General features: G+C 41.0%; 34 protein-coding genes and 4 pseudogenes. 19 read left to right on the top strand and 19 right to left on the bottom strand.

Features of this window, described 5'->3' with window-relative positions; genetic code table 11:
- Nucleotides 1-1,067: 1,067 nt before the first annotated feature.
- The 4 genes from NBH07_RS21290 to NBH07_RS21275 are packed head-to-tail and all read left to right on the top strand — an operon-like array spanning nucleotide 1,068 to nucleotide 8,531.
- The gene (locus NBH07_RS21290; protein WP_227154517.1) at nucleotides 1,068-3,746 is read left to right on the top strand and encodes a glycoside hydrolase family 3 C-terminal domain-containing protein; all 2,679 of its coding nucleotides are present in this window, start codon (nucleotides 1,068-1,070) and stop codon (nucleotides 3,744-3,746) included.
- 15 nt (nucleotides 3,747-3,761) lie between these two features.
- On the top strand, nucleotides 3,762-5,960 hold the full coding sequence (locus NBH07_RS21285; RefSeq protein ID WP_122128822.1) for a glycoside hydrolase family 20 protein: 2,199 nt from the start codon (nucleotides 3,762-3,764) through the stop codon (nucleotides 5,958-5,960).
- An 18-nt stretch (nucleotides 5,961-5,978) separates the two neighbouring features.
- The gene (locus tag NBH07_RS21280; RefSeq protein WP_122128824.1) at nucleotides 5,979-8,291 is read left to right on the top strand and encodes a glycoside hydrolase family 20 protein; all 2,313 of its coding nucleotides are present in this window, start codon (nucleotides 5,979-5,981) and stop codon (nucleotides 8,289-8,291) included.
- Between the two features lie 12 nt (nucleotides 8,292-8,303).
- On the top strand, nucleotides 8,304-8,531 hold the full coding sequence (locus NBH07_RS21275) for a hypothetical protein (protein ID WP_122128826.1): 228 nt from the start codon (nucleotides 8,304-8,306) through the stop codon (nucleotides 8,529-8,531).
- 716 nt (nucleotides 8,532-9,247) lie between these two features.
- Here the strand turns inward: NBH07_RS21275 and NBH07_RS21270 are convergent.
- Nucleotides 9,248-9,409, bottom strand: coding sequence for a hypothetical protein (locus tag NBH07_RS21270; protein WP_182387855.1), 162 nt, complete (start codon nucleotides 9,407-9,409; stop codon nucleotides 9,248-9,250).
- An 829-nt stretch (nucleotides 9,410-10,238) separates the two neighbouring features.
- On the opposite strand from NBH07_RS21270, the gene NBH07_RS21265 reads away from it, so the two are divergent.
- Complete coding sequence (locus tag NBH07_RS21265; protein WP_227154515.1) at nucleotides 10,239-10,829, top strand: DUF6088 family protein; 591 nt, start codon at nucleotides 10,239-10,241, stop codon at nucleotides 10,827-10,829.
- Nucleotides 10,826-11,161, top strand: a complete 336-nt coding sequence (locus NBH07_RS21260) for a nucleotidyl transferase AbiEii/AbiGii toxin family protein (RefSeq protein WP_008781190.1) — start codon at nucleotides 10,826-10,828, stop codon at nucleotides 11,159-11,161. The genes NBH07_RS21265 and NBH07_RS21260 overlap by 4 nt, the downstream gene beginning before the upstream one ends.
- Before the next feature lie 103 nt (nucleotides 11,162-11,264).
- Here the strand turns inward: NBH07_RS21260 and NBH07_RS21255 are convergent, their stop codons facing one another.
- Genes NBH07_RS21255 through NBH07_RS21245 form a run of 3 tightly spaced genes read right to left on the bottom strand, consistent with a single transcriptional unit; the run spans nucleotide 11,265 to nucleotide 13,102 of the window.
- Entirely contained in the window at nucleotides 11,265-11,861 is a 597-nt protein-coding gene (locus tag NBH07_RS21255) for a recombinase family protein (RefSeq protein WP_007844655.1), read from the bottom strand.
- A gap of 40 nt (nucleotides 11,862-11,901) precedes the next feature.
- Nucleotides 11,902-12,231 (bottom strand): hypothetical protein, encoded by a 330-nt coding sequence (locus tag NBH07_RS21250; RefSeq protein ID WP_008781191.1) that lies wholly within the window; start codon nucleotides 12,229-12,231, stop codon nucleotides 11,902-11,904.
- A gap of 16 nt (nucleotides 12,232-12,247) precedes the next feature.
- The gene (locus tag NBH07_RS21245) at nucleotides 12,248-13,102 is read right to left on the bottom strand and encodes a virulence RhuM family protein (RefSeq protein ID WP_008781192.1); all 855 of its coding nucleotides are present in this window, start codon (nucleotides 13,100-13,102) and stop codon (nucleotides 12,248-12,250) included.
- A 393-nt stretch (nucleotides 13,103-13,495) separates the two neighbouring features.
- Here NBH07_RS21245 and NBH07_RS21240 point away from each other — a divergent pair.
- The 3 genes and pseudogenes from NBH07_RS21240 to NBH07_RS21230 all read left to right on the top strand — a co-directional run.
- Nucleotides 13,496-14,217: pseudogene (locus NBH07_RS21240) on the top strand (type II toxin-antitoxin system HipA family toxin); the annotation flags it as partial.
- A 1,002-nt stretch (nucleotides 14,218-15,219) separates the two neighbouring features.
- Nucleotides 15,220-15,618, top strand: a complete 399-nt coding sequence (locus tag NBH07_RS21235) for a single-stranded DNA-binding protein (protein ID WP_008781195.1) — start codon at nucleotides 15,220-15,222, stop codon at nucleotides 15,616-15,618.
- Nucleotides 15,615-15,767: a hypothetical protein gene (locus tag NBH07_RS21230; protein ID WP_170079621.1), complete on the top strand. Its 153-nt coding sequence runs from the start codon at nucleotides 15,615-15,617 to the stop codon at nucleotides 15,765-15,767. The genes NBH07_RS21235 and NBH07_RS21230 overlap by 4 nt, the downstream gene beginning before the upstream one ends.
- Before the next feature lie 132 nt (nucleotides 15,768-15,899).
- Here NBH07_RS21230 and NBH07_RS21225 read toward each other — a convergent pair whose 3' ends face one another.
- Entirely contained in the window at nucleotides 15,900-16,190 is a 291-nt protein-coding gene (locus NBH07_RS21225) for a hypothetical protein (RefSeq protein WP_170079620.1), read from the bottom strand.
- Between the two features lie 171 nt (nucleotides 16,191-16,361).
- On the opposite strand from NBH07_RS21225, the gene NBH07_RS21220 reads away from it, so the two are divergent.
- Both NBH07_RS21220 and NBH07_RS21215 read left to right on the top strand, forming a co-directional pair.
- On the top strand, nucleotides 16,362-16,928 hold the full coding sequence (locus NBH07_RS21220) for a phosphoribosyltransferase (RefSeq protein WP_008781197.1): 567 nt from the start codon (nucleotides 16,362-16,364) through the stop codon (nucleotides 16,926-16,928).
- A gap of 1 nt (nucleotide 16,929) precedes the next feature.
- Nucleotides 16,930-17,544, top strand: coding sequence for an SLOG family protein (locus tag NBH07_RS21215; RefSeq protein ID WP_008781198.1), 615 nt, complete (start codon nucleotides 16,930-16,932; stop codon nucleotides 17,542-17,544).
- A 619-nt stretch (nucleotides 17,545-18,163) separates the two neighbouring features.
- On the opposite strand, the gene NBH07_RS21210 is transcribed toward NBH07_RS21215, so the two are convergent.
- From NBH07_RS21210 to NBH07_RS21190, 5 genes are all read right to left on the bottom strand, one after another.
- Nucleotides 18,164-19,537, bottom strand: a complete 1,374-nt coding sequence (locus NBH07_RS21210; protein ID WP_034528124.1) for a Gfo/Idh/MocA family protein — start codon at nucleotides 19,535-19,537, stop codon at nucleotides 18,164-18,166.
- 27 nt (nucleotides 19,538-19,564) lie between these two features.
- Entirely contained in the window at nucleotides 19,565-21,262 is a 1,698-nt protein-coding gene (locus NBH07_RS21205) for a right-handed parallel beta-helix repeat-containing protein (RefSeq protein WP_008781200.1), read from the bottom strand.
- A 152-nt stretch (nucleotides 21,263-21,414) separates the two neighbouring features.
- Nucleotides 21,415-22,950, bottom strand: a complete 1,536-nt coding sequence (locus NBH07_RS21200; RefSeq protein WP_008781201.1) for a RagB/SusD family nutrient uptake outer membrane protein — start codon at nucleotides 22,948-22,950, stop codon at nucleotides 21,415-21,417.
- An 11-nt stretch (nucleotides 22,951-22,961) separates the two neighbouring features.
- Nucleotides 22,962-26,336, bottom strand: a complete 3,375-nt coding sequence (locus NBH07_RS21195; RefSeq protein ID WP_122128830.1) for a TonB-dependent receptor — start codon at nucleotides 26,334-26,336, stop codon at nucleotides 22,962-22,964.
- Nucleotides 26,337-26,532: 196 nt separating this feature from the next.
- Nucleotides 26,533-27,558 (bottom strand): FecR family protein, encoded by a 1,026-nt coding sequence (locus tag NBH07_RS21190; protein ID WP_122128832.1) that lies wholly within the window; start codon nucleotides 27,556-27,558, stop codon nucleotides 26,533-26,535.
- 564 nt (nucleotides 27,559-28,122) lie between these two features.
- On the opposite strand from NBH07_RS21190, the gene NBH07_RS21185 reads away from it, so the two are divergent.
- The 4 genes from NBH07_RS21185 (at nucleotide 28,123) to NBH07_RS22530 (ending at nucleotide 30,152) form a co-directional block, all read left to right on the top strand.
- Entirely contained in the window at nucleotides 28,123-28,716 is a 594-nt protein-coding gene (locus NBH07_RS21185) for an RNA polymerase sigma-70 factor (RefSeq protein WP_008781223.1), read from the top strand.
- 137 nt (nucleotides 28,717-28,853) lie between these two features.
- Complete coding sequence (locus tag NBH07_RS21180) at nucleotides 28,854-29,192, top strand: helix-turn-helix transcriptional regulator (protein ID WP_008781224.1); 339 nt, start codon at nucleotides 28,854-28,856, stop codon at nucleotides 29,190-29,192.
- Nucleotides 29,189-29,959 (top strand): sigma factor-like helix-turn-helix DNA-binding protein, encoded by a 771-nt coding sequence (locus NBH07_RS21175; RefSeq protein WP_122145455.1) that lies wholly within the window; start codon nucleotides 29,189-29,191, stop codon nucleotides 29,957-29,959. Before NBH07_RS21180 ends, NBH07_RS21175 begins: the two co-directional genes overlap by 4 nt.
- 58 nt (nucleotides 29,960-30,017) lie before the next feature.
- Nucleotides 30,018-30,152, top strand: a complete 135-nt coding sequence (locus NBH07_RS22530) for a hypothetical protein (protein WP_008781134.1) — start codon at nucleotides 30,018-30,020, stop codon at nucleotides 30,150-30,152.
- A gap of 54 nt (nucleotides 30,153-30,206) precedes the next feature.
- On the opposite strand, the gene NBH07_RS21170 is transcribed toward NBH07_RS22530, so the two are convergent.
- The 8 genes and pseudogenes from NBH07_RS21170 to NBH07_RS21130 all read right to left on the bottom strand — a co-directional run bounded on the left by NBH07_RS21170 (nucleotide 30,207) and on the right by NBH07_RS21130 (nucleotide 38,420).
- Nucleotides 30,207-30,317: a hypothetical protein gene (locus tag NBH07_RS21170; protein WP_233555018.1), complete on the bottom strand. Its 111-nt coding sequence runs from the start codon at nucleotides 30,315-30,317 to the stop codon at nucleotides 30,207-30,209.
- Nucleotides 30,318-30,787: 470 nt separating this feature from the next.
- Nucleotides 30,788-31,694, bottom strand: a pseudogene (locus NBH07_RS21165) (IS982 family transposase).
- A 159-nt stretch (nucleotides 31,695-31,853) separates the two neighbouring features.
- Nucleotides 31,854-32,880, bottom strand: a pseudogene (locus NBH07_RS21155) (toprim domain-containing protein).
- A gap of 208 nt (nucleotides 32,881-33,088) precedes the next feature.
- Nucleotides 33,089-36,202, bottom strand: coding sequence for a hypothetical protein (locus NBH07_RS21150; protein ID WP_122128836.1), 3,114 nt, complete (start codon nucleotides 36,200-36,202; stop codon nucleotides 33,089-33,091).
- A gap of 15 nt (nucleotides 36,203-36,217) precedes the next feature.
- Nucleotides 36,218-36,442 (bottom strand): hypothetical protein, encoded by a 225-nt coding sequence (locus NBH07_RS21145; RefSeq protein WP_134820250.1) that lies wholly within the window; start codon nucleotides 36,440-36,442, stop codon nucleotides 36,218-36,220.
- On the bottom strand, nucleotides 36,411-37,544 hold the full coding sequence (locus NBH07_RS21140) for a tetratricopeptide repeat protein (RefSeq protein WP_122128838.1): 1,134 nt from the start codon (nucleotides 37,542-37,544) through the stop codon (nucleotides 36,411-36,413). The genes NBH07_RS21145 and NBH07_RS21140 overlap by 32 nt, the downstream gene beginning before the upstream one ends.
- 28 nt (nucleotides 37,545-37,572) lie before the next feature.
- Nucleotides 37,573-37,923: a hypothetical protein gene (locus NBH07_RS21135; RefSeq protein WP_008781137.1), complete on the bottom strand. Its 351-nt coding sequence runs from the start codon at nucleotides 37,921-37,923 to the stop codon at nucleotides 37,573-37,575.
- Nucleotides 37,905-38,420 carry a tetratricopeptide repeat protein gene (locus tag NBH07_RS21130; protein ID WP_158593296.1) on the bottom strand — a complete coding sequence of 172 codons (516 nt, stop codon included), beginning with the start codon at nucleotides 38,418-38,420 and terminating at the stop codon, nucleotides 37,905-37,907. The genes NBH07_RS21135 and NBH07_RS21130 overlap by 19 nt, the downstream gene beginning before the upstream one ends.
- Here NBH07_RS21130 and NBH07_RS21125 point away from each other — a divergent pair.
- On the top strand, nucleotides 38,419-39,249 hold the full coding sequence (locus NBH07_RS21125; RefSeq protein ID WP_250833591.1) for a hypothetical protein: 831 nt from the start codon (nucleotides 38,419-38,421) through the stop codon (nucleotides 39,247-39,249). The genes NBH07_RS21130 and NBH07_RS21125 overlap by 2 nt on opposite strands.
- 42 nt (nucleotides 39,250-39,291) lie before the next feature.
- On the opposite strand, the pseudogene NBH07_RS22785 reads toward NBH07_RS21125, so the two are convergent.
- Nucleotides 39,292-39,357, bottom strand: a pseudogene (locus tag NBH07_RS22785) (transposase); the annotation flags it as partial.
- 128 nt (nucleotides 39,358-39,485) lie between these two features.
- Between NBH07_RS22785 and NBH07_RS21120 the strand changes: the two are divergent.
- From NBH07_RS21120 to NBH07_RS21110, 3 genes are all read left to right on the top strand, one after another.
- A complete protein-coding gene (locus tag NBH07_RS21120; protein ID WP_122128842.1) occupies nucleotides 39,486-40,583 on the top strand; it encodes a helix-turn-helix domain-containing protein in 1,098 nt (365 codons plus the stop codon).
- 219 nt (nucleotides 40,584-40,802) lie between these two features.
- Nucleotides 40,803-42,452: a hypothetical protein gene (locus tag NBH07_RS21115; RefSeq protein WP_008781141.1), complete on the top strand. Its 1,650-nt coding sequence runs from the start codon at nucleotides 40,803-40,805 to the stop codon at nucleotides 42,450-42,452.
- Nucleotides 42,453-42,843: 391 nt separating this feature from the next.
- Nucleotides 42,844-43,461: a PcfJ domain-containing protein gene (locus tag NBH07_RS21110; protein WP_250833590.1), complete on the top strand. Its 618-nt coding sequence runs from the start codon at nucleotides 42,844-42,846 to the stop codon at nucleotides 43,459-43,461.
- Nucleotides 43,462-43,553 lie beyond the last annotated feature (92 nt).

Raw genomic sequence — 43,553 nt, 5'->3', positions numbered from 1 at the left:
TAATAGCTTAGATTCATTCTTTGTCATCTTGCTTTTGTTTTAAAATTAAGTTTAAGTTTAGATTGATTACATTTATTCCTGTAATGTTATATCACAATATGAACATGGTTCCAGCGGAACTAATGTACCATTCATGGTCTATTGCATAAATGCGATATAAAGATACAACTTTTTCGTAAACTATACTTAAATTTATGGTGCTTTTTTAGAAAAAACAACACATTTGTCACAAATTACCTTTTGAAACCAAGAAAATCAAATCTTAAACGTATCTAAAACACGTTAGTTCCGCTGGGACAAGTTTCATCCAGAGACCAAAACAACCTCAAGTATGCATGGTCCCGCTCTAAATGAAAGGCAATCTCTCTACCAAAATAAGGCCGATTTATTTGGCACAGGTCACTATTTACCATACTCTTGTGTCTGATTTAAGATTGAAATCCTTAGAAATATTTTTAAGCATAATCTGTATGAATGCTAGTTGATACATAACTTCAGCCATCTCACACAGATATTTATAATCAATAGTTAATCTTCTGGAGTTCCTCAACAAGAGAACGATCTTTCAACAATCCATCTCTTAGGTAAGACAAGGAATTCGTTTGGGCGCTCATTTAGCCAGAGTACGGCTTCAACAACCCAACCGAATTTGTCCGCAACCCAATCCCAAGCGCTCCTTGGCACTCTCTGTCTGTAAGGATCTTAACGAGGCGCAGGAACTTATATTCAAGTTATTCAATAACCATTGGTGCTATTCTCCATTGGTAACTTGATTGATACTGTAAACTCTAACCATCATATTTTTTAGTTTGCTGATACTTATTATTTTTATATTGAAATATAAGGTTATTTTATTCATTTCAAAATGACTTCTAATTATTTAACAAACTATTATGATTCATTTGTTAAAAGTGCTTGTCAAAAAGATAGCGAAACAATCGAACATAACAGTCATACCCTGTTTATTAATATATTTCTCTCTCGATCGTTTGCTTTTATACCTGATTTTTTTGAATTTTGCACGCGATAAACAATATGTACTCGGTACAATAAGTATAATTAATGTCATGAAACCTACTAATTTACTATTATTTCCAATTATTATCCTTTGTTCTTTCACTTCGGTCAAGGAAATACCTCCTTACAAGAATCCGGCACTTCCGGTTGACGAACGAGTGAAGGATTTATTAGGGAGAATGACGATCGAAGAGAAGTTCTGGCAAACATATATGATGCCTGGTGATCTGGATAAAGGGAAAGACCGCTTTTCCCACGGTATCTTCGGATTCCAGGTTTCAACCATAGGAACCAGTAATCCGGAACTCAAACAATTGCTGCAATACAACCCGAAATTAACAGCAAAAGAGATGGCTAAAAAAATCAATGAGATCCAACGTTACTTCGTAGAAGAAACCCGACTGGGCATACCGATTATTGCATTCGACGAGGCTTTACACGGATTGATTCGTGGTGGTGCCACGGCGTTCCCCCAATCCATCGCATTGGCCGCCACATTCGATACGGCCTTAGTACGCCAAGTCTCCCATGCTATCGCCATGGAAACGAAAACACGTGGTATCCGACAAATACTATCGCCCGTGGTTAATCTCGCAACAGATGTGCGTTGGGGACGTACGGAAGAGACCTATGGAGAAGATCCATATCTTTCGGCATGCATGGGTGTCAACTTTGTAAGAAGTTTTGAAGAAATGGGAGTGATAACCACCCCTAAACACTTTGCCGCCAATTCCGGAGATGGAGGGCGAGACAGTAATCCGATCCATTTCACGGAACGATTTTTGGAAGAGACGCATCTGGTTCCTTTCAAGGCTTGCTTCCAAAAAGGACAGTCGCAGTCTGTAATGACTGCATATAATATGTTAGACGGAACTCCTTGTACAGCCAATCCCTGGTTATTGATCGACAAACTCCGGAACGAATGGGGATTCGACGGATTTACGATTGCGGATGCAGATGCTGTCGGTATCATCCACAAGTTGCATCACACCGTCAATAACTTCTCGGAAGCAGGAGCTGATGCAATCAATGGAGGTCTGGATGTCATCTTCCAGACAACATACGATGAACACCGACCATTCTTACAGGCTTGCCTAGATGGTTTAGTTAAGGAAGAAGCGCTGGACAGGGCTGTAGGACAAGTATTAAAAGCGAAATTCCGCCTAGGTCTGTTCGAGCATCCCTACATTGACGAAAATGAGGCGGAGAAGTGGAATGCCTGCTCCGCACACCGGAAACTGGCTCTCGAAGCAGCTCGCAGATCAATCGTGTTATTGAAAAATGAAAATCGGGTTTTGCCGTTATCCAAACAAGTAAAACGTATCGCCCTTATCGGACAAGATGCCGCTCAAGCCCGTTTAGGAGGGTACAGCGGACCGGGCGTTGACAAAGTCAGCATTCTTGATGGATTGAAAAATAAACTGGGCGATCGAGCTATCATCCGTTACGAAGAGGGATGTAAACGAATCAATCCGGAATATCTGACCGTCCCAACCGATTATTTATCCACATCAGACGGACTGTCGGGACTGGAAGGGCGCTATTTCAATAATATCTCCTATGAAGGAGTCCCCGATTTGAAACGGATTGACAAACGCATACAATTCTCATGGACATTGTTTGCCCCGGATTCTTGCCTGGCTGTCGATTGGTTTTCTGTCGAATGGAACGGGAAATTAAAATCTCCCGTCTCCGGAACATATCAGCTCGGGCTGGAGGGAAATGACGGTTACCAGCTGACCGTTGATGGAAAAGTGCTAGTAGACAAACCATATAAAACCTCTTTCGGTCACACATTAGTTCCTTTTACCTTTGAAAAAGGAAAAGAATATGACATTCGTATCAGGTTTTATGAGAATACAAAAAACGCACGTATCCGGTTTGTTTGGGACGTGGATACAAAAAATGAAGACCAGTCCATCGAACAAGCCGTACAAGCTGCCCGTGAATCCGAGATCGCCATCGTTGTCGTGGGTATTGAAGAGGGAGAATTCCGTGACAGAGGCTATCTGGCATTGCCTGGCCGACAGGAAGAGTTAATCCGTAGAGTCGCAGCAACAGGAAAAACCACTGTTGTTGTTTTGATCGGTGGAAGTGCCGTGGTCATGTCTGAATGGCAGGATCAAGTTCCGGCCGTACTGAATGCCTGGTATCCGGGAGTGGAAGGGGGCAATGCGGTTGCCGATGTTTTATTCGGCGATTATAACCCCTCAGGCAAACTGCCGATCACTTACCCGATCCACGAAGCCCAGCTACCACTCAATTACAGTCATAAACCGACCGGGCGGAGCGACGATTACCTCAACCTGACCGGTGAACCGCTTTTTCCTTTCGGTCACGGATTGAGCTATTCCGAATTTGATTATTCTGGACTAAAAGTGACGAAAGCAGTACATGGCACAGCTTTCCATGTTACTTTTTCGGTGAAAAATACGGGGAAATACGCAGCCAATGAAGTCGTACAACTCTATTTGCGCGACCAGGTCGCTTCCGTAACCCAACCAATTATGCGGCTGATCCATTTCCAGCCTGTATCATTGGCACCGAAAGAAACAAAAGAGTTGCACTTCACTGTAAACGAGAAAGACCTGTCCATGCTGGATAAAGAGTTGAACCGCGTGATCGAACCGGGTGAATTCCGTCTGATGATCGGGCGCTCTTGTAAAGATATCCGGTTAAAGACAACACTGACAATAAATCATCCAATGACTTTAGAAACAAACCATTAAATAAAAACAATTACCATGAAACAATTGATTCAATGCATGGGTATGCTGATGTTGCTGTTTGCGCTTTCCTCCAGGGTATCAGCACAGATAACCCTTGTGAAAGATGGTAAAGCCACTTCACGAATCGTATTAGTTGAGAAGAATGAAGTGAACGAGCAAGCAGCCACCTTGCTGCAAGACTTTGTCAAACGGATCAGCCAGGCTACGCTTCCGATCGTTGCCGATACAAAGGCTAGAAGCGGGGACATTCTGATTGGAGGAAAACAAGCCTCAGCCGGAGAAGACGGTTTTTTGCTGAAAACGACAGCAAACGAACAACTACAAATATCCAGCGGAGGCGATAAAGGCGCCATCTATGGTGTAGTTTCCTTATTGGAACAATACATGGGCGTGTCCTATTTTGCAAAAGAGGCCTATACGTTGACTCCGATGCAGACAATCACACTTCCCGCTATCCACAGGGAAGAAACACCGGCATTCCGTTATCGCCAAACTTACAGCTATAACAACGACGACCCGGTCTATAAGCTATGGTTCCGCTTGGAAGAACCAAAAGACATGTTTATCGAAAACATGTGGGTACACACGTTCAACCGTATTCTGCCGTCCGACCGGTTTGGCAAGGAACATCCCGAATATTACTCATTCATCAACGGCGAGCATCGTCCGGGACACAACAGCCAGTGGTGTCTGACCAACCCTAAAGTATTCGACGCGGCCGTACGCCAGCTAGATTCGATCTTTAAGGCTCACCCGGACATGAAAATGATTTCGGTCAGTCAGAACGACGGTAACAATACGAATTGTTCCTGTCCGGCTTGTAAAGAAGTAGACGAGTACGAAGGTTCACCTTCCGGCAACCTGATCCGGTTCCTGAATAAACTGGCCGAACGTTTCCCTGATAAAGAATTTTCCACATTGGCTTATCTGTATTCCATGCAGCCGCCCAAGCATGTGAAACCGTTATCCAACGTCAACATCATGTTGTGTGACATAGATTGTAAACGTGAGGTTCCGTTAACCGATAATGCCTCCGGCCGTGATTTCGTAAAAGCGCTGGAAGGATGGTCGAAGATATCCGACAATATATTTGTATGGGATTATGGGATCAATTTCGATAATATCGTCTCACCATTCCCCAACTTCCATATCCTGCAAAAGAATATCCAACTATTCAAGAAAAATCATGTGACAATGCACTTTTCGCAGGTAAATGGTATCCGGGGCGGGGATTTCTCTGAGATGCGGGCTTACATGATCGGAAAATTAATGTGGGACCCATACCAGAACGCCGACTCCCTGATGCGTACCTTCATGAATGGTTATTACGGAGCGGCCGCCCCTTACCTGTATCAATACCAGAAGATCATGCAAGGCGCGCTGCTGGCCGGCGGACAACCGTTATGGATATACGATTCTCCGATATCCCATAAAAATGGTATGTTGAACCCCGTTTTGCTGAAAACATACGACGAACTGTTCGACCTGGCAGAGGAAGCCGTCGCTGGAGATACCGTACTGTTGCGCCGCGTACAATTATCCCGCCTCCCGCTGCAATATTCGGAACTCGAGATCGCCCGTACACAGGTCGGTACAGATAAAACGAAGATCAGGGAATTACTCGGGCTATTCGACCGGCGTACCCGTCAGTTCGGCGTCACGTCATTGAATGAACGTAAAAACGCACCCGGCGAATATTGTGAATTGTACAAGAAACGATTCTTGCCGCAAAACGAGCGAAGCAAGGCCTCCGGCGCCTCCCTCACCTGGATCATCCCGCCTCAGGAACGTTATAAAACATTGGGCGAAACAGCTCTGACCGACGAACTGTTCGGAGGAACAACATATGTAGAAAGCTGGGTAGGATGGAACGGGACGGACGGTGCTTTCATTCTAGACTTGGGCGAAGAGAAAAGTTTCACCCGGATAGAAGCGGATTTCCTCCACCAACTAGGTGGCTGGGTTTTATTGCCTCATAGTGTCAGCTATTCTATATCCTCGGACAATACGACATACAAACCTTTCGGCTCGTTTACATTTGCTGAAGACCGGGACCTGCAGGTTAAATTTGTCGAAGGAAAAGCGGAGTCGGATAGCCCTGTCAAGGCCAGGTACATCAAAGTTGAGGTCAAAGGGATCGGATTATGCCCAGACTGGCATTATGGCGTAGGTTATCCTGCCTGGTTTTTTATGGATGAAGTAAGTGTATATTAAAAAATCCGTGATCCAATTATGAACAGAGAACTATTATTCTATATAACAGCAATACTGCTTTGCGCCGGGATACTTTCCTGCAATAAAAAAGAAGCCACCGCGACATGCAACTATGAGGTAGTACCTCTGCCGAAGTCGATCACTCCAGCTAAAGAGGCCCCTTTTATATTGAGCACATCCACCCATATCGGATATCCGGAAGGAAACGAGAAGCTGAGACAAACGGCGGTTTTTCTTTCCGGATATATCCGCGAAATGACAGGCATCGAAACAGAAGTAACAGCAGATACGGGTTCTTCCAATAGCATTCGCCTCGTATTAGATCGTACTGCCGCATCTTCACCGGAAGGCTACCGGCTAAAAGTCGGCAAGAGAGACATTACCATCACGGGGAGTTCGGAAGCCGGTATATTTTATGGTATACAGACACTTCGAAAATCACTCCCCGTGACGGGACAAAAGGAGATAAGTTTTCCGGCCGTACAGATTCTAGACGAGCCGGAATACCGCTACCGGGGAATGCATCTCGACGTAGGCCGCCATTTCTTCTCGACTGATTTCATCAAGAAATACATTGATATTATTGCTCTCCATAACCTGAATACCTTCCATTGGCACCTGACTGATGACCAGGGGTGGCGTATCGAAATTAAAAAATACCCGAAGTTGACCGAAATTGGCTCCAAACGGAAAGAGTCGTTACTGAATGACGGTCCCGGGAAATTCGACGGAAAACCATACGGTGGTTTTTATACGCAGGAGGAAGTAAAGGACATCATCGAATATGCGGCAGAACGTTATATCACCGTTATTCCTGAGATCGATCTGCCGGGACACATCACCTCCGCGCTTGCTGCCTATCCGGATCTAGGATGCACAGGAGGCCCCTACGAAGTGGCTACTACGTATGGTGTCCATAAGGAGGTATTATGTGTCGGCAATGAGCAATCGCTTCGTTTTGCGAAAGATGTGTTATCGGAAATTATTGAGCTTTTCTCTTCCCATTACATTCATGTAGGAGGCGACGAATGTCCACGTGACCGCTGGCAACAATGCCCGAAATGCCAGGCATTGATCCACAATAACGGATGGAAAGATACGAAAGAACATAAAGCGGAAGACAAACTCCAGAGTTATTTTATGACAGAAGTGGAGAGGTTCGTCAACAGCAAAGGACGTCAGATTATCGGCTGGGATGAAATATTGGAAGGAGGGTTGGCTCCCAATGCGACCGTCATGTCATGGAGAGGTACGGAAAATGGTATCAAAGCGGCTGAAATGCAACATGATGTCATTATGACTCCAGCGGGTATCACTTATTTCAGTGGCCGCCAGTTATTGGAACTGGGTGGTAACCGGGGGGTTCGCCGTGTCTATGATTTCAAAATCTGTCCGGATACATTATCGGAAGCTGCCGCCAAGCATATCATCGGTGTACAGGCCTGTCTATGGTCGGAGCGAATTGATACCCCGGAACGGGCTGAGTACCTAATCCTTCCACGTCTGGCCGCGTTAAGCGAATTAGGCTGGGCTGATCCTGAACAACACGATTTCGACGCTTTTATGGATCGTTTGTATCGTTTGATAACTGTATATGACAAATCTCATTATACTTATTCGGAACATGTTTTTCAAATAACCGAGAACTTCCGGACAGACACGTTGCAAGATGCGCTTGAGATTTCCCTTTCCACTATCGGTAACCGCCCGATCTACTATACGACAGACGGAAGTCAACCGAATACAGCTTCCCTGATCTATACGGAACCATTGATAATACGGGAAGACACCAAACTGAAAGCCGTTATTGTTACGACTGAGGATACCAGTAGTGTATTTGAGGAACATATCCATGTAAACAAAGCAACTTTCAAACCTTCCTGGCTGGCCAATGCACCACATGAGAACTATACTTTCAACGGGGTAAGCACGCTGACTGACGGATTACAGGGTAATCAGAACTATAACACCGGCCGCTGGCTCGGCTTCCTGAAAGATATGGATCTGACCATCGACCTACAAAAGTCGACACCTGTCTCTTCGGTATCGCTGACTGTCAACGTCTCAAAAGGAGCAGCCGTAATGGATGCCACCGGGCTGGAAGTATGGTGTTCTGAAGATGGAAAAGAGTACCGAAAACTTGCTTCAGCCTCTTATCCGGTTTTAGACAAGGAAGATAAAGACGGTATTTACCCGCATACGCTTTCTTTCTCTGTGGTGGAAACCCGTTATGTACGGATCATTGCTAGAGTTACACCGAAATTGCCAGCCTGGCATATGTGGCCCGGCAATCCCGCATTTTTATTTGTGGATGAAGTTTGTGTAAAATAGAATAGAACGGTTATGAAGGATAGAAACAAACGCCCTCTCTTCCAATATCTGGAAGGATTCGGGGGTGTGGAGCTTATACAAACAAAAAATGAGGAAGGTACCGAACATGCGGCGTGGGTACGAAACCGAGGGAATATAGGAGGTACCGTATGGCTGGGGTTCGTCCATCCGGAAAATTGGAAGGAGTTTGAGGATGCTTTCGACAAAATGATGGATAAATATATTGTCAAACGACAGTAAGTTTTGATTTGTATTCCGATCCCTCATGTTCCTACGCTGGATAGCCCAGCTACCGACTAAAAAAAGCGACCCTACCCTCACGGGAAAAGTCGCTTTATCTAACTAAAGTCTTAATCTAAAAAATCATATTACAAATATAGGTAAATATTTCACTTTTAGAGAAAAGAGCGACTATCCTCATGGTAAATCGCTCTTACAAGTTTTATGAAAATATTTTTTACCCTCTTATTTGTTGCAAAAATCGGAAATTAATTCATAAATCATATACAAACATAGTAAATTTTGCATCCATATCTATTAAAGAGGGCGTGTCAAAACTCAATTTTAGCCCAGATGAGCTTTTTATTTGAAACTTGAACATCAAGAAGAGTCGTATAATTACTCAAAACAGAGCTTGATACGACCCTTTTAGATCTTGTAATTACGATCTGTAACTTTTTGGAGAGGCCATTTTAGTTTTGCACACCCTCGTGTGTTATAAAGAGCAACCTACGTACAATTCACAAAACCATCATATAATAAGGGGGACGTAAAAATCAACTCAGTGAAAGCTATGGGGATTTTCAATTTGTACACGTACATAGTGATGGCGAACGGTATCCAATAGATATTATAATTTCAAAATAGGGGAAAGCGAAGGTAAAGTCATTCTTCTGGCACAAAAGACTATAGAATTTGGATGATATGTGCTATAACAACAGATTCGCTACATTAGCTTACGTATTCGGTTTAGACCATCCCCATAAGGCTGCGTCTGCTTGTTGCTGGAGTACCATACTATGATTGAATATGGCTGGTAGTTTTATCTCTGCGTGAACGGACAAGATGCCAATGGATAACAAAAAAGAGAGAACAGCTAATTTTACAGATCTTTTCATTGTATTTATATTAAACGGTGAATAAAATGGAATCTTTGTTGTGTGTTAGAGGATAAATATGGTAAATTTATTTTAAGATTATAGAGGATATTTCTAAGTTGTAACAAAATGATAACGGTATCCACCATGAATAAAGAAAAATAGCTCGACGGTCATTGCAAAATGATATTACCGGTAGGTTGCATCCCACCGGATCACACAGCCTAACCGGAGAAAAGCGAATTAAACCGGGTACGTGACGAACAAAAGACTTTCGGGAAAATACACGTGAATATTGAATTATAGGTGATAAAAGTAATATATATTTAACGTAGGAAATTTTCAAATAGTAGTACAAGGGTAGCATAGTGGTTTCTCACGCTATAGCGTGGGCTGCTATACTCATAGCAGTACTACAGGTTTTTCCTACGACCTCCAAACTAAGACGTGGCATTTGCAGTTCCACGCTTGAACCGAAATAGAGCTTGTATCTGTCTGATATATAACAATTAGTTATTGTTTATTTTCTGATTTGATACCACTAAGTTCCCGTTTCTTGTTGGTTCCCCAAAGTAATCACAAACTGCCACAATCTGCTTTTATCGCTATTTTGCCACACTGCCTAATAAAAAACTTTTCATTTCGAGGTGTAGGTATTGATTTCCTACGACGTGTACGGTTGAAACCACCTCATGATGGATTATCTTTTCTAGACTTGACTTAATATATTTAGGATTGAGGTATCAAACCGCAAAACATTTCTCAAAGTCCGATTTTCTTTAAGATTTTCGGACATTTTATTGCTGGCTGGAGGGAATATTGTACCTTTGCACTCAGATTATTAATGATCATGGGAGTAATACTAACAAAAGAGATACGCAATACGATTGAAAGCAATGGACCAAACAAACTCTATATGGTTCAGGATTTTGCCTATCTAAATAATGACGGGTTGGTTACTCGTGCCCTTTCCAGATTAGAAAAGGGAGGTGTTCTTATACGCCTCTCGCAAGGCATATATTTATATCCGTCACGAAATAAGTTCGGAATACTTCGACCTTCTATAGAGGAAATCGCTTATGCTGTTGCTGAAAAGGATAAGGCACGCATTATTCCCAGCGGATTGACTGCATTGAACAAATTAGGACTTTCCACACAGGTTACGATGAATGCAGTCTATTTGACAGATGCCGCTGCAAGGGAACTTACTATCGGGAACCGTAAAATCATATTCAAACGCAGTGTGCCTCGCAATTTTGCTTATAAGACGGACTTGTTCCCACTAATAGTCGCTGCTATGAAAGAATTAGGAAAAGATGGAGTAACCGATGAACAGGTTGTCATCATAAAACAAGCTATTGAAAAATATGGCAGTCCTGATGAAATCAGATACGATTACAGCATTGCTCCGCAATGGATTAAACAAAGACTTGCATTATGAATTTCACTAAGCTTACAAAAGAAGAACAGCTCACCATTTTGGCTAATGTCGCCGAAAATAAAGGGATCGTGGACAATGCCGTAGAGAAGGACTATTGGGTCAGTATGGTATTACGTGCTATATTTTCTTTGCCGTATGCTACAGCTTTTGTATTCAAAGGCGGGACAAGCCTTAGCAAAGGATGGGGACTGATAGAACGGTTTTCAGAAGATATTGACCTTGCAATAGATCCCAAATATCTAGGCTTCACAGATATTGCGACTGTTGTTTGGAAGAAGCACTGGAAAAAGCGGTACAGGAGTGCATGGAGTTCTTGTATTAAATTGAATTAAAAAATCGGTCCCCTTCACGGGAACTTTCCTATAACCTTGTTAAGAGGTGGGGGCAGATGATCTTTGAGAATCATCTTTGAAGGTGAAGGATGGGAGAAGAGATTTATTTCGTATTTCTGTTCTCAGATTTTAGTGTAATACCATTCCTTCGCAGCAGACGATACACTGTTCCGCTACTGCCTATATTTAATATTTTCTGTATCTCCCTTACCGGTGTTCCGGACTCATAGAGCTGGATGCAGCTTTTCTGCTTGGCGATGTTGTTTTTGTTGATAAGTGTCTTTCTGCCGAATTTGACACCTTTTTCCTTGGCGATTCTTCTGCCTTCTTGGGTTCTCTCATAAATAAGGTCACGCTCAAATTGGGCGAAAGCACCGAGAATGTTGTTCATCAGTTGGCCGATTGCGCCTTCCGTACTGATGTTGTCTTGCAGTGAGGTGAATTGGATACCCCTATTCTTGAAATCTTCCAATAGCGTAAGGATATTCTTCAGCGAACGGCCAAGCCGGTCCAGCTTATATACGACAAGCGTGTCGCCTTCCCGGAGAAAGTTCAGGCAGGCATCCAGTTCCGGGCGGTTTTGTTGACGTCCGGTCATTTTCTCAGAGAAGATCTTCTCACATCCGGCAGCCTTCAACGCTTCCAGTTGCATATCCAGATGTTGTTCCTTGGTGGAAACACGGGCATATCCTATTTTCATCCTGTTTCGTATTTAGTTGTTTAATGAAGGTTTTAATTCTTCACTTTTTCAAACATGAAGACATTAATTCTTCATATTCCTCACGGCTGTATTGGTTGAACCCCTTTTGCTTCATAGCCAAAAGAAGTCTTTCCAATTCTCCGATAGTTACTACCTGTTTGCCGATAACGGTAAATTGTTCCCATTCTCCCTTTTCGTTGAGCAGGTATTCCCGGTGTGCAAAGCAGTAAAGAGAACCGTCAATGTCATTCCGTTTCTGCCATTGACGCAGGTGCTTCAAACTGGTGAAATCACGGGTGACAGTACGTGGAATGGGAACCAATACGTCAATTTCCATCTTGAATTTTATATTCTCTTCCGTTTCTCGCATGGGTGATTAGCTTATTTCATAATACATCAATTATTGTATGGACAGGAAGTTCCAGTTTGGAGAAGGCAAACATTTTCTTGCCCAAATCCTTTAGCGATGCCCCAATATGATATACTTCCGTATTATCAATGATTAAGAAGCGGTCGTGACTGTCTCGGTACGTCCTGATGTCGATAGGCGGGTACTGGCTGTTATGCCTGTCAAGATCGAGTTGGAGTTGCTGCGTGATGCGCTGGGTGTAAATGGTGGCTGAAACACCGATGTTTCGTTTGCTCAACATGAGTAACACGGATTCATCTACATAGTTGTCGATAAGTATAAGTGAGCATTTGGCAGACTTTATTAAATCTGTAGCAAACTTATACGCATCGAATATCTGACCGTCAAAGAAGATACCTTCCACCGGAGGCAATGAGGTGCGCACAAAGAAGTCTATCTTTGCATCATGTTCAGCAATGGTTTTCTCTATTTGGAAGAATTTATTGTTCATTCTATATTCCATGTCATTGAGCCGTTGGTTTATAGAATAGCCTTTCAATAAATATTCTTTTAAAATTTTATTTGCCCATTGCCTGAATTGCGTACCTCTTACGCTTTTAACTCTGTATCCAACTGAAATTATTACGTCTAGACTAAAGAACTTGACAGGCTTATCGGAATTAGCAATGTGCAAAAAATGCACATTGCTTTTCTCTTCCAATTCCTTTTCCTTAAAAACGTTATTTATATGTTTGGTTATAACGGTTCTGTCACGTTGAAAAAGTTCTGCTATCTGCGCTTGTGTGAGCCAAACGGTTTCATCTTCTAAACGTACTTCCAACCTTACAGCTTCATCCGGTTGGTATAGTATGATTTCTCCTTGCTTCTCCATTATTATGTTTCGCTTTTATTATGTTGCTGCAAATGTACGAAAAAGAAACATTATAAAATCTATTTTTTCCGTAAGTATTACTTCAAAAGTTTGTTTCCTTTTTATTTTAATAAAACAGAAACATTCTGCTGTCTCAAAAAAACAGTTGTCTGTTTGTTGTTCATGGTTGGGGTATCAAATAACTAAAATTCAAATGGAAATGCAAATCTACATTTTATTGAAGATTCAACTTAGAAGTGCAATTTTTTCGAGGGATGGGAGCAACAAAAACGGGCGGTATAAATACCACCCGTACAAAAAGCCTTACTAATCATAGCCTGGCTTTGGTCAATAATTCCTTTTGTTTTTGATGTCAAGATTTCGGCTTCTTTCCATACTCAAAACTTTTAATAGTTCCGTTCCGGTCAGGTGGATTTACCCGAAAATTTCAAGCAGTATATCATAAAATTCAAAGAGCCTGACGACTCTCCTACCACAGAGATAGAAATGATATACAGCGAAATGGCAGCAGCGGCAGGGATTAACATGATGCCATGTTTCCTGAAAGAGATTGATGGGAGAAATCATTTCGTGACGGAAAGGTTTGATCATAAGAATGGAGAAAAGATTTTTAGCCAGACTCTTGCGGCCATTATGCCGGGAGCGGATGATTATATGAAGCCCTGTTGGATAGCGGATACCCTGAGACTTCCTCAGGAAGACAAAGACCAGATATTTATCAGGATGGTATTTAATTATGTCGCAGGTATATCTGATGACCATAATAAGAATATTTCATTTATCATGGACAAGACAGGAGCATGGCGTTTGTCACCCGCATACGATGTGATGTTCACGGCAAATGCATGGGAAAATTCTTCTGCACACATTCATTCGATGGGCGTGATGGGTAAAAGGTCAGCCTTGACCACCCGTGATTTCGTTAACTTTGCCGAGGATTTTGTAGAGGAACCCGAAAAGAAGATATTACAGGTGTTCATGCTGTAAGTCGCTTTCAATCATTATGCGCCAAGTATGGCATAGACAAGGCTATATCTGATAAGATCCAACATGTGTTGGATGGATTGGTCATCGATGATTTGAACTTGTTGGAGTCGAAGAACTGTAAGTTGTAATCTTGAACAGAACTGACTGGGGTTATCTGGTTGAATCTTATCTTTCTGAAGGGGCATCTTTTTCCCACCCGCCACCCTATATCAAGGTAGCTCCTTCGGGCTGTTTTGCGATAGCGTACACGAAGTTCCCTTACTCCCACCACCCAGCTAAGGTATGTCTGATTCTTGTTAGCCCTCACAGCCGTTCGTTGGCTGCTGAATCAGGCATCCGGTTCGTTCACGCATCATCTTGTAGGATAATGTGTTCTTTCTGTTGCTTACCCATACGTCCCAGCCTTTTAGGGCTGTAGATAGGTATTCGGATATTTCGCTCTCAAAGCGGCAGTGCGCTTCAATCGCTTGCTTTTCTCCGACTGGTGCCTTGTTATTTTTCCGGTCGTATAATCTTCTTTTTTCCAGAAAAGGTGTGGTGGCCGTATTTGTATGGTTGTGTTCTTCCCACAGAATCCGTTTTCCCGTTTTTTCCGGTGTAGCCTATTTTATCGCACAGTCACTTTTTTCTAATATATGGAATATGGTATGCTTCATTTTTAGGCTTCATTTTTTTTAAAGGAATTGCAGATGTTTCTTCCGATGTATCAATAGGTGGCTGACTATATTTTCGGAATGTGCCATGCTTGCTGTCTAACCGATTGTTTTTTGCATCCTTTCCAAACCTGTTGCTGATTTTCAAGTTTTGTCTTTTTCATATCATTTTTTAGTGAAGTCAAATCATTTTCCGTTGCGAATATAGATTGTTGCTAACCCCGCTGATAGGGATAAGGGGACGATTCACAAATATCACGTCGTTATTTGGCTGAAATCTTCCTTTTTCTGCCTTGCACAAAAAGTGTATTTAACCCCAATTATTTGTTGCCATCTTAACCAATAAAAAAGGGATGAATCTTCCTTTTTTGCTGTATAAAAAAGCGTATTTATCCCTTTTTTCATGGTGTACCCCCAAGTCAACAATCAGTTTTTGCACTGTAAAATTGATTAATTAACTTCTAAAAAATCAGAGATATGAAAAAGATTGAAAATTCATTCGCAGTAACAGGTTTTATCGGTAAGGATGTAGAAATCCGTAGTTTTGAAACAGCAAGCGTAGCACGCTTTTCTATCGCAGTCAGCCGTGCAGACAAGACAGGTGAAGAAACCTCTTATGTTTCTGCTTTCATGGGGATTGAAGCCTGGAGAAAGAATGAAGCGCTGGATTCCTTCGATGTATTGAAAAAAGGTGAGCTGATAACCGTTGAAGGTTACTTTAAGCCGGAAGAGTGGACGGATTCTAAAAGTGGGGAGAAGCGTAACCGCATCGTTATGGTAGCCACCAAGTTTTATCCGGCTCCGGAAAAAGAAGAAGAAAAACCGGATCGGCCTAAGAAGAAGGCTGCATCTAAAAAGAAAAAAGCAAGCAAATGATTGAAGCGGCACTGGGCCGCTTTTTTTGCTATATATCCGAGAGCGTTTTTGCGTTCACGCAGATTTTTCCCACCCTCCCATTCAGCGGAATGACTGTTCTCATTCCCGGTTTGCCCGTAGTCATCCGCCATGCGGCTGATTATGGGTAAACCCGAAAAGAGAAGTTCCAAACGTGGGCGGGATTGCAACAGTCATCATCCGGAGCTTCGGCATTGCCGAAACAACCTCCTTCTTCCGTATCGCAGCCCCTTCCTTTTACCGTTTGTCTCGGCAGTCCGTTGTTAACCCGTTCCCTCCCCTGCCACTTGGTGGCGGGGAGATAGGAATACGTCTTTGCCTGCCAAGCCGTATGGTTTGTTTTTACTTTCCGTACCGCCCTTTTCCTTGGTTTTCTGCCTCCCCTCGTGCGCTTTTTCCATATCCCCGTCTGAGATCCTTTGTTTTTGGACGGCAAATTTATTTCGGAGGATGGATATGAAAGAGTTCCGGCCTTCGCCCTTTGTCCTGAAAAAAAATAACGCCGGACGGCTTCGCTGTCCCCAACATTTTTTGTCGTCCAAAACTTTTCTCAATCCCTCCTTCCTTATTGTAGTGTGCCGTAAAAAAAGGCTCATAAACTCAGATGGGGCATGAAAGCTCAAAAAAAAGTCGGCAGAAAGAAAAGGCCATCCCGGAAAGGTTTTTTAAAAAAAGGTCTTTAAATCTAGCTGAAGCATAAGTTTAATTTTAATAGATAAAAGACTATGGCACATCAGAGTAAATATCCTAGTTTAGACAGACAATGGCATAAGATGATGTTTTCTTTCTTTGAATATCTTCCTATGCAATATCGGCAGGCAACGGAAAGAGAATGGCAAATTCGTAAGATGATATGGAGTTTTAAGGATGGAAAATCTTATTTGAATGTAGCTTGGATGATAGCGAATAAGTTACATCAAGTTTTTGGTGATGATGTTAAGAATATTGTTTTTGCTTGTGTCCCGGCTTCTTCTGCTGATAAGAATGAACTTCGTTATAAGGGGTTTGCTTCGGCTGTGTGTAAGTTTTCAGGTGCTATCAATGCGTATGAACATATACGTGTCAGTGGAGATCGTTTGGCTATTCATGAGAAATTTGATAGCAAGTCGCTTCATAAAGTACAAGTGATAGAATTTGACAAGGACTTTTTTCGGGGTAAGAAAATCTTGGTATTTGACGATATTTTAACAAAAGGATTTTCGTATGCTCGTTTCGCTTGTCAGTTGGAAAAAATAGGAGGTGAGGTTTTGGGAGGTTTCTTTTTAGGTAAAACAGTTGTCCGTATGTTATAAGATGAAAGAAAAAGAGACTTATATAGAGAAGCAGAAGGGTATCTTTGGAGATACTACTTGGTTCACTTATCGTTATGAGGTGAATGGAATGGTGTATGAAACTTCGGCAGGTTCGTTGGATATATGTAGAAAGGCACATGATAAATGGATGAAAATGATGTCCGTTGCTTTTACCGGTCATAGAACGATACGAACAAATAAATATGCTTTGTCCGTATCGTTGAATGAAGAGGTACGTTTCTGCTATGAGAATGGAAGCCGTTTTTTCTATATCGGTTGTGCGGTTGGATTTGACATGATGGCTGCTCATACCATACTTGAACAAAGGAAACAATATCCCGATATGGTTTTGGTGGCGGTTGTTCCTTATGTCGGGCAAGATGTGTATTTCAACAAAGAGGACAAACAGAGGTATGCTGATATTTTGCGCCAAGCCGACAAAGTGGTAGTTCTATCCGAATATTATTATGCCCAATGCTATGCCCACCGTAATGATTACATGATTTCACACGCCTGTAGGCTGATTGCTTATTGGGATGGAAAATCTGTTGGAGGAACTTCTTATACGTTTAACAAGGCACAAAAAAAGAAATTGGTGATACACAATCTGTTTTGATTCAGATTGTATATCACTGTTTTCCAGCGGTATGATCAAACGTGGCGATGTCGTACCGTCTGGTTGCTATAAGTATCAATATTTCCGGTGCAAAAGAGGAATACACAATAAATATGAAAAGCAATGATAGATGAATTTTACTTAATGAGGCTGTCCATTTTCGGACACCTTTTTTTAAGCATAGTGATCATTTTGGTTTTTATTTGTTGTTTGTGACTCTAATGTATAAAAAAGCCTGGACTACAAATAGCCAAGCTTTACATGTGTATAGTCAAGGCTTCTTTGGTCTATCCGTCACTCCCTCTGTATATGATATCTCTTAAAACAGGCGACGGCACAAAGGGAGCCCTTTATCTTTGATAATACAAAGATATCTGACTTTGATTTTTATACTTCGCAACAGGAAAAGGGGATGTGTCTGACTTTTGACACATCCCCATGATTAATCAGATATTTAGGACTTCGTCATCTGTTTTTATGGAGTGCACATTTTGGGAAGATAAACATTCTAGTGAAGAAAAACAGCAAAAAAATGCAGGTTTTCCTTGCGTAGAACATAGAATGCACACCGCCCTTATAAAACTTTGCGATACAGGGTTAGCTGAATGCTTACAATATTTCACACAAACGGTTCATTTAATCGATAAGAACCACAAGTAAAATCTGGTATTAACACAGGTTGTGAGCCATGTTTTACGGACCATTCGCTTAATGGGATAATAGAACTCCAGGCTACGGCATCATAAACATCTATGTCCATAGGCAAACCATTTCTTAAACAATCTATCAAACGCCAACTCATTAAAAAATCCATTCCACCATGTCCTCCAATCTTTTTAGCCATATTTCCTATCCTTCGGACTATTTCTGGCATATATTTTTCTGTTAAATTTTCCATTTCCTTTTCGCTCACCCAGTCATCACCCAAAGAAATACGCTCAGGAAAAGGATATTTTTGTACAGCTCCCTTTGTCCCACTTACCATGTAAATACGTGAGTAAACCCGAGGACTTGTTGTATCATATTGTAACATAATAGTTCGCCCTCTTTCTGTACGAATAACAGAAGTATTCATATTCCCCCGATAAGTATCTGTCGCTAAATACTTATAAATAGGATTTTTCTGAGCAAATTCGGTAGCCATTTCTGCCATCATAAAATCATTTGAAGACATAGAAACCATATGAGTCATCCGATCTCCTCTGTTTATATTCATTGCTTGACAAATCGGTCCTAATCCATGTGTTGGATATAAATTACCATTATGACGTTGACTTTCCTCTATACGCCACATATCTCCGTCTCTATTTTTCACAAAATTATTCTGATGATGAATATAAGCGGCATCTGCATGAATAATAGTACCCAATAAACCTTGACGAATCATATTCAACGTTAGCAACTCAAAAAAATCATAACAACAATTTTCCAACATCGTACAATGTTTTTTTGTTTTTTCCGATGTTTCAACTAATTGCCAAGCTTCATCAATGGTTGCAATTGCTGGGACTTCTACGGCTACATGTTTTCCACACAACATAGCGTAATTACTGATTTTTGCATGAAGAGGACCTCTTGGTACTGCTATCATAATTAAATCTATATCAGATTGTTCACAGACAGACTTCCATGCGTCAGGAGAACCTCCATATTCGCACGCGACAGGATTTTTAAAATCCGACAATAACTTTTGGGCTTCATCAATGCGAAATTGCCTTAAATCACAAAGAGCCTTAACTTCAATACCTTCTATATATAGCATTTGTGTCATATTGAAAATACCTCGGTTACCTATACCAATAAAACCAATTCGAACAGTCTCTAATTTAGGAGCACGGTAACCACACATATTAAATTTCTGTTTGTGAAAAGTATGCAAAGATTCATTGATCGTTTTCACCGACTCGAGGTCTATTGCCTTCACACTATTCCCTAATAAAAGTCCAGTTCCTATTACTGCCTGTTTGATAAAATTCCTTCTATTTTCATTCATACTATTACTTTTAATCAAATAAACAATTTAATTTTCACTACCATTGGAGTTCCATCTTAACCAAGCAGAATCAGATTCTTTTTTGTACTTTTCAGCATCCTCCTTCATTTTAATCTTATTTGCAAAAACTCCCGTTCCTATTTGCTCGTAGACTCCTACATCCAATAATCCATCTTCTATGGGATTTCCCCAAAAGTCATATTTCCCCGACAAGGGTATATAAAAGCCAGCATTAATACAGGGAGAATCAGATTGTAACTGATATCCAGTCAAAGAAGAAAAACCTTCTTTACCTGTCCCCGGTGCAATAAACAAAGGATCAGCGATTAATTTGTTCGGATCATTTGGGATACCATTTTTCCACAGACCGAAATAACAATTATTATAAAATAATTTATAAGGCATTCCTCGTGCAACTTTTACAGATTCATCGAAGGTTCGCCCTAAAGTTTCCCCCTTTGAATACACCGTTCTGAAACAACTCTGCCCAGTTGCATAAAATATATTATTACAAAAGGCAGCACCTATCGTCGTTTTATTGACCATACCATCATTTCCACAAAAAAAATCAATATCTACTGTCCCATAATCGATATAAAAAATATTATTATGTAGCATATTCCGATCTCCTATCTCACACTGCATTTGTACCAAGTGAGTTTGATCATTTTCACTAATGTTATAACGAGCTATATTTTCAAAAGTTCGCCCCATAAACAAAAGGAATCCATGATTATTCTGACTATAATTATACTGTAAAACACAATGTTTACAGTAATAATCAAAATCAAAAGCAAACCCATCTCCGTTCCCTGGCTGTCGACCTGTATCATACACTTCATTGTATTGCATAACAGTTTCTTGAGCATTCATAATCCATATTGCTGCAGTATGAGGCCACCACGTTTCTCCACCTTTTAAATCCATATATCCGGAACGCATACACGTTCGCTTTGCCACATTATGCTCGATCATTCCTTTATAGCAACCACTCGCCAAAATGCCATCTCCTCCTATATTTTCCATATAATTATGAGATATATTCAAGTTCCTTTTACATCCACGGACAACAATACCACACTTATCACAACGCTCAATGTGATTATTTTCGATTAAAACATTATCCAATGTCGCATTCAGACCGTTATCATCGCAACCATCATTTTTTTCATTCTGCATCTGTACAACAATAGCACAACTATTATATCCCGTAAATTCCGTATTTCCCCCAAGTTGTCCCCAAATATCATGAATATAACAATTACGAATGATAATGTTTTCTACATGTTGATCAGCTCCCCGAACTATTGCTGCAATACCTTGGCGACCAATTCCTAGTTCTGGAGCAGCTCCACTGGTGATCTCCATATTTTCTACAATCCACCAAGACTGATTATATAGACGAATTCCAGCACCTTCAGCCTTTCCGGTGTAAATCACCGGCCTGTCCTTACCCCCATAATTAGAAAGAAGAATAGGATTTCCTTCAATCCCTGAACCTTTCAGTTTTAACTGTCCTTTCCAAATGCCTCCTGATTCAAACAAGATTTTATCACCAGGAAGAAACGTTACACTATTTACTTTATCCAAACTTTTCCACGCATCCTTAATAGATAAACCGGAAGCAATATCATTACCATACGGAGATACGAAATATGTTGTATTCTGAGCATTTACAGTTAGTTCTATAAAGACCATACATATTATTAATAAAACTGTTTTCATGATTATTAGTATTAATTACTTAATGTGAAGAATATAAATAAAAGAATAGTATAAAATAATGCTGCTGGTATCGACTTCAACTACATTGCTTATACATACATGTTTTTGATAAAAATTAAAACGTATTTATTTTATTGTAAAATAGTTAAACATCAATATCTAGGATTCTGAGATAATGCTCCATTGGAGACTATTATCTGATCGTCAGGTATTGGAAGTAATTCATTTTTTCCTTCAATAAAGTTCTGTCCTTTAATTGAATTATACTTTCGTGAATAAGCCTTCATTACCTTTCCTAAACGTCCCTGCCTAGCTAAATCCCAAAAGCGTTGTCCTTCACCTGCTAATTCAACACGCCTTTCATGCCAAATCAAATCACGCAATCTATTCTTATCCGTTTCTGTTACTATAGGTAAAACATTCACATCCGTTGCATTTGATCTAGCTCTATGGCGAACTTGTTCCAGAAAACCTAATGCTTCAGCCGTTTTTCCTATTTCATTGGCTGCTTCAGCTAAATACAAAAGAACGTCAGCATAACGATAAAAAATTATGTTTTTAGGACAGTCACTTTGATCAGACTGAGAACGTTGATCATAAGGAATATACCACTTCTTAGGTTGATAACCAGTAGAACTTGCTTTATTATAATTGATATGCCCATCAAAAAATTCCCCTGGAAAAATAACTGTTGCATTTAAACGTGGGTCTCCTTTCTCATAACTATTAACTAAATCCTCAGTTAAACAATGCATAGACCAGCCATTATGCCATTTGATAGGATCATCAGGATCTGCGTCATGTTCATAAAAAGAAAGAATAGAACCCTCATTGTCATCAGACCAACCTGTATTACTAGTCATATGCTGAATTTCAAAAACAGACTCTATTCCATTTTCATGCTCCAATGTGAAAATATCTGCATAAACTGGTTCTAATGAATATTCACCAGACTCAACGACTTTCATCAAAGCATCATACGCTTCTTGAAATTTTCCTTGATAAATATAAGCTTTCCCTAACATGGCATAAGCCGCGCCTTGAGTGGCTCTTCCCAAATCAGTTGCACTATATTCACTTTTCTTGGGTAAGAGCTCTATAGCTTTCTTTAAATCTCGGACAATAAAATCCCACGTTTCTTCTATAGAGGCACGAGGAGAATAAAATTCATTATAAGACAATACATGATCAACGATTGGCATCCTCCCATATTGGCGGGTTAAAAAAAAGTAGAAAAAAGCACGTAAAAAATAGGCTTCCCCCAAGTACAAATCACTTTTCTCCGATAATAAATTTCGGTTTGCTAAAATACTCTCTATAGCCTGATTAGTCCAAGAAATGCCAGTAAAAGCCTCTCCCCATAATGCTGAGCTTAACCAATTAGTAGATAGATGATCAAACTTCTGTAACGATTGTGATACCGGTCCCAACCATGAAAACGCTTCACTATTTTCATTTCCTATATCTGCATCGTCAGAACAGTCATCTCCAATAATCAACATCGGTCCTAACTGAAAATTTTCTCGTTGCAAACGGGAATAAATACCCATTAAAGCAGAATTCACTTCTTCATCTGTAGAATAATAAGTTTGAACAGATGTTTGTACCAATGGCTTCTTATCCAGAAAATCGGAACAAGAACTCTGTAATACCAATAGTCCTAATATTAATATCTTAAAATTTTTCATATCATTCATTTTTAAAATCCGACAACAACGCCGATCATATATTGTTGAGCTTGAGGATATTGTCCTCTATCAACAGAATAACTTCTAGCAACTTCCGGATCAAATCCGCTATACTGCGTCAATGTAAACAAATTCTGTGCAGCCACATACACACGAATAGAAGGTTTGAATTGCTCTGTAAATCTCGGAGAGAAAGTATAACCTAGTTGAATATTTTTCAATCGTAGATACGATCCGTTTTCAACGTAATAATCAGAATTTCTAAAATTATTATTATTCCTTGTCAAATCAGAAGAAGGGATTGGCTGAGTGTTAGATGTATTCTCTCCTGCCCAATAATTATCAAGATATTCAACACGAACATTATGCTTACCATCAAATCTCATATAATAAAACTTTGCTGCATTATAAATCTCATTTCCTACAACACCTTGAAATAAAATACTTAAATCAAAATTCTTATATGTTGCATCAAATGACAAACCATACGTAATATCAGGAATTGGATTTCCAATAAATTCTCTATCATTCTCATCTATTACTCCATTATTATCCAAATCTTTAAATCTGAAATCTCCTGGTTTTGCTTCTGGTTGAATCAAATGTCCATCTTTCTTATAAGCATCAACCTCCGATTGATTTTGGAAAATACCATCTGTTACATAACCATAAAATTGACCATAAGGCATTCCAACTTCAGTCCGAATTGACTGCCCTATGGCTGTTGCCATATCAACAAAAACACCATCACAACTACCTATCAAAGCACTGGTTGTTCCTAAATTCGTTACTTTATTTTTAACGAATGACATATTTCCATTTATGCTATAAAAGAAATTGCCTTTACCTCCTTTAAATCCTGCAGTAAGTTCAAAACCCTTATTCTGCATTCCTCCAACATTACGTATAATACTGCCATATCCGGAAATATAAGGTATTTGTTGATCTAGTAAAATATCATTTGTTTTTCGAACATAATAGTCAGCAGTAATATTTAGACGATTATCGAATAGCCCTAAATCAACTCCTACATTCATCTGTTTCGAGGTTTCCCATTTTACTTCCCTATTACCTATAGCAGAAGGAGCGGCTCCATTGATCCTTTCTGGAACTTTCCCTAAAGTATAATATTGTTGCTGTGATATTGGAGTCAAATAAGGATAATAAGAAGATATATTTTCATTACCAATTGTACCGTATCCTAACCGAATCTTCACATTATTAAACCATTTTTGTTCCCATTTCTTAAAAAACATCTCTTCTGATAGTTTCCAGGCAATAGCCCCAGAAGGGAAATACCCCCACCTATTTTCTTTCAAAAAACGAGAAGAGCCATCAGTTCGAATACTAGCAGTCAACAAATAACGATCTAACAAATTATAATTAACACGTCCTAAATAAGATAACATAGTCAACTCAGCTCCACTTCCGCTATTCATCGGATTTTTCGTTGTTGAATCGAAATACCAAAATTCTTCTCTTTCAAGTGGAGTATCCTGTTTTGATGCCCAATAAGAATCAGATTTATAACTACGGGAAGAAATTGCTACCATGGTAGTCAAATCGTGTACATCATTAAAACAATGGTGATATGTCAACATATTATCGGCTGTCCAATCCGTTGTTCTAGTAGTCCCTCTAGAAACAGAATTCATCAATACCGAATTATCCGCCGTCTCATAATACACTGGTGTAAAGCCATTGCTATTAGAATTAACAATCTTGATTCCGAAACGAGAGGTAAAAACCAAATCCTTGGTCAAATTAAGATTTGCACTAAAGTTCCCTACAAAATAAAGAGACTTATATTTGCTGTTATTTCTAGCTATTCGACCTACAGGGTTTTCTAATCTTAATTTTGTAATACCTGTATAATAATTAGTCTCAGGATCAATGACAGGTATATCTGGAGGAGCTATTAAAGACGCTAAAAAAATACCATTAGAATCCATACTTTTAGAATTTGTCATTGATACAGAGAGGGATGTCTCTATATTCAAAAAATTAGTTGCTTCTATTTTATTACTCTGATTCAATGAAACTCGATCATAATTCATCGATTTTATAATTCCATCCTTCTTATAATAGTTCGCGCTGAATATGGATTGCATTCTCTGACTTCCTCCGGACATATTAATATTATAATTCTGGATTTGTCCCAAATGCGACACCTCATCATACCATTTTGTAGAATAAGGCATATTGGAAGTATCTGCATATAGAGGATCTTTACCTGCGTTTTTATAAGCTAAATTAGATAGTTCCGCATATTGAGAAGAATTCAACATTGTCGGTTTAGAAGCTAAATATTCTATTCCATAATATGCATCTATACCAATTTTCAATTCTCCCTTTTTCCCTTTTTTAGTTGTTATAACAATAACTCCATTTGCTCCACGTGAGCCATATATAGCACAAGCTGAAGCATCTTTTAATATCTCAATAGTTTCAATGTCTTTTGGATTCAAATATCCAATATCAGCCATAGGAAAGCCATCTACAACATAAAGAGGAGAAGAGTTGTTGAACGTACCAATACCTCGAATTTGAACAGAAACTCCTGCATTTGGAGCACCGGAATCCATTGAAATAGAAACACCAGCAGCACGCCCTTGCAAAGCTGCTATAGGAGATGAAGTTGCCATTTTTACAATATCTTCTGATTTTACAGATGAAATGGAACCTGTTAAATCTCTTTTTTTCATTGTTCCATAACCAATGACCACAATCTCTTCCAAGGCTAAAGTATCTTCTTTTAAAACAATAGTTATATTAGATTTATTTGTCGTTATTACTTCTTTTGTCAAATAACCAATATAAGATAACTGCAAAACAACAGTAGAAGATGATACCTCTAAAGTATATTTGCCATCCATATCTGTCACTGTCCCGTTTGCCGTTCCTTTCTCTATTACGTTCGCTCCTATTATCGGTTCACCATTTTCATCCTTTACAATACCACTTACCGTTTTTTTATTCTGCGATACACTTGGCAGTAAAACTAATTCTGTCGACAAAATAACCTTCTTATCCACTACCGAATACTTTACATTCGTTCCGGAGAAGATATGATCTAAGACTTTGAATATATCACTGTTTTCAGCATCAATCGAAACTTTACGATTCAGGTCGACATGCTTCGTGTTGAAAAAGAACGAGAACTCAGATTGGTTTTCTATTTCATCCAATACGGTTTGAACCGTTTGATTCTGCATTTTCAGGTTAACAGTTGCATTCTGAGCATAGCTATTTGCAGCTTGTGCCAAGCCAATCGAACAGAACAACAAGAATATGTATAACTTCATAACTCTTGGAATTTTGTTTAAGGTAAACCAAAATAACTCTGATACTACCCAAAACTGTTGGGTAATAAAATGTTTTTGCATAACTTTGTAGTGATCTAATTAATAAAAAATGATTTATTACCGCTTGTCGCCAAACAAGCATTTTAAAGTCAATTCATTTCATCCGGAAGAATACGCCAATATTTTTCCGGATGTTTTTTCTTTATGGGGGTCTGCTGGTGTGTTTCATGATACATTGCGTGTTTTAATGTGTTATTAAATTACTTTTAAATTGTGCCTAATAGATTTCAACCTTAGCCTTCTCATTCTCGATATTGTGCGTATCTAAATAACGCCATTTGATATTAGACGATATTTTAAATATTTCCAAGATACGCTCCAACCGCTGATGACTGAAAGACCCGGTAAAAGCTTCACCACGAAGACGATCATTGGATAATACGAAGGCTACATTAAACCGCTTCTCCAATATCCGTAAAGCTTCCGGTAAAGGGGTCGCATGAAAAACAATCTTTCCGTCTTTCCAAGCAATCTCTGACTCGCCGTTCGTTTCAGCCAATTGGACTCGGGAGGAAGAAGAGTCATAAGTTAGTTTCTGCCCCGGTTTCATCTGTATAGCCGTCATTCGACCGTTTTTCATGTAACCGAAACGAACTTTACCATTGATCAATGTAGTCGCAACAAAAGGATCTTTTTCAAAGGCTTCAACATTAAATGAGGTACCCAGCACCTCTATTTTTGTTTCATGGGGAGCAGTGATTTCAAGACCATGCTCCGGATCTTTCTGCACTTCAAAAAAGGCCTCTCCTTGCAATGTAACCCTTCTCTTGTCCTTATCAAAAAAAGAGGGATAAGTCAGTTTCGATTCCGAATTAAGATGGACAATAGAGCCATCCGGTAACTGAATCGTAGTCGTCATACCCGGATTCGTTTTTACTTCAATCATCTGAGCTATTTGGGGCGGACGTGGTCTCAGTGTTTGTATACCGAAAGCGATCAAAAGTGGAATAAACAGAATTGCTGCAACCCGTTGCAGTAAAGTAAGCATGCCCACTTGTGGACGGACACTGTCCTTGCTCATCTTTTGACAGACAGAAGATAGCGCTTTCTCCGTATCCACTTTCAACAATACCTGCATCGTATCTGTCGTCAGATAAAGGGTATGAACCTGTTTGGCAATCCGATAATTTTCATCCGATAACCTGATCCATTCTTCAACCTGCCGACATTCCTCGACTGTCGCTTCGCCAGAACAATAGCGAGGGAGAAGGTGCTCTATCATATCTGTATTCTGTGTTTCCATGTCTGTCTTTTATCCATGTTTATCTATTAGACAAGAGAAGTCAGACGGATTCCTAAACGTAAAGGTGTTTTTTTCAAAATTTTTTTGCCAAAAAGAGCTTTTTACTTGTTTATACCCTTAACTCAAGGTCCATTCGGAATTATTAAAATAGCACTGACCATCAAAGTACATTATCCTGTTAAGGAAACCTGATTTGCGGAATTTACACATTCTATAGTGCAAAACAAGTTTATTTGCGTAAACAAATAAAGAGTCATGGGAAAATTACAAATAAGTTTCGATGCCATGTTATGTCCCATATCGACCGCATTTCATCGATATATGTTCGACCGTATAAATTGGAACAACCGTCTGATAGGGTAATCGGTCCGCATGGTGCAGGAAGAACAAAAGTAATTGCAAGGCATTGAAAACGATTTTGTTGTAAAAGACGATATCGGACAAGATTATATGAATGTAATTTCCTTATGGCAATTCGGACAAACTTATTAATCTAAGTTCAGACATGGATTTCATAAGTATTTTGAATTTGCAGAATTAAAAATTACTTTTGTAACCAAAGATATGAAAAAAGAAATACTACAAACCACAGACGAGCGCTTTTTACTTTCAGCCATGCAACATGGGGATCTAAAAGCATACGGTGTTTTATTCAGAAGATACTATCCTATCTTGTGTGCATACGCCACTCGGTTTGTCGAACTGAAAGATGTAGAAGAGATCGTGCAAGACGTGATGCTATGGTTGTGGGAGAACCGGGAAACACAAACCTTCGAAACATCACTGAGCCAATATCTGTTCAAAACCGTTTACCATCGTGCAATTAATGTGATTGCTCACCATCATTCCCAACTAAGGGCCGATACCTTTTTCTACGAGAATATGCAGGAGATGCTGCAAGAGACCGATTATTACCAACTCGAAGAGCTAAAAAGAAGGATTAAGGAAGCGGTAGACGCTTTGCCTCCCATCTACCGGGAGGCCTTTGTCATGCACCGCTTCAAAAATAAAAGTTATAAGGAGATAGCCGAGTTCCTGCAAATATCCCCCAAAACGGTAGACTACCGGATCCAACAGGCACTGAAACAATTACGGATCACGTTGAAAGATTATTTGCCGCTGATCATGCTGTTGTTTCCTAAAAATATTCTGTCGTAAATGATTGAAGCGGCATAAAGCCGCTTTTTTTACATTAGCAAAAAAGATTACGAAGTAAAAAATGCCTGTAAATTTGGTGCTTTTCAAGTTTATCGATATTTTTGTATCAAAAATGATACTTAAATATATTTTCCTCTATGAAAAAATTATATGATACATATTCAATATATGAATTCTCAGATGAGAGTATTGTTAAGGAAATATGCAAGAGGGTTAAGGCTATACGACTTAGCTGTTGTTTTTCTCAACAAGAATTTGCGGACAAGGCGGGGGTATCCATCATTACAATTAAAAGAAAAGAATCTTGCAAAGTAAATGATATTGCCTTGAGTACGTTGCTTAAGATTTTGCGTATCAGTGGAACTCTTGAGGGTGTTGTCGGTCTTGTACCGGAACTTCCAGACTCTCCATTCCTTATCAATGAGAAAACAGGCAAGAGAATACAAAGAATTAATAGTAAACGTAAGATGGCATGAAGAAAGAACCAATTATAGTGAATGTATATTTGTGGGGAACTTGTATTGGCAAATTGAATTGGGATTTTGAGAAGCATTGTTCCGTATTCCAATTTACCGATGAATATAGGAAACAAGATTATGATATATGTCCTTCCACCCATCCCAAGAGAACCCCTTTGTTTGCGTCTTTTTATGGGAATAGGGATAAGTTATATCAAGGGCTTCCGGAATTTCTTGCGGACGCGCTTCCTGATAGATGGGGATCTTCCTTGTTTGACCAGTGGCTCACGGATAACAATATAAAGGTTACGGAATCATTACCCCTATTGAAACTTTCCTATATCGGTAAGAGGGCTATGGGAGCATTGGAATTTGAACCGGAATTTAATGATGATGAGATCCAAGAGACGGTGGATATGTCATCATTGGCAACATTGGCTTCTAAAATATATAATGATCGGGATGCTGCTGCCATATCGCCGGAGGATAGCCTCACGATGAAAAAGTTGGTATATCTTGGGACCTCTGCCGGTGGTATGCGCCCGAAGGCGGTGATTGCCTATAATACCGAAACGGGAGAGTTCCGTTCCGGCCAGGTGGATTTACCCGAAAATTACAGACAAGCCTTTGAAATGAATCGCTTCCAAGATATGACTTATAAAGAGATCGCCTCGCATCTAAACATATCCTCTAAAACTGTAGATTACAGGATTCAACAAGCATTAAAAATATTACGAATCAAATTGAAAGACTACATGCCGTTATTGATAGGGCTATTGACTTAAATTGGATCTACCCTTACACAGGGATATTCAGTAAATGCCTTTAAAAATAAGATGATCTATGAACCATTACCACCTGGTGGGGTACCCGAATATCAAGCAATTCAAGCGTTTCTTTATCCAAGAGGGCGTAGGCTTAGTAGGAGCTAACGACCTAAAGATCTATAATTTTACGATGTCGTATCCGATAGCCTGAAAAGAACCCCGAAGCCCAGGCAGGCGGGATTTCTCCCGTCCCCCTTTACATCTTCTATAATTTTTCTTCGTCCGCATTGCCATAATAGTTCTCACCTGCTACGCTCACATGGCCTAACAGACGGATGCCTAATCTCTCTACGGCTTTTTTAACTGCTTCCGTCAAGCGATCATCCGCATCGCTGGTTACGTGCTCCTGACGGATGGTTACGACGTGTAAACGATGAAATAAATGATCTATATGTCAAGAAGATTATTAACGAGATGGAAAATATCTCGTGGAAAAGCAATTGATATATGGTAGTATGGAAGGTTTCCTTCAGCCATTGAAGTATAAAAACTCTAACAAGCAGAGATAGGTATGTAGTATGAAAGAATAGACCTACAGGATGAAGATACACTTAAAGAGTATGACGGACGATTGGATGAAACTCCGAGTTTGTTTGCCAATAGGAAACCTATGCCTGGAGCAATTGAGGCAATGCATAAGCTACAGAAGTATTTTGATCTATACATATTATCATCTGCTCCGTGGAAGAACTATTCTGCTCCATCAGATAAAATACAATAGATTAGGACACATCTTGAAGATATATTTCATAAACGCATAATAATTAACGTGAGTTCGAAATAAAATTAGAACATAGCCAGTTGTCCGTCATTGACAAAGTTTACATTAATGGCGGGCTTCTTTTCAAAAAAGCAGTATGCTGCTATAGCGGACAAAGAGTTGGCTATAAAGTTATTGAATGAACGATGTCTGGAGTGTTCTATCTGTGCTATGTTCTTCAGTTCATCATTGACTGTTTCAATCAATGCTCTTTTTCTGAGCAAAATCTTGTCAGCGACACCCATCAGTGAGTTCCTCATATTATTTTAAACTTTAGTGACAAGCTGTATGCCATTAAGGAAAAGGTTCTCAAACAGAGCCTGACCTATATATCCTTTGTCTGCACATAGTTTTCCTTTGATGTTTTCCAAAAACTTACCCTGTTTCAACGGTTCTCGGTCATCCACGTTCCCAGGCGTGAACATGAAATTGAGGATCTCTCCTTTGTCATTGACTATCAGATGTGGCTTGAATCCGAAGAACCATCCCATAGAACATTTTCCACGCTCGGCAAGCCCTTTAAATGTCTTATGAATTAGGATTCTTTGGTTGCGGCATATACGCAAGGGAGTGGAGTCGACGAAACTGATGCCGGTACAGGTTCCCAGCAGGACTTTCTTGATGAAAATGGTCAGTGGAAGCAATACTTCCTTCTCCAGTTCTACAAAACGGTTATAAGAAACCTGACGCGGAAAAAGGTGTTTCAGATGTTTACAGACATACTCCTTGTAGTAATGCTTGAAACAACGGAAACCACTGGAGTGAAACAGGATTAGAATAACCATAATCTCAGCGTCACTCATACGGTTGGGTTTGTTACGATGCCTGGTCTTCTTATCCTCAATCATATATTTTTCCTGTTGCAACGCAAATTCCCTTGCAAAAATCATCGGCCATACAATAAATCTCTGTAACTTTAGACTCTGGAAACATAGTGGTAATCGTTTAAATGTTATAATTCAGCACTATAAATTTAATACTTTTATCGCTATCTCCTTAATTATTAGTGAAATATATTTATTCTTATTTCGAACTCACGTTAAATAATATTTCGGACGTTTTTTAGTATATACTAAAAATAGTATTATGAAGTTATTGACCGCCCTCCGCGGGACTAGAGGTCGTGCATGAGGCTTTCAAATCATCGTTCCAATCCTTATTTTCCGAAAGTTCGACGTTTTTTAATTCATGCACCTTGTCGCGGAGTTCATTTTCGCTCAGGCTCTCGATGTCAGTAGTGTCGCCATAGAAGTGACGATGCAGCCATAAGGTGTATTTGTACCCTTGTTTGTCGTTGTCAAAGATGCTTCGAAGCTCTTTCACCTGATTCTTGTCAAGGATTAAGCGTAACAGCTTCATCTGTCCTTCCGTGAATGTATCCCTCCGTAGATACATATACAAGATTGAGGTTACTTCCGGAATGGAGTAATTGATAGTGGGAGATGCAGTCTATAAACGACTCCCCGAGGTAGAGAATGTCTATCGGGCGGCTTTTATCGTGGTTGCTGGTTGCCAAACAGTCGAACTTGCCGCCGATGACTCCCTTAAAGGCTTCATTCCGTTGTGAAATGGCTTCCACGCCTTTTTCACTGTACATCTTCACACATACATTCCGATAGACGCTTCCTAGGTTTTTTACCTCACGAATAAAAAACGTGTTATTGAACACCGGGCTTTCAACACTCTCTTTTGAGATACCTCTTTTCCGGAGGTAGTTGCCCTTGTAGGGTTGTAGCTGACGCAAGTAGAATTGAAGCTCGTCCGGTCTCAGGCTTGTGTTGCCTACATCATACCGGCTTTTTTCGGGTGTCGTGATACGGTTGGTGTTGATGTAGTTCTGAAGGATCTCCCCCACCTCGCGCAAGGTCGGCATTTTTCCGGTTGCTTCAAGCAAGTGCTCTTGCATCAGATCCATGATGCTACGTCCACGCACGTTGTCACTATGCACATCCCAATAAGTATATTGGTTCTGTGAGTTCCGCTTGATGACAATGGTGTGCGTTCCGTTGCTCATCTTAGGACAGGCGTTGGAAGAGCCTTCCACGATTTTCCATCCCAGTTCCAACAGGAAATCGGGTAGAGAAATGGTTGTTTTTATCTGGTTGAAATCGACTTTCATAATATTTACTGATGTTCGTTGAATTCTCATCTATGTGATTTTAGATTATAAATGAGAAAGATTATCTTTCATAAAGATAATAAAGTTTACTCAAACATGAAAGAGAAAACACCTGATTTTTTAATACAGTTGTTTTTTATGAGGAATCGTATTTGAAAAGAGGAGGTTCATCAAGGGAAAGCCGTGCTTCGTCAAGGATAACTAAAAATTAAGGGATAACATTTCGGAATTCTCTTAAGATCTCGACCTTTTCCTCATCCAGTCTTCTCTGTTTCGACATACGATATTCCTCATGCTGAATAGGGCGATTGAACAAAATCGTATAACGGGTCTTTCCCAGATTATATTTGAAATCACCGACCTTGCCATTTACATCCAGTCCGAAATTGAACGGAATAGGCGACTTCAAAACATCAATATGGTAATTAAAACTCATATCCATGCTATGTTGTCCACCTACGATAAAACTATATCGATCCATATCCAATCGAAAAGGCAGGATCTCAATTTGGTGATTTTTCGCCACGAAATCAGCGGATATATGATCGATCATATTGCGCTCCCGATCTTTAAAACGAAGTTTACTTGCTATCTGATGAAAGGTTTCATTCGTAAACAATACCATATTCTTACCGTCCAACGAGCAAACGGCCGACAATGCGCTCAGGTCTACGTTCAACGTGGAATCGATCGGGCAATAGGCAGCCAAATCACAATCCAAGACTCCATCAATGGAATTCAACATCGGAAACAAAGTCCCCATCGCAGGAAATACTTTACGCAGTTTACCCACTTGTATCTGGCTTAAATTCCAATTCAAATAGACATCGGATCGCTTCGTACTTTGGTTCTTATACAAAAGTTGCAAGTAAGTATTTCCCATATTCGTTCGCACTGAAAAATCACAATATGCGCTTCGTTCCTTTAAGGAGACCTTCCCGCTCACCTCGTTCATATCAAAATCAGAAAAAATCATTCTATGGGCATTTAAAGAAAGGGATAACATCCAGTTCTCCGGAATATCCAGCAATTGGTTCGACAAATTCGTCCAAGAATCTTGATTTTCTTCCATCTTCCGGATCGCCTCATTCAAGTCTCCCACGTTCAGCAAGCTGATCGGATCCTCCTGTTTCGTACGCCGATCTCCTTCAAGCCCTTTTCCCCGCATCAAGGCTTGCCTCAACTCATTCCAATCCAGTTGATCCGAACGCAACGAGAGATCCGCCTCGATCAGCCGCTTTTTCATGCCGTCCCGCGGATAAGTCACGATCTCTCCATTCAGCACCGCATCCGATTTACCGGCTTGTATCTCCGCATTATTCAATATCAACCGATTGTTTTTAAACCCCAATTGAGTATTCTTCATATTCACCTGTACAGGAAACTGTCGGGAGAAAGAACGTAGCTGCTCAAAAGTCAAGATTCCTTTGACCTCGCAATTACTGAACAACTCATCCAGATTTGCCAAATGTGCCCATCTCGTTTCCTTGTCAGGATAAAGTTCAGAAACAACACGGCTTCTCAAAACTTTCATCGCCTGTTGACTCGGGAGATTCAAGTATTCCAAAGAGTCGGAAGTAAACGCAAAAGCCAAGGCGATCTTCCCCTTATCCTGTTCCGCGGGCTTAACCCCCAAATGCAATTCGGTTTTTCCGGATAGAAAAGCGACTTGACCGGATTGATTCGATTGCAAACGCCCCACTCTCAAATGTGTAGTAACCGGAGTAATCGCGTTTGTGTCTTGCTGAAGCCCCGTGTTAGAAGCTAAATCTAGATCCGAGAGTGCCACTTGAGTCGTCCCCAGCCGCATATTCATCGTGTCTATCCGCAAGGAAAGCCCAAGAACCTCTCTTTGCCGGATAAAACGACTTTTATTCGGCCGATAACCAATTTCCCCATACGTGTTTTCGGCAAAGAAAGACAATCCATACACATCACTCCGCACATGAATCCGATCGATATCCAACAAGCCCTCCCCCCAAATACGTTCGTACCGTCCTTTCTGCAAATCTTTGCCGGTAAACACCAAAGATAAATCGGATCGAAGGCGACCGAACAATTGGATCGTATCCGGGCTAAAGAATTCTTCGCCCAACCGGGTAAAATCCAAATCGCTCTGTATACTCAAGTCACAAAAAGGATTCTGAAACAAATTTTTGACCAACGCTTTCCCCTTGACTAGGCAATTCAAGCCGGAAACATTCAAGTCCTTGATTTCCATGGTCGCATCTTCCGGATGTAAAGATGGATATGAAAACGAAAAATCCAAAGCGACCGAATCCAGCCCGTGCGGTTCTTTCTTTTTTACAATAGAGCCATCTGTCAATGAGCCTGATAGATGAACATCCGGAAACGAGCGCTCATCTAAATACCCTTTAAAGGTTGTTGCCAGAGCGGTATTTCCTTTCAATGTATAGGATTGGAATTTAGAGGCATAGGGCTCTGGAACGTACGTCAGCAGCTCCTCCAAATCGGAGGCGGATAAGTTCAAGGAAGCATCCATCCATAAACGTTTGGATGACTCTTGCCGGAAAGAACCACTCAACTCAAATGGAAGGTTCCGAATAAGAAGTTTAGCCGATTCCACCCGGACAAGCCTCTTCTGCCAATCAGCATGGAAAAGACATTCCAACGAGACCGGGGAATCATTCCGCAACAAATTACCACCCGTTTGCAAACGGGAGGAATCGCATGCACAAGAGAGGGCGAGGCGCCCATTATCCGAAATGAGCATTCCACTTAGTGCCAATCGCATTCCGATACAATCTAAACGTGTCTTTTGTTCGATATTCTCCACAACCCAATGTCCATCCTCCAAGGCTAATTGCCGGATCTCCATGCGTAAATCCTCAAAGAGAGAGCCTACCGGACTTTTTTGAGGTATCCGGTCCTCGTACAGGAGATCAAATGGCTGATTATCACCAAGCCGCACATAAAGATCCGGACACTCAAGCGAAAGCTCTTTGAGCGTTATCAAACCTTTCTGCCAATAATCCATCGCGTTCACGCGAACCAGCAACTTATCAAACTCGACCTTCAGTTTCGGTTTCTCCGGGAAAAGCGTATCAGCCGGGGCGGAATAGCTTCCCCCTATAATGGCAATTCCGGCCAAAGGCCAAGTTTCCCAGTAAGTAAGTTCCACAGAATGGCAATCGAATTCGCCTTTCACATATTTGGCCATTTCTGTAATCAACAAGGATTTCAAGCGAGTCGGGGGCAACACAAAACTGCTTATCACCCAATAAGCCAATACAGGAAATATAAAAAAGAGAGAAAGTAAAAAACAAGCTCCCCCGATATACCATTTAGAACGTCCTCTCATAATAATCACTTTCAATTAGAAGCAGATACCTATACCAATTGAATGTTTGGTCTTTGCCACCCGATCCGAAGCATTATAAGTAGTCGCGTTTTCTGTCTTTAGCAAGAAACGATATTGAATAGTATATCGCAAAGCCAACCGATCCTTTAATAATTTCACCAAAAGTCCGGTCTCACAGGGTATCGAGACATAAGATAAACCACTTTCTTCAATCCGCAACACCTCTTTGTGTTGTACCATACCTGCTCCCACGAAAAACCAGACAGGTAACTTCGCAGAGGCTCTTGCCACCCGAAAAGTCCCCCCCCATAGTCATTCCCCATTCACACATATCAACCTTGTCTTCATTATTCTCAGCTTCTATTTTAAATACGGTTGGATGTAAAAAAACACTGGAATACATACCAACTCCCCGGTTCAAATAAGTCCCGGAAGAAATACCGATAGGAGCTTGCTTAAAACCATACTCATAAACAATAACACGTCCTTTTTGCTTACGTAAGGATAAACGGTTAAAAATCCGCTGCGTCCGTTTGCTTACGTTCTCCGAATCAAGGCAATTCTGCGCTACCATCCTATCAAATAATTCCATGGCCTTTTCCCGTTCCCCGTTTTTATAATAAGCTTCTGCCTGTTCTGCACACAGGCTACAATCCGATAGATATAATTGCTCCACATCCCGTTTTCGCACCTGTATCGCTTGGTCATTCGGATTCAACATCAATGCCTTCATCAAGTGTGTCCGTGCCGTATTATAGTCTGAGCATTTCACGGCAGATTCCGCTCGCTCCAAATAGGAGGTAATCGCGTCTATATCCGCAATCCGTTCTTTCAAATCCGTATCCACCGGCCGGTCCGAGCATTCCAAGGCCGTCATATATTGTTCTCGGGCCTCTTGATACATACCCTGTTGGAAGAAATTCCGGCCGCGTTTACGAAATTCGGCGTAACAACCATTGACGAAAGCCTCGTTTGGATCAAATAAAGAATATTGTCTCAATTCTTTCGGAGCCATTTCCACCTCAAAGGTAAGTGAGTTATAACCGGGAGCAAGTACAGAAAGCTTGCGCCCCCTATACTTACGCCCTACCTTAAATCGGATATAGTAAACCGTATTATCCCCCTTTTTCTCCGTAAGATACACGTCCACCGTCTCTCGTAGACTCGATTGGAAGCTCAACGAGATCTCACTCGGGCAAAAAAAGACCATCCCAGCCTCGTTGTCCTTACCTGAAAACACGCTTATCCCCGACGGGATCTCTCGATAGGCCATCGAACGCTGTCCCCAGGCCGAGAGACAACACAGCAAGCCTCCTAATACAAACAAAACATATACCTTCATAAAACCTCCTTATCCTTACGCAAGGATATCAGAAACAGATTCCGATACCGATCGCATGCTTTGTCTTCGTAATCTTATCCTTATAATCTCCGCTCAAGGGGAAACGATATTGGAAGGTGTATTTCAAGGCCAGCCTTTGCCAAATCTTTCCTAACACACCAACCTCCCCGGATAAAGAGGTATAGGTATCAAATACTTTCTCCCTCTCTACAGGATCCACCGAAGCATCACCGGAGTAATCCGGATAATAATCCTCAGCCTCTTCGTCTACGAATTCGCCGTTCATGACAATACCGGGACCGAAAAGTAACCAAATCGGAGCCGCCTGTACCGGTTTTATCGTAAAGCCGACCGAAGTACCTATCTCAAAATTAGCCACCTCATAATCTTTCTGTATCGCCTTGAAGACATCCGGATGGAACGATAAGCTCCAATACCCGCTCGTTCGCTTATTCTTATATCTACCGAAAGAAATACCGATAGGGCTTGCTTAAAACCATACTCAAACGTCCATACAGAAGCCCTTTGTTGGCGGGAACTTATTTTCGCCTGAAGTACCCCGATCCGGCGAGCGGCAAGCTCCGAGTTGAAACAGTTCATTTCAACAACCTTCTCGTACAGCTCTACCGCTTTCTCGTAATCACCGTCATTAAAATAAGACTCGGCAATCCCCGAATAACGATTACAGTCCATGGTATACATATTCTCCACATCTAATCTGCGAGCCTGTACCGCCTTATCATTCGGATTCAGCAACAAGGCTTTCAAATAAAACTCACTGGCCTCCGTATAATCCAGGATTTTCACCTTTTGTTCCGCCTGCCGCAAGAATGAAGCGATCGAGTCGATATCCGCTATGCACGGACTTGAAATCATGGGCATCGGTTTACTGGATGTTGTCAACAACAAGTGCATGATGCTGCGTGCCCATCAGACAATAGGAAACTCCGCGCTGAAGATGAGGAACAAGACACTCGTCGAATATTACATCAGTGTTATGAAGCGGTATTCAAAGAAACTGCTGAGTATCACTGATATAGTAGTGGCTGACGCTTTTTTCTCCACATCCACGTTCGAGAAGGGCATGTCGGAGCTTGGCTTCTATATAGTCAGCCGCTTCCGTGACAACGCTTGTCTGCATTACATTCCCAAGAAGGAAAAGAAGCGTGGACGACCAAGGGTTAAGGGAGACAAGATTGACTTGGCAAACCTCAACCTCTCATGCATGGAAGAACTGCACATTGACGGACTGGACGGAAAGGCGTACACCCTCGAGGCTTATGCCAAGGCTCTGAAAAGGAGGGTGCGACTTGTCATCTGGCGAATGCCCGGCGGAAAGTGCAAGTTGTTCTTTTCGATAAAACTCTCAATGACGGGTGAGGAAGTATTGAAGACTTACCGCACTCGTTTCCAGATAGAGTTCTGCTATCGCGACAGTAAGCAGTTTACGGGACTTATGGATTGTCAGGCAAGACACAAGAGACAGTTGGACTTTGCGTTCAACGCATCGTTCGCCTCACTGAATGCCGCCAAGGTCTTCATGAAAGACAATGGTATGGACAATTCCATGGCAAAAATTAAGTCGTTGATGTTCAATGCGAACTATACGAAATTAATTTTCGACATGTCCCGATGCCAACCGAACCGAACTTTAATTAGTAAGATTGTCAAAGAACTCATTGGATGGCAGCCTAAGGCTGCGTAGCCATATACTCAAATTTTAACGAACTATTGACCGAGAAACAACATCAAAAACTTTGCAGAAGTCATCCGTAATACAGAAAATCTCAGTAACTTTGTCCTCGGTAATCATAGCAATTATTGTCTGTAAACTTTTGATATTTAACACTCTAAGATTACAACAATTTTTCGCTAATCACCATTTTTCAGGCACTTATATTTCGTCGAACTCACGTTAAATTATTTAATATACATACAATCTTGGATACTTGCTTAGACCTTATTGCTCTTCAATATACTTGCATGATTGTGATGGCCATGCTTGCATTTTTTGTGTTTGTGTCGCGCTACTATGTAACTTGCCGTAACAGACAGTTTGAGCAGTCGCGTTGGATGATTGTTGTGGCATTACTATTGTTTGTTGTACACTACATGTGTCAGATGCGGTTGGGTTGGCGACAACAGGGGAACGATGTGGGTGTTCTGTTTAATCTGCTGTTTTATTCGCCTTCGGCTATTTTGTTGTCATGGTCGCAGCTTAATATTCTGCGCGCTAGGCATAGACGTTGGAGTTTTATGCGCTATGGCGTTGTTGGATATGCTCTTATGGTATTGTGCATAGTCGCAGGTGTTATTTCAAATGGCAGTCTGCATATTGGTCCTATGCTATATGTTGCTGATACTATTCATTTCTTTACTCTATTGTATTATACATGGGCACCGCTGAGGGAACTTGGTAATGTTCAACGTCGGCTCGACAGTGAACATGGTAATCCTGCAGATGCCTACCTGCGCACTATGCGCTTTGGGCTTTTTGTGGTGTGTGCTTTTGCTGTAATTTCGCCTCTTTATATATTGTCGCGGCCGCTGCTCTTTGTCTTTGGACCTTTGGGATTGATTTCGCTTTCGCTGTTTATTGTTAGTTTTACGGCGCTTGGATTTAGTATGTCCGAGGGAGTAACTGAGATTGTTACCGAGACTAACGACGAGATAGCCGCTGCTAAAGTCTTTAGGGAGATTGGGCCTGAGCGTATTGCCGAAATAGATATGGCGGTAAGCAAATGGCGAAGCGAGGGCGGTTTTAGAGATAGCGACTTGACATTATCCTCGTTTGCTCGTCGCATAATGGTTAATCGTACCGACGTTGCTTCGTATCTGACTTCCATATATGGTAAGAATTTCCGTACATGGCTTTCGGGTATTCGCGTGGAGGAGGCAAAGGCACTCATGGCTGCACACCCCGAATATAGTAACGAGGTTGTTTCTATGGAGTGCGGTTTCTCGTCGCGTGTGTATTTTCAGCGTCTGTTCAAGGAAAGGACGGGCTTGACTCCCGCCGAGTGGCGCCGTCAACGGTAATATGCTGGTTATGTGTGCGTTTGCTACTGAATGTAAGGTGTAACTTTTGTACGAAGGTTACATAATAAGGCAAAGTGTAACCTTTCTTACTGTGACGTATCCTTTCTATAAGAGTGACACATAAGTGATGTCTTTGAGGTTTTTGATGGTTGATGCTCCTGTATCTTTGCATGAGGAAATTCAAACAATTCAAACATAAATTCTCAAAAACAATTCACTATGCAAAAAACCTATCTTTATTTAATGGTGTGTGTCATAGGGGCTATGTCTTTAGCTTCGTGTTCCGAAGATTCTATTTCTCCTGATGCTGGTGGCGATGGCGACAGCACTACCGAAGTGCCTTTGGCACAAGTTGCAAAACCCAAACCTAACCCTTGGCTTGCACAGGAAGAGTATAGTATTACGCACTTCAATTCGGCTCAGACTGATGCTTTCTCGTCTGCTGTCAAGGATGGAACTTTCAATATCGATCTTTCCAAGTGTCAGATGACATGGAGCGGTCCTGTTAATTTGATGACTCTTGCTTCGACTTCGCCCAATTATATGTGGGGTATGAGTAGCGACCGCGTGTCGTATCTTGACATAAGCGACGGCAAACTTGAAAGGGTTGCCGAGGCTGGCTTGCCAGGGATTACAATGAAGACCCAGGAGCAACTGACACGTATAATTGCCGATCATGCTACTTACGACGAACTTTCCAAGACGGTTACCGATATATTGGGTCCGGCGCCACAAATGTCTATGGCCAACGGTAATTATGTCTTGTGCGACAAGGATAACTATGCTTACACCAATGCAGGTCAGGTAATGGCACGCTATCGCCTTGCCAATCCTAATAATCCCAAGGATGGTATCATGTTGGATCATCAGATAAGACTTACGAATTTTACCTTCGGCTCTTTTACACTCGTAGGCGCTACTATGACCTATGACGGACACCTTGTTGTGGCTGCTCAGAACGGACTTCTTGTGCTGAATCGTGCTCTTACTACAATCGAAGATTCATACCCTCTTCCATCAGACCAGATTCTCACCAACTCTATCTGCATCGACGAGAATGGCGGTGTTTACGTAGCAAGTAACAGCCGCACACCAGGCGGAAAAGGCCTTATGCAGAAACTCATCTGCAAGGACGGCAAAATCTCCACCTCCCAGGCTGATGGTGCATGGCAAGCCTATTACGACGGTGGTCCGCAAGCACCATGTATCAAACTCGGACATGGCACTGGTTCAACGCCTACACTTATGGGCTTTGGCCAAGACAAGGACAAGCTGGTAGTTATTACCGATGGCTCTAAGCGTATGAAACTGGTAGCTTTCTGGCGTGACGAAATCCCCTCAGACGCACAGCAAGTGGTAGGATACGACAAGCGTATAGCCGGAGTGCACGAGGTTACATGTGGTCTTGGAACATCAACAGAGTGGATACAGTCTGAGCAGTCTGTTGTAGTAGGCGGCTATGACGCCTTTGTTGTAAACAATATTAATGTTACCAATCAGGAAATAAACGACAAGATTATTGGTGTAATCGCTATTGGTCCTATTGTCAAAGGCCCTCAAGGTGCCGAGTGTGTACGTTGGAATACAAAGGAGAAAAAGTGGGAGAGTAAGTGGACGCGCAGCGATGTAAGTTCTGTAAGTATGATTCCTGCCGTAAGTATCAAGTCAGAGATGGTATTTGTATGTGGCTGGAACGATGCTTCGGGCTGGGAAGTTACAGGACTTGACTGGAAGAGTGGTGCCACACGTCACCGCAGCATATTGGGCAAGAACAACCGAGCCAATGGTGCCTACGCCATCATTCAGTATCTTGCTAACGGCGACCTTTTATTCAACTCTGTTGCCGGACCAATCCGCGTAAAATATTGAGATAATTTAATCATCATATAACAGTTATGTCAATACTTCACTAAAAAATTACCGAAGTATTGTTATGGTGGACTGTCGGCTGAAAAAAGGCTCTCCGGCTAATTACTTTATAATTGAGGCGGTACAGTGTTGGATGAATAAAGAGGGCAAGACAGAAACGCTGTCTTTGCTGCGAGGCATGTCTATATTTTATTATGATGCATGGATATATGGAAGTTCTTTGGAATTGCGTAAGCGGAATGTGCATCATGACCGTATTTATGATATTTGCCCGGCGGTTATCTATCCGAGAATGAAAGTGATACCCGAACTTACGAGGAATGGATTTAAGGGTGCCTTTTATGATATTTGTCCGAGTTCCTTCTTTATGACATTATTAACTGATAATCGGATGGAGATATTATATAAGGCAGGGCAAATGAATTTGTTCTTGAGATTTTTAGAGAGAAAATACGGTATGGATAAGTATTGGACATATATAAAAATCTGTTTAAGGCATAACTATGTGATACATGATGCGGACTTGTGGCTGGACTATGTGGATATGCTGATAGAAAATAAATTAGATGCAAGAAATCCTCATTATTTGTGTCCGTTAAATGTAGAAGAAGCGCATGATTGGGTGATGGGGAAATGTAAGAAAAAATATTCTGAAAAGGATGAAAAAGACTATATTGCTGCCAAATCACGTTTCTTTAATCTTTCGTTTGCGGATGGAAATATTATGGTTCGGGTATTGGAAAGCCTTTCGGACTTTTATAAAGAGGGAAAGTTGCTGCATCATTGTGTATTCAGCAACGCCTATTATAAGAGAGAAGATTCGTTGATAATGTCGGCAATGGTGGATGGAAGGCGCATGGAAACGGTGGAGTTTTCACTTAGCAGGATGGAGGTGTGCCAGTGCCGTGGAAAGTCTAACCAATTATCAGCCTATCATGATCGGATTCTGAATTTGGTACGGGATAATATACCGTTGATAAGAGTAAAGCCAAGCCTTTGTCTTGATTGAAATCAGAGTGGAACACAGAACGTTTCCGCCGCCTATGGCGGCAGAAACGTTTTTAGTTACCTTTGCTGTAGGCATAAGAAGCAAGCCGTTTT

The organism is Parabacteroides sp. B2-S-102 (genome assembly GCF_023656665.1).
Taxonomy (GTDB): domain Bacteria; phylum Bacteroidota; class Bacteroidia; order Bacteroidales; family Tannerellaceae; genus Parabacteroides; species Parabacteroides distasonis.
Note: the sequence above shows the minus strand (reverse complement) of the source record. Positions and strands in the feature narration are given on the sequence as shown.

Coding starts and splice junctions, on each gene's coding strand:
- NBH07_RS21290 (WP_227154517.1), top strand. CDS start 1,068: ATGAAACCTACTAATTTACTATTATTTCCAATTATTATCCTTTGTTCT.
- NBH07_RS21285 (WP_122128822.1), top strand. CDS start 3,762: ATGAAACAATTGATTCAATGCATGGGTATGCTGATGTTGCTGTTTGCG.
- NBH07_RS21280 (WP_122128824.1), top strand. CDS start 5,979: ATGAACAGAGAACTATTATTCTATATAACAGCAATACTGCTTTGCGCC.
- NBH07_RS21275 (WP_122128826.1), top strand. CDS start 8,304: ATGAAGGATAGAAACAAACGCCCTCTCTTCCAATATCTGGAAGGATTC.
- NBH07_RS21270 (WP_182387855.1), bottom strand. CDS start 9,409: ATGAAAAGATCTGTAAAATTAGCTGTTCTCTCTTTTTTGTTATCCATT.
- NBH07_RS21265 (WP_227154515.1), top strand. CDS start 10,239: ATGGGAGTAATACTAACAAAAGAGATACGCAATACGATTGAAAGCAAT.
- NBH07_RS21260 (WP_008781190.1), top strand. CDS start 10,826: ATGAATTTCACTAAGCTTACAAAAGAAGAACAGCTCACCATTTTGGCT.
- NBH07_RS21255 (WP_007844655.1), bottom strand. CDS start 11,861: ATGAAAATAGGATATGCCCGTGTTTCCACCAAGGAACAACATCTGGAT.
- NBH07_RS21250 (WP_008781191.1), bottom strand. CDS start 12,231: ATGCGAGAAACGGAAGAGAATATAAAATTCAAGATGGAAATTGACGTA.
- NBH07_RS21245 (WP_008781192.1), bottom strand. CDS start 13,102: ATGGAGAAGCAAGGAGAAATCATACTATACCAACCGGATGAAGCTGTA.
- NBH07_RS21235 (WP_008781195.1), top strand. CDS start 15,220: ATGAAAAAGATTGAAAATTCATTCGCAGTAACAGGTTTTATCGGTAAG.
- NBH07_RS21230 (WP_170079621.1), top strand. CDS start 15,615: ATGATTGAAGCGGCACTGGGCCGCTTTTTTTGCTATATATCCGAGAGC.
- NBH07_RS21220 (WP_008781197.1), top strand. CDS start 16,362: ATGGCACATCAGAGTAAATATCCTAGTTTAGACAGACAATGGCATAAG.
- NBH07_RS21215 (WP_008781198.1), top strand. CDS start 16,930: ATGAAAGAAAAAGAGACTTATATAGAGAAGCAGAAGGGTATCTTTGGA.
- NBH07_RS21210 (WP_034528124.1), bottom strand. CDS start 19,537: ATGAATGAAAATAGAAGGAATTTTATCAAACAGGCAGTAATAGGAACT.
- NBH07_RS21205 (WP_008781200.1), bottom strand. CDS start 21,262: ATGAAAACAGTTTTATTAATAATATGTATGGTCTTTATAGAACTAACT.
- NBH07_RS21200 (WP_008781201.1), bottom strand. CDS start 22,950: ATGAAAAATTTTAAGATATTAATATTAGGACTATTGGTATTACAGAGT.
- NBH07_RS21195 (WP_122128830.1), bottom strand. CDS start 26,336: ATGCAAAAACATTTTATTACCCAACAGTTTTGGGTAGTATCAGAGTTA.
- NBH07_RS21190 (WP_122128832.1), bottom strand. CDS start 27,558: ATGGAAACACAGAATACAGATATGATAGAGCACCTTCTCCCTCGCTAT.
- NBH07_RS21185 (WP_008781223.1), top strand. CDS start 28,123: ATGAAAAAAGAAATACTACAAACCACAGACGAGCGCTTTTTACTTTCA.
- NBH07_RS21180 (WP_008781224.1), top strand. CDS start 28,854: ATGAAAAAATTATATGATACATATTCAATATATGAATTCTCAGATGAG.
- NBH07_RS21175 (WP_122145455.1), top strand. CDS start 29,189: ATGAAGAAAGAACCAATTATAGTGAATGTATATTTGTGGGGAACTTGT.
- NBH07_RS22530 (WP_008781134.1), top strand. CDS start 30,018: ATGAACCATTACCACCTGGTGGGGTACCCGAATATCAAGCAATTCAAG.
- NBH07_RS21150 (WP_122128836.1), bottom strand. CDS start 36,202: ATGAGAGGACGTTCTAAATGGTATATCGGGGGAGCTTGTTTTTTACTT.
- NBH07_RS21145 (WP_134820250.1), bottom strand. CDS start 36,442: ATGGTACAACACAAAGAGGTGTTGCGGATTGAAGAAAGTGGTTTATCT.
- NBH07_RS21140 (WP_122128838.1), bottom strand. CDS start 37,544: ATGAAGGTATATGTTTTGTTTGTATTAGGAGGCTTGCTGTGTTGTCTC.
- NBH07_RS21125 (WP_250833591.1), top strand. CDS start 38,419: ATGGGCATCGGTTTACTGGATGTTGTCAACAACAAGTGCATGATGCTG.
- NBH07_RS21130 (WP_158593296.1), bottom strand. CDS start 38,420: ATGATTTCAAGTCCGTGCATAGCGGATATCGACTCGATCGCTTCATTC.
- NBH07_RS21115 (WP_008781141.1), top strand. CDS start 40,803: ATGCAAAAAACCTATCTTTATTTAATGGTGTGTGTCATAGGGGCTATG.
- NBH07_RS21110 (WP_250833590.1), top strand. CDS start 42,844: ATGGAGATATTATATAAGGCAGGGCAAATGAATTTGTTCTTGAGATTT.